This window comes from Weissella sagaensis (assembly GCF_010306265.1).
In the GTDB taxonomy this organism is placed as follows: Bacteria; Bacillota; Bacilli; order Lactobacillales; family Lactobacillaceae; genus Weissella; species Weissella sagaensis.
Map to the genome: position 1 here is coordinate 1 of NZ_BLKA01000001.1, position 57671 is coordinate 57671.

Annotated in this window: 59 protein-coding genes and 2 other annotated features (1 of these 61 running past the window's edge); of the genes, 2 read left to right on the forward strand and 57 right to left on the reverse strand. The window is 37.3% G+C overall.

Annotation, left to right across the window (positions count from 1 at the left end):
* Positions 1-421: 421 nt before the first annotated feature.
* The 3 genes from G7Y65_RS00005 to G7Y65_RS00015 all read right to left on the reverse strand — a co-directional run bounded on the left by G7Y65_RS00005 (position 422) and on the right by G7Y65_RS00015 (position 1879).
* Entirely contained in the window at positions 422-808 is a 387-nt protein-coding gene (locus tag G7Y65_RS00005; RefSeq protein ID WP_042491553.1) for a hypothetical protein, read from the reverse strand.
* An 18-nt stretch (positions 809-826) separates the two neighbouring features.
* The gene (locus G7Y65_RS00010) at positions 827-1225 is read right to left on the reverse strand and encodes a CvfD/Ygs/GSP13 family RNA-binding post-transcriptional regulator (RefSeq protein WP_042491555.1); all 399 of its coding nucleotides are present in this window, start codon (positions 1223-1225) and stop codon (positions 827-829) included.
* A gap of 69 nt (positions 1226-1294) precedes the next feature.
* Positions 1295-1879, reverse strand: coding sequence for a peptidylprolyl isomerase (locus G7Y65_RS00015; protein ID WP_042492366.1), 585 nt, complete (start codon positions 1877-1879; stop codon positions 1295-1297).
* Between the two features lie 135 nt (positions 1880-2014).
* Between G7Y65_RS00015 and G7Y65_RS00020 the strand changes: the two genes are divergently transcribed.
* Positions 2015-2677 carry a VTT domain-containing protein gene (locus G7Y65_RS00020; RefSeq protein WP_042491556.1) on the forward strand — a complete coding sequence of 221 codons (663 nt, stop codon included), beginning with the start codon at positions 2015-2017 and terminating at the stop codon, positions 2675-2677.
* Positions 2678-2717: 40 nt separating this feature from the next.
* On the opposite strand, the gene rpoZ is transcribed toward G7Y65_RS00020, so the two are convergent.
* The 34 genes from rpoZ to G7Y65_RS00190 all read right to left on the reverse strand — a co-directional run bounded on the left by rpoZ (position 2718) and on the right by G7Y65_RS00190 (position 39801).
* A complete protein-coding gene (gene rpoZ, locus G7Y65_RS00025; protein ID WP_042491557.1) occupies positions 2718-2918 on the reverse strand; it encodes a DNA-directed RNA polymerase subunit omega in 201 nt (66 codons plus the stop codon).
* Positions 2915-3532 (reverse strand): guanylate kinase, encoded by a 618-nt coding sequence (gene gmk, locus G7Y65_RS00030; protein ID WP_165314456.1) that lies wholly within the window; start codon positions 3530-3532, stop codon positions 2915-2917. Before gmk ends, rpoZ begins: the two co-directional genes overlap by 4 nt.
* Before the next feature lie 74 nt (positions 3533-3606).
* Positions 3607-5298, reverse strand: coding sequence for a DNA repair protein RecN (gene recN, locus G7Y65_RS00035; protein WP_042491559.1), 1692 nt, complete (start codon positions 5296-5298; stop codon positions 3607-3609).
* Between the two features lie 24 nt (positions 5299-5322).
* On the reverse strand, positions 5323-5766 hold the full coding sequence (locus G7Y65_RS00040) for an arginine repressor (protein WP_042491561.1): 444 nt from the start codon (positions 5764-5766) through the stop codon (positions 5323-5325).
* Positions 5753-6601: a TlyA family RNA methyltransferase gene (locus tag G7Y65_RS00045; protein ID WP_042491562.1), complete on the reverse strand. Its 849-nt coding sequence runs from the start codon at positions 6599-6601 to the stop codon at positions 5753-5755. Before G7Y65_RS00045 ends, G7Y65_RS00040 begins: the two co-directional genes overlap by 14 nt.
* Positions 6602-6603: 2 nt before the next feature.
* Positions 6604-7464 carry a polyprenyl synthetase family protein gene (locus G7Y65_RS00050; RefSeq protein ID WP_165314457.1) on the reverse strand — a complete coding sequence of 287 codons (861 nt, stop codon included), beginning with the start codon at positions 7462-7464 and terminating at the stop codon, positions 6604-6606.
* Positions 7465-7469: 5 nt separating this feature from the next.
* Positions 7470-7688, reverse strand: coding sequence for an exodeoxyribonuclease VII small subunit (locus G7Y65_RS00055; protein ID WP_042491565.1), 219 nt, complete (start codon positions 7686-7688; stop codon positions 7470-7472).
* A 1-nt stretch (position 7689) separates the two neighbouring features.
* Positions 7690-8952 carry an exodeoxyribonuclease VII large subunit gene (gene xseA, locus G7Y65_RS00060; protein ID WP_042491567.1) on the reverse strand — a complete coding sequence of 421 codons (1263 nt, stop codon included), beginning with the start codon at positions 8950-8952 and terminating at the stop codon, positions 7690-7692.
* On the reverse strand, positions 8937-9827 hold the full coding sequence (locus G7Y65_RS00065) for a bifunctional 5,10-methylenetetrahydrofolate dehydrogenase/5,10-methenyltetrahydrofolate cyclohydrolase (protein ID WP_137600450.1): 891 nt from the start codon (positions 9825-9827) through the stop codon (positions 8937-8939). Before G7Y65_RS00065 ends, xseA begins: the two co-directional genes overlap by 16 nt.
* A gap of 169 nt (positions 9828-9996) precedes the next feature.
* Positions 9997-10533 (reverse strand): ECF-type riboflavin transporter substrate-binding protein, encoded by a 537-nt coding sequence (locus G7Y65_RS00070; RefSeq protein ID WP_165314458.1) that lies wholly within the window; start codon positions 10531-10533, stop codon positions 9997-9999.
* A 24-nt stretch (positions 10534-10557) separates the two neighbouring features.
* A complete protein-coding gene (locus G7Y65_RS00075; protein ID WP_165314459.1) occupies positions 10558-11055 on the reverse strand; it encodes a hypothetical protein in 498 nt (165 codons plus the stop codon).
* Between the two features lie 180 nt (positions 11056-11235).
* Positions 11236-11967: a glucosamine-6-phosphate deaminase gene (locus tag G7Y65_RS00080; protein ID WP_165314460.1), complete on the reverse strand. Its 732-nt coding sequence runs from the start codon at positions 11965-11967 to the stop codon at positions 11236-11238.
* A 167-nt stretch (positions 11968-12134) separates the two neighbouring features.
* A complete protein-coding gene (thrS, locus tag G7Y65_RS00085; RefSeq protein ID WP_165314461.1) occupies positions 12135-14114 on the reverse strand; it encodes a threonine--tRNA ligase in 1980 nt (659 codons plus the stop codon).
* A 78-nt stretch (positions 14115-14192) separates the two neighbouring features.
* Positions 14193-14394, reverse strand: a binding site (T-box leader).
* A gap of 48 nt (positions 14395-14442) precedes the next feature.
* Positions 14443-14901 (reverse strand): flavodoxin domain-containing protein, encoded by a 459-nt coding sequence (locus G7Y65_RS00090; protein ID WP_042491574.1) that lies wholly within the window; start codon positions 14899-14901, stop codon positions 14443-14445.
* Positions 14902-14920: 19 nt separating this feature from the next.
* Complete coding sequence (mutL, locus tag G7Y65_RS00095; RefSeq protein ID WP_141926886.1) at positions 14921-16957, reverse strand: DNA mismatch repair endonuclease MutL; 2037 nt, start codon at positions 16955-16957, stop codon at positions 14921-14923.
* Positions 16958-16970: 13 nt separating this feature from the next.
* The gene (gene mutS / locus G7Y65_RS00100; RefSeq protein ID WP_141926887.1) at positions 16971-19598 is read right to left on the reverse strand and encodes a DNA mismatch repair protein MutS; all 2628 of its coding nucleotides are present in this window, start codon (positions 19596-19598) and stop codon (positions 16971-16973) included.
* Positions 19599-19688: 90 nt separating this feature from the next.
* The gene (locus G7Y65_RS00105; RefSeq protein WP_165314462.1) at positions 19689-20234 is read right to left on the reverse strand and encodes a YceD family protein; all 546 of its coding nucleotides are present in this window, start codon (positions 20232-20234) and stop codon (positions 19689-19691) included.
* A gap of 13 nt (positions 20235-20247) precedes the next feature.
* The gene (locus tag G7Y65_RS00110) at positions 20248-21429 is read right to left on the reverse strand and encodes a nucleotidyltransferase (protein ID WP_042491580.1); all 1182 of its coding nucleotides are present in this window, start codon (positions 21427-21429) and stop codon (positions 20248-20250) included.
* A gap of 14 nt (positions 21430-21443) precedes the next feature.
* The gene (locus G7Y65_RS00115; protein WP_042491582.1) at positions 21444-22190 is read right to left on the reverse strand and encodes a class I SAM-dependent DNA methyltransferase; all 747 of its coding nucleotides are present in this window, start codon (positions 22188-22190) and stop codon (positions 21444-21446) included.
* Positions 22190-22558: a ribosome silencing factor gene (gene rsfS, locus G7Y65_RS00120; RefSeq protein ID WP_228179914.1), complete on the reverse strand. Its 369-nt coding sequence runs from the start codon at positions 22556-22558 to the stop codon at positions 22190-22192. The genes G7Y65_RS00115 and rsfS overlap by 1 nt, the downstream gene beginning before the upstream one ends.
* Positions 22558-23157 carry a bis(5'-nucleosyl)-tetraphosphatase (symmetrical) YqeK gene (gene yqeK, locus G7Y65_RS00125; RefSeq protein WP_042491583.1) on the reverse strand — a complete coding sequence of 200 codons (600 nt, stop codon included), beginning with the start codon at positions 23155-23157 and terminating at the stop codon, positions 22558-22560. The genes rsfS and yqeK overlap by 1 nt, the downstream gene beginning before the upstream one ends.
* On the reverse strand, positions 23147-23785 hold the full coding sequence (locus G7Y65_RS00130; protein ID WP_042491584.1) for a nicotinate-nucleotide adenylyltransferase: 639 nt from the start codon (positions 23783-23785) through the stop codon (positions 23147-23149). The genes yqeK and G7Y65_RS00130 overlap by 11 nt, the downstream gene beginning before the upstream one ends.
* 27 nt (positions 23786-23812) lie before the next feature.
* Positions 23813-24127: a ribosome assembly RNA-binding protein YhbY gene (yhbY, locus tag G7Y65_RS00135; protein WP_042491586.1), complete on the reverse strand. Its 315-nt coding sequence runs from the start codon at positions 24125-24127 to the stop codon at positions 23813-23815.
* A gap of 3 nt (positions 24128-24130) precedes the next feature.
* A complete protein-coding gene (gene yqeH / locus G7Y65_RS00140; protein ID WP_042491587.1) occupies positions 24131-25273 on the reverse strand; it encodes a ribosome biogenesis GTPase YqeH in 1143 nt (380 codons plus the stop codon).
* Positions 25266-25793, reverse strand: a complete 528-nt coding sequence (locus G7Y65_RS00145) for a YqeG family HAD IIIA-type phosphatase (protein WP_042491589.1) — start codon at positions 25791-25793, stop codon at positions 25266-25268. Before G7Y65_RS00145 ends, yqeH begins: the two co-directional genes overlap by 8 nt.
* A gap of 158 nt (positions 25794-25951) precedes the next feature.
* A complete protein-coding gene (locus tag G7Y65_RS00150) occupies positions 25952-27100 on the reverse strand; it encodes a D-alanine--D-alanine ligase family protein (protein ID WP_042491591.1) in 1149 nt (382 codons plus the stop codon).
* 78 nt (positions 27101-27178) lie between these two features.
* Positions 27179-28162: a DUF2785 domain-containing protein gene (locus G7Y65_RS00155; RefSeq protein ID WP_042491592.1), complete on the reverse strand. Its 984-nt coding sequence runs from the start codon at positions 28160-28162 to the stop codon at positions 27179-27181.
* Between the two features lie 271 nt (positions 28163-28433).
* Positions 28434-30269: a potassium transporter KimA gene (gene kimA, locus G7Y65_RS00160; protein WP_042491593.1), complete on the reverse strand. Its 1836-nt coding sequence runs from the start codon at positions 30267-30269 to the stop codon at positions 28434-28436.
* Positions 30270-30480: 211 nt separating this feature from the next.
* The gene (gene groL, locus G7Y65_RS00165; protein WP_042491594.1) at positions 30481-32100 is read right to left on the reverse strand and encodes a chaperonin GroEL; all 1620 of its coding nucleotides are present in this window, start codon (positions 32098-32100) and stop codon (positions 30481-30483) included.
* A 44-nt stretch (positions 32101-32144) separates the two neighbouring features.
* Positions 32145-32420 (reverse strand): co-chaperone GroES, encoded by a 276-nt coding sequence (locus G7Y65_RS00170; protein ID WP_042491596.1) that lies wholly within the window; start codon positions 32418-32420, stop codon positions 32145-32147.
* Positions 32421-32651: 231 nt separating this feature from the next.
* The gene (locus tag G7Y65_RS00175; protein WP_165314463.1) at positions 32652-34595 is read right to left on the reverse strand and encodes an ABC-F family ATP-binding cassette domain-containing protein; all 1944 of its coding nucleotides are present in this window, start codon (positions 34593-34595) and stop codon (positions 32652-32654) included.
* Positions 34596-34683: 88 nt separating this feature from the next.
* Positions 34684-36003, reverse strand: a complete 1320-nt coding sequence (locus G7Y65_RS00180) for a bifunctional folylpolyglutamate synthase/dihydrofolate synthase (RefSeq protein WP_042491599.1) — start codon at positions 36001-36003, stop codon at positions 34684-34686.
* Positions 36004-36168: 165 nt separating this feature from the next.
* Positions 36169-38835: a valine--tRNA ligase gene (locus G7Y65_RS00185; RefSeq protein WP_165314464.1), complete on the reverse strand. Its 2667-nt coding sequence runs from the start codon at positions 38833-38835 to the stop codon at positions 36169-36171.
* 78 nt (positions 38836-38913) lie between these two features.
* Positions 38914-39121, reverse strand: a binding site (T-box leader).
* 59 nt (positions 39122-39180) lie between these two features.
* Positions 39181-39801 carry a LysE/ArgO family amino acid transporter gene (locus tag G7Y65_RS00190; protein WP_042491603.1) on the reverse strand — a complete coding sequence of 207 codons (621 nt, stop codon included), beginning with the start codon at positions 39799-39801 and terminating at the stop codon, positions 39181-39183.
* Between the two features lie 116 nt (positions 39802-39917).
* On the opposite strand from G7Y65_RS00190, the gene trhA reads away from it, so the two are divergent.
* Positions 39918-40574, forward strand: a complete 657-nt coding sequence (gene trhA, locus G7Y65_RS00195; RefSeq protein ID WP_042491605.1) for a PAQR family membrane homeostasis protein TrhA — start codon at positions 39918-39920, stop codon at positions 40572-40574.
* A gap of 85 nt (positions 40575-40659) precedes the next feature.
* On the opposite strand, the gene G7Y65_RS00200 is transcribed toward trhA, so the two are convergent.
* The 20 genes from G7Y65_RS00200 to G7Y65_RS00295 all read right to left on the reverse strand — a co-directional run.
* Positions 40660-41388: a hypothetical protein gene (locus G7Y65_RS00200; RefSeq protein ID WP_042491607.1), complete on the reverse strand. Its 729-nt coding sequence runs from the start codon at positions 41386-41388 to the stop codon at positions 40660-40662.
* A gap of 130 nt (positions 41389-41518) precedes the next feature.
* The gene (locus G7Y65_RS00205; RefSeq protein WP_165314465.1) at positions 41519-42364 is read right to left on the reverse strand and encodes a hypothetical protein; all 846 of its coding nucleotides are present in this window, start codon (positions 42362-42364) and stop codon (positions 41519-41521) included.
* A 244-nt stretch (positions 42365-42608) separates the two neighbouring features.
* The gene (locus G7Y65_RS00210) at positions 42609-43061 is read right to left on the reverse strand and encodes a universal stress protein (protein ID WP_042491610.1); all 453 of its coding nucleotides are present in this window, start codon (positions 43059-43061) and stop codon (positions 42609-42611) included.
* A 119-nt stretch (positions 43062-43180) separates the two neighbouring features.
* Entirely contained in the window at positions 43181-43456 is a 276-nt protein-coding gene (locus G7Y65_RS00215) for a hypothetical protein (RefSeq protein WP_042491611.1), read from the reverse strand.
* A gap of 359 nt (positions 43457-43815) precedes the next feature.
* Positions 43816-45102, reverse strand: coding sequence for a replication-associated recombination protein A (locus G7Y65_RS00220; RefSeq protein WP_042491613.1), 1287 nt, complete (start codon positions 45100-45102; stop codon positions 43816-43818).
* Between the two features lie 24 nt (positions 45103-45126).
* A complete protein-coding gene (locus G7Y65_RS00225) occupies positions 45127-45579 on the reverse strand; it encodes a YueI family protein (RefSeq protein ID WP_042491614.1) in 453 nt (150 codons plus the stop codon).
* A gap of 149 nt (positions 45580-45728) precedes the next feature.
* Entirely contained in the window at positions 45729-45938 is a 210-nt protein-coding gene (locus tag G7Y65_RS00230) for a hypothetical protein (RefSeq protein WP_165314466.1), read from the reverse strand.
* A complete protein-coding gene (locus tag G7Y65_RS00235) occupies positions 45935-47506 on the reverse strand; it encodes a peptide chain release factor 3 (protein WP_042491617.1) in 1572 nt (523 codons plus the stop codon). Before G7Y65_RS00235 ends, G7Y65_RS00230 begins: the two co-directional genes overlap by 4 nt.
* A gap of 172 nt (positions 47507-47678) precedes the next feature.
* Positions 47679-48233, reverse strand: coding sequence for a nucleoside tri-diphosphate phosphatase (gene ntdP, locus G7Y65_RS00240; protein WP_165314467.1), 555 nt, complete (start codon positions 48231-48233; stop codon positions 47679-47681).
* 81 nt (positions 48234-48314) lie between these two features.
* On the reverse strand, positions 48315-49109 hold the full coding sequence (locus G7Y65_RS00245) for a RecX family transcriptional regulator (protein WP_042491620.1): 795 nt from the start codon (positions 49107-49109) through the stop codon (positions 48315-48317).
* Between the two features lie 85 nt (positions 49110-49194).
* Positions 49195-49869 carry a phosphate signaling complex protein PhoU gene (phoU, locus tag G7Y65_RS00250; protein WP_042491621.1) on the reverse strand — a complete coding sequence of 225 codons (675 nt, stop codon included), beginning with the start codon at positions 49867-49869 and terminating at the stop codon, positions 49195-49197.
* 45 nt (positions 49870-49914) lie between these two features.
* A complete protein-coding gene (pstB, locus tag G7Y65_RS00255) occupies positions 49915-50673 on the reverse strand; it encodes a phosphate ABC transporter ATP-binding protein PstB (protein ID WP_042491622.1) in 759 nt (252 codons plus the stop codon).
* Between the two features lie 13 nt (positions 50674-50686).
* Positions 50687-51517 (reverse strand): phosphate ABC transporter ATP-binding protein PstB, encoded by an 831-nt coding sequence (pstB, locus tag G7Y65_RS00260; protein ID WP_042491624.1) that lies wholly within the window; start codon positions 51515-51517, stop codon positions 50687-50689.
* 17 nt (positions 51518-51534) lie between these two features.
* Complete coding sequence (pstA, locus tag G7Y65_RS00265) at positions 51535-52428, reverse strand: phosphate ABC transporter permease PstA (protein WP_042491625.1); 894 nt, start codon at positions 52426-52428, stop codon at positions 51535-51537.
* A gap of 1 nt (position 52429) precedes the next feature.
* Positions 52430-53347 (reverse strand): phosphate ABC transporter permease subunit PstC, encoded by a 918-nt coding sequence (gene pstC / locus G7Y65_RS00270; protein ID WP_042491626.1) that lies wholly within the window; start codon positions 53345-53347, stop codon positions 52430-52432.
* Positions 53348-53359: 12 nt separating this feature from the next.
* A complete protein-coding gene (locus G7Y65_RS00275; RefSeq protein ID WP_042491627.1) occupies positions 53360-54232 on the reverse strand; it encodes a phosphate ABC transporter substrate-binding protein PstS family protein in 873 nt (290 codons plus the stop codon).
* A 98-nt stretch (positions 54233-54330) separates the two neighbouring features.
* Positions 54331-55473 carry a hypothetical protein gene (locus G7Y65_RS00280; RefSeq protein ID WP_042491629.1) on the reverse strand — a complete coding sequence of 381 codons (1143 nt, stop codon included), beginning with the start codon at positions 55471-55473 and terminating at the stop codon, positions 54331-54333.
* Positions 55474-55588: 115 nt separating this feature from the next.
* The gene (locus G7Y65_RS00285; RefSeq protein WP_042491630.1) at positions 55589-56365 is read right to left on the reverse strand and encodes a TIGR01457 family HAD-type hydrolase; all 777 of its coding nucleotides are present in this window, start codon (positions 56363-56365) and stop codon (positions 55589-55591) included.
* A 9-nt stretch (positions 56366-56374) separates the two neighbouring features.
* Positions 56375-57043, reverse strand: coding sequence for a YutD family protein (locus tag G7Y65_RS00290; protein ID WP_042491632.1), 669 nt, complete (start codon positions 57041-57043; stop codon positions 56375-56377).
* A gap of 21 nt (positions 57044-57064) precedes the next feature.
* Positions 57065-57671: the final stretch of a bifunctional metallophosphatase/5'-nucleotidase gene (locus G7Y65_RS00295; RefSeq protein WP_042491633.1), read on the reverse strand. It continues 770 nt past the right edge of the window; only the last 607 of its 1377 coding nucleotides appear in the window; its start codon lies beyond the right edge, outside the window; the stop codon is at positions 57065-57067.

Below are 57671 nucleotides of genomic sequence, written 5' to 3' on the forward strand. Positions count from 1 at the left end.
TTGAGTATAACTCAATTTTGTTGTTTTAATTGTTTAACAGAAGTTAAACGAATTTATTAGCGAATTGACTTCGCAAATGTTTTTGTTTCAAGCTTAATGCTTGAAGACCCTACACATTTGTTCTATCGAAACGATATTCAGTTTTCAAAGAACTATCTCGTTAAGCCTTTTGACTAACAGTTACCTTTAAATCATAACATTTTATTTATTCCTTGTCAAGAAGTATTTACTTGATGAATTAAACAAACTTGTTATTCCTTAACGCAACTTAATAATCATATCTCACTAAATGATGATTGTCAACATTTAATTTGAATTAATTATTATTGAATTTAAATGAAGAATGTAATCTTTCCTGAAAACTCAACTTTTTAATAATACCGAATTTATAAAATAAATGCAAGCTTTTTTTGAAAAAACATTAATCTAATTGAATAACGCCTGCCATATCAACATTTTTCAACAATCTCCCAATGTCACGCGCATTAATAAATTGCAAACCTAGTAAATTCAGCCGCTCTAAATTCAACAATTTTGAATCAATTGCTTCAAATGTATACAAAGAAACAAGATCTTCACTTGATTCAGATTCTTGTAAATGCCATGCCGCTAATTCACCAAAACGTAAATTATCAAAGTCAATTCCTAATTCATCCCTCATACCATTAACAATTGAGCCAAGCGCAGTATCCCCATCATGCTTATGCATTTTAACCGTATAAAACTTAGGCTTAGGTAACTCATCAGTTACTAAAAAATACGACTGATCATCTCGTGTAAATATAATTGTTCCCGCAATTAACGACATTATTGTGGCTCCATTTCTTTATTGATGTAATCTTTGTAGTGCTTCATTAACCATTGTTGGCCCTGATTTAGCAATCGTTTCAAATCCGATTGCTAAATGTTGATTAGTCCAATAATGATGTTGTGTAAATTTATAGTCTTGATTTATTTTCTCTTTATCTATCGCTGTCCTATTATAACCATCTAGTACGGTCCTTCTTGATAAAGAAATTTTTTCACTATAAATATCAATATCTAAAATCATTACCGTCACCGTTTGACCAACAACTAGCTCATCCCCAATTTCACGTATAAAAGCAGAACGACATTCAGATATATGAATTAAACCTTGATGATGATCATCTAATTGAATAAAAGCACCATACGGCTGAACACCCGTTACAACCCCCTCAACAACATCTCCAATGTGAAACACCATTACTTCATCTCCTATATAGTAATTAATATGTATCCGAGAACTAAACTCGGTTTAAAATAAGCTTGTTAATTACTCGCTAACAGTTGCTTTTAAAATTTTAATTTCTGTCTCTGGCTTATCTGCGTAATCAACCTTTTGAATTGCCATCTTGTCAATAACATCCATACCTTTAATAACTTGACCAAAGACAGTATGATGCTTATCTAACCAAGGTGTCCCACCATTCTGACCATAAGCTGTTACAATTTCATCCGGTACAACACCAGTTAATGAACGCAACATACGAGCAGGTACTTTATTAGCTTGTACAATAAAAAATTGTGAGCCGTTTGTATTAGGCCCAGCATTTGCCATTGATAACGCTCCTCGTAAATTAAATACTTCATCAGAAAACTCATCAGCAAATGGCTTACCCCAAATTGATTCACCACCCATACCAGTCCCAGTAGGATCACCGCCTTGAATCATAAATTCATTAATAACACGGTGGAAGATAATACCATCATAATAACCTTGCTTAATCAAGCCAACAAAGTTTTCAACTGTCTTAGGTGCTTGTTCTGAAAATAATTGCACCTTAACATCGCCCATAGTTGTTGATAAAACTGCAATTGGACCTGTTACTTCATTAATATTTAATTGTGGATATGTCATCATTTTCTACCTCTTAAGTTCTATTAAATACACTGTGTTTATTATAACATATAACTTACAGTGCCTTAAAAAAGTGATAAACTAGTAGCTAAGTCATTTTAGTTAATCAAGTAATTATAGGAGCTTAAACATACAATGATTCAAATCATCGACATATTTCTCCACTTAGATGTTCATTTAAATAATTTAGTTAACACCTGGGGTGGTTGGTCATACGCCGCTTTATTTGCAGTTATTTTTATTGAAACCGGGGCTGTTGTCTTACCATTTCTACCGGGTGATTCATTACTATTCGCCGCTGGATCCATTGCTGCACTATCGGGCAATTCACTAAACCATTGGTTATTAATGCTATTATTTTGGATTGCTGCTTTATCTGGTGATTCACTTAATTTCTTTTTAGGTCGTACTGTTGGCCTTAAATTAGTTCGTCATCCCATCCTAGGGCGCTTCATTAAGGAAAAGCATCTTCAAGAAGCTAATGATTTTTTTGTTAAGCATGGTAAGATGGCAATTATTTTAGGTCGTTTTCTACCAATTATTCGTACCTTAGTACCGTTTACTGCAGCCGTTTCTGGTTTCCGTTACCGTAATTTTATTATTTTGGAAACAATTGCCGTTACAGTATGGGTCATTATTGCCGTAGAAGCTGGTTTCTACTTTGGTGGTAATGCATTTGTTAGCGAACATTTTTCATTGGTACTAATTGGCATACTATTAGTATCTGCCCTACCAGCTATCATTAGTGCTATTCGACAAATATTGCTTAATAAAAAACAACAACAAATGAATAAATAACAAACAAAAAGAGGATGGTTTTAACCATCCTCTTTTTGTTTTATTTGTTATGATCAATAACAACGTTGCCTGCTTCAATTTCTTCAAAAGCTTGGCCAATAGGCTTTACTGAATCAAACTTTGCTAAAGTAGGTAATTCACCTTGTTCTAATTCATGCGCACGCTTTGCACCTAGTGCAATTAACTTATAACGTGAATCAACTTTTTCTAATAACTTGTCAACAGATGGGTATAAAATCATGCTTCTAACTCCTCAATCATCTTAATATACTCAGGCAATACGCGATTAACACGTAAACGCTCAACTTTAATAATATCTTTTATTCGATTAACTGCCAATGATACTTCATCATTAACCACTGCATAATCATAGTTAGCCATCATACGAATTTCAGCAGTTGCTGCTGAAACACGCCGATCAATAACTTCCATTGCCTCAGTACCACGACCAATCAACCGTTCTTTCAATGCTGCTAAATCTGGTGGTGTCAAAAAGATATACGCCCCTTCAGGCATTTTTTCTTTTACTTGCAACGCACCTTGAACATCAATTTCTAGTAAAACATCACGTCCGGCAGCCAAAGTCTGGTCGATAAACTTTTTAGGAGTACCATAGTAATTACCGACATACTCAGCATATTCCAACATATCACCATTTGCAATCTCTGTTTCAAATTCATCACGAGTAACAAAAAAGTAATCTTCACCGTTTACTTCACCACTTCTAGGCTGTCTAGTTGTCATTGAAATAGAATATTGAAAATCAATATCTGGCTCCTTAAATAAGGCTTTTCGTACAGTTCCTTTACCTACTCCAGACGGTCCAGATAGTACGATTAATACGCCACGCTTCATGGTACACATACTCCTAACTTTTTATCTAGTTGTTTAAATAATTATTTTACTCGCTTTTTGTCATGTAAACAACTTTATTCGACTGAATTTTTATGTGTATGCGCTCTTTTTAACAAATCTCGGGCATTTTCTTTAGCTGCCGTGGTTAATTCATTCCCCGATAACATTCGTGCTAATTCGTCAATTCGCTGGTCTTTTGCCAACTGACGAACAGATGTCTCAGTTCGTTTATCGATCACTTGTTTTTCAATAAAGAAATGATGGTCTGCAATCGCTGCAACTTGTGGCAAGTGCGTAATGGTCAAAACTTGGGAATACCGACCAATTACTGCAATTTTTTCAGCAATCGCTTGTGCCACTCGACCAGAAACACCGGTATCAACCTCATCGAAAATAATTGACGTAATCCCTTGTTCACGAGAAAAAATTGTTTTCATTGCTAACATCATTCGTGACAGTTCACCACCTGATGCAATCTTTGCTAATGGCTTGGCGCTTTCACCTAAATTAGTTTGAATATAAAATTCGACGCCATCCTGACCAGTCAGGCTTAACTTTTGTTTCATAAATTTCACCGAAAAAATGGCTTTATCCATGTACAAATCTTTTAGTTGTTCATGAATTTGGTCAGTTAATACTACTGCAGCATCAGATCGAATGTCATGCATTTGTTGGGCTAATTGTTGTGCAGTTTGCTTAGCAGCATCTAGTTGATCCGCCAAGGCAGCCGCATTTTCTTCATTCCCCCCCATTTGCATTAGCTCTTCATCTACTTGTTGTTGGTGCTTTAACACATCCGTAATCGTTGCCCCATACTTTTTTTCTAGTGAACGAATTAAATTTAACCGGTCATCCACATAGCGTAAGCGTTCTTCATCAAAAGCTAAATTATCACGCACATTTAAAATTTCCGAGGCTGCTTCTTGTAGTTCATAATAAGCTCCCCGCACAGCTTCGGTTAATTTAGTATAACGTGGGGCTAACTCTTCAATGTCTTCTAACTCACTAACAGCTGTCCCAACTGTTTCTAAGCCATTATTTTCCCATTCACCTTCAAGTGCTTCATATGCTTTTGATAAAGCTGTTAAAACATCTTGAAAATTCGACAATTCTTGATATTCAGTCTCCAACTCTTCTTCTTCACCAACAACTAAATTGGCCTCATTTAACTCATTACTTTGAAAACTCAACATATCTAATCGTTGTGCCCAGGCTTGCTCATCTGCCTGCCGCTTATGATATGCATCATTTAGTTGTTGATATTTTTTAAAAGCATTTTGATAGGCTGCCTGTACTGGTTGCAATTTTTTCTGTGCAAATTCATCTAACAACCCTAAATGTTGCTCTGGTTGCATTAATGCCTGGTGCTCATTTTGACCATGTATGTCTACTAGATGTCGGCCTAATGATTTTAAAGCCGTTGCGTTAACCAATACATTATTAACACGAATCACATTCCGACCGTTTCGATGTAACTCACGATGAATTAATAATTGATTATCTTCAAGTGGAATACCTAATGATTCAAGTACACTTTGTAAAGCCTCATTTGGTTCAACATCAATTAATCCTTGTAAAACTGATTTATCAGCCCCTTGACGAATGTAGTCTTGCGAGCCACGACCACCTGTTAACAATCCCACAGCATCAATGATAATTGATTTACCTGCTCCAGTTTCTCCAGTTAATACGGTCATGCCAGGTTCAAAGCTAATATTTAATTTGGGAATAATTGCAAAATTTTGAATGGATAGTTCTTGTAACATGCCGCCTCCTAAAATATAAACAACTTATTGGAATTTTTGCGTCACAAATTTTTGAGCTTGTAATTCTTTTTTTAAAATCATTAAAACATCAGCATCATCTCCGAGGATCCCAAATAGCTCGTCAAAATCCGCTTCTTGTAAAGCTAACTTCAAAGCCGGACCTGTTCCAGGCGCTACTGAGATCATCACAAAATTATCTTGTGTACGAATTGTTGTTGTCGGCTCTTGCATAATTCGTTTAATATGCGCCAATGCATCAGCTTGTGCCACAACCGCGTAAGCAAAGCCGCCTATTTCTAACGGTACTTTAACCAACTGCATTTCAGCAATATCGCGAGAAATTGTTGCCTGTGTAACATTCCATCCCATTTTATTAAGCGCATTGACAACATCTTCTTGTCGCTGCATGGTCTGTTTTGTAATGAGATTGCGAATCGCCAATTGACGTTCTTTTTTAGTTTTTCTCATCTAGCTTACCTTCACGATGAGCATTTAACTGTTCATGAGCCATTGTCACCACCGCTTCACGCTCATCCAACGTCATTGTACTATCACCACCATCTAACACTAAGTGCGCTAAGAATTCAATATTTCCTGACCCACCCTTAATTGGTGAATAGTCTAAACCAACAATACTAAACCCAGCTTCATGTGCATAGTCAGCTACTTTATTAATCACCTGACTGTGTGTTGTTGCGTCCTTGACAATGCCATGCTTACCAACCGCTTCACGTCCCGCCTCAAATTGCGGTTTAATCAGTGTTGCAACTGAACCACCTGAGGTTAGTATTTTTGATAGAGGGGGTAAAATCAAATTCAATGAAATAAAAGAAACATCGATTGTTGCAACTTGCGGTTGCCCCTCTTTAAAATCTTCTGGCTCTGCATAACGAAAATTCGTATTTTCCATCACGATTACTCGTTCATCTGAACGTAATGACCATACCAGTTGATTAGTCCCCACATCAAGTGCGTAGACTCGTTTAGCACCATTTTGCAAAGAAACATCAGTAAAGCCACCTGTTGATGAACCAATATCCAAAACTGTTTTATCTTGTACATCAATGTTAAACACTTGTAAGGCTTTTTCTAGTTTAAAACCGCCTCGGGACACATATGGCATTGGTGCGCCTTTTAAATGCAATTCAGTTGTAACAGGTATTTTTTCACCAGCCTTATCCATCCGCTGTTCATTTGCGCCTAAAATTTCACCAGCCATAATTGCCCGTTTTGCTTGTTCTCGTGATGTAAATAACCCTTGTTGAACAGCTAAAACATCAACACGTTCTTTTTCTACTGCCATATTTACTCCGTTATATCTTTAAAATAGTCTAAAAATGAGGCTAACAATTGTATATCTAATTGTGTTAATTTATGAAATGTATTCAATGATTTTTTTGCAGTATCGATTTGCTTTTGCAACATTTCTTTAGTAGATGCTACACCAAGAATCGTTGGATATGCCTGTGCTTCAACTTTACTTGCATTATAATCATCTAAATCATCTTTAATTTGAAATGCTAGACCATATGCCATGCCAAAATCATATAAACTATTTTGTACTGCTTGAGTAGCATTAGCCATAATTGCACCTGCTTGTAAGGCATATGCAATCAACGCACCTGTTTTATGGTAATGGATTGTTTGCGTCTCATTTAGTGTGACAACATCACGCTGCATTCCTGCGATATCAAGTACTTGACCTGCTACCATACCTGATGCACCAGCAGCTTTCGCTAATGCCGTTACTAGTTGAACTTTTTGCTCAGATGAAATTGCATGGTTACCGTCTGTTAACCATTCAAAAGCTAATGGTTGCAAGGCATCTCCAGCTAAAATGGCCGTATCTTCACCAAATGCACGGTGCGTTGTCGGCTTACCTCGACGCAAATCATCATCATCCATTGCAGGTAAATCATCATGAATTAGACTGTATGTGTGAATTAATTCCAAGGCACTAGCTGCTTTAAGAAAATGATTAGTTGGTAATTGATATGTTGTTAAAACAGCCAACGTCAACATTGGTCGCAATCGCTTACCGCCTGCCATAACGGCATAGGTCATCGCATCACGTAATTGTGGTACAAATGAACTATTTGCTAGTTCATCGGCCAGGGTCTGTTCAATTTTTGGCACCATTACTTTTGAAAATTCTTGCCAATGCATCTGCTTTATTCCCCTTTATTAAAATCACTCATACTACCGTCAGCATTAACAATCTTAGCTAGGCTCGTTTCTGCATTTTGTAATGTTTTTTGTAAGTCCTGACTAATTTTAATTCCCGTTTCAAATTGTTTTAGCGCTTCTTCTAGTGGCACATCCCCTTTTTCTAGCTGGCTCACAATGGTTTCTAATGTTGCCAAATTTTCTTCAAATGTTTTATCTGCCATATTATTTCTCTTTCTTTTCTATCACCGAAGCCACAATCTCGCCATCAGATAATTGTACTGTAATTTCATCTTGAGTAGATACTTCTTGTAACTGATGAATAACCACACCATCTTTTCTGGTCACACTATACCCACGGCTTAAAATTGCTAATGGGCTCACTAGCTGTAAACTAGCGATAACATGCTTAAAATGTTGCTTAGCTTGCGTCATTTCATAATTCATACTTTGATTTAAACGCGGCACCAAATTTTGCAGTTGCTGATTTGGTCGTTCAATTTGTAATGTCATTGCCCGTACTAATTTGTCCTGCGCCAGATCTAAACGTTGTAAGTAACCTTCGTATAAACGTTCTGGATTCGTTAACACGTAGCTTTTTTGTAACCGATCTAAATAATTTTTCCGTTGCGCGATTTCTCGTTGTAAAATCGTTACTAATTGTTGTTGTGCTTGTTGTATCGATAACCAAAGGTCTGCTAAAGGAACTGGCGTTGCTAGTTCTGCAGCTGCAGTCGGTGTTGCAGCACGCTTGTCAGCAATAAAATCAGCAATCGTGGTATCCGTTTCATGACCTACTGAACTAATGATTGGTATGTCAACAGTCAACATTTGACGCACCAATGACTCATCATTAAAAGCCCATAAATCTTCAATTGACCCACCACCACGGCCAATAATCAACACATCATAATCATCAGCTTGATTAACTGCATCAATTTGCTTACTCAAAGAGGGGACTGCGCCGCTCCCCTGCACAACTGCTGGATATAAAACAAGTTGGGCAATCGGATAACGCCGGCTAACCGTCGTCATAATGTCTCTAATAACAGCACCACTTGGCGATGTAATGACCGCAATTTTTTTAGGAAACCGTGGAATGGGGGCTTGTCGCACATTAAATAAACCTTCTTGCTCTAATTTATTTTTTAATTGTTCATAAGCTTGGTACAATGCCCCAACACCATCTGGTTCCAATGAATCAATAATCAAACTATATGACCCGTTTGGTGCATACAGATCAAGATGGCCAACAATATTGACTTTCATACCAGGTTCTAACTGGAATTTTAACCGACTAAACGATGTTTTAAACATCGTTACGGAAAGAACTGCTTGATCATCCTTTATTTTAAAATATTGATGCCCTGATCGTTGTCGAAAGTTAGAAATTTCCCCCGTCACGTAGACTTTTTTTAAATATGGGTCAGCGACAAATTTGCGTTTTAAATAAGCGGTTAGTGCTGAAACTGTTAAATATTCTGCCATCCGTGCTCCAATTCTATATGATGATGCTGAGCTGCTAGTTCTACTGTTGTTTCTAACAATGTGGCAATTGTCATTGGACCGACACCACCTGGAACCGGCGTAATCGCACCAGCAACTTTTTTAGCGGTATCAAAATTAACATCACCGACTAATGTATTATTTGGTAAGCGATTCATCCCCACATCGATTACTGTAGCACCAGGCTTCAAATCAGCGCCCATAATCAAATCAGGCACACCAGTGGCAACGACAACAACATCAGCCGTTGCTAAAAGTTGTCGTCGTAAATCAGCTGGTGTATAGCGGTGCAACAGCGTCACACTAGCATTAGCCATCTGCAATAAAGCAAACATTGGGCGACCAACTAAGATTGATCGTCCAAGCACAACCGCATGTTTACCAGCTAAATCAATTTCTTCATGATGAAGCATTGTCATAATCCCACGTGGCGTATTTGCAATTGGATAATTACCAGTTTGACCGGCAAACAAGCGTCCACTATTTTCGGGATGGAAACCGTCAACATCTTTTGCCGGTAAAATAGCTTCTTGAATTGTTTGTTCATTAATTTGGGATGGCACTGGACTTTGGACAAGAATCGCATCAATTGTTTCATCTTGATTCAATGCAACAATTTGCGCTAATATTTCTTCCTCAGTTGCATCATTAGGATATTTAAATGTTTTGGCATTAACACCTACTTTAGCTGCAGCACGTTCTTTATTTCGTACATAAATTTCACTAGCTGGATCGTCACCTACCAAAATAACTGCTAGTCCTGGTGTAACTGCTTGCTCTTTTAGCGCTACCGTTTGCGTTGCAACAACTGCTCGTAACTTTTTAGCAATCGCCTTACCATCAATAATTTTAGCCATCTCATCCTCACTTTTATTCATTGTTGTTGCATAAATTTTATCACAAAACAACGTTTTTAACCAAGCCATTAACCTATAAAAAAAGCGAACAAATCGCTTTAATATAACGATTCGCCCGTTTTAAATAACTAACATTTTATCTTTTTAAATCATTGCATAAACATCATAACTATTCAACAAAGAAATGTTGATAAATCTTTAATAGTCCTGTACCAACGATTGCAATTGTCAAGAAATTAACAACTACTAAAATTAATCCTTCTTTAAACGCAACCCCCAATGATAAGTTGTACACCCAATAATCACCCAAAGGGGCTACTACTAACCAAACGACAATATTAGCAACGAGTTGCCAAATATTGAATAAGACTAATTTCCTTGTTGTCAACTTACCAATTAAAATATCCAAACGTTTCGTTATTAGCCCAATAAATAAACCGAATAAACCATCCGCAATGACCCAAGTCCACCAAGCCGTTCCATTATTAGTCAACGCATCACTTGTCGCATGACCAATAAATGCCGTTACAGCACCGACAACTGGTCCAAAGATTGCTGTCACTAGTGATAACCAAGCATGTGCTAATGTCACATTGTCTGACGTATCACCAATTTGGACTGCTAAATATTTAAACAACACAATAAAAATAATAATGCCAACAATCGTCCCAATCACTTTATGCGCTGCGATAATATTATGTTTCATTATCTCACCCCTTTATAACAACAATTATTGATTTCTTGTCTCCGCCGCAGGCTCATTTTCAACTTGTTCTGCTTGCTTAGCAGACTCTTTATTAGCATTAATCTGTGCAATTTGTTCATTGAAAAATGCAGTTATCTTTTCTGCAACTGACGTTGGATCATCTAAAAACGATTGCACTGAGGCTGCCTTTTTAATAAACAAATGTGATTTAGTCACCAATGGATGCTCGACAATCATATATAATGATATTTCTTTTGCTCCATCATTTACGACAATTTTACGAATAGCATTCGTATAACGAATAGGTAAATTAATTAAATTCGTTTCAATTCGTAAAATAATTGGCTCTTCTTCATTGATGATTAGGGCATCACTAAAAATTTGGTTAGCTGCCGTTGCTTTTGTGACGTCTGCAAACAACTCATCTAAGTTAATTGTTGCTTGATCAGCTGCTTCAAACGTCTTTGTTGTATAGGTTTCATTGGTTAGAATCTTAATGAAATCATTTCCTGTCATGTCCATGGGTTATCCCCTCTTCTTTAACTTTATATATAAGTTTAGCACACCAACCATATTTTACACTAGGTAACATCGTCAATAAGCATAAGCTATTGTATGATATCAAAAGCATATAGACAACAATAAAAAAGCAAACGACCTAAAATAGGTCATTTGCTTTTTCGTTATTTACTGACTTTATCTTTAAGCAATCGTTGTGATAAGATTACGGTTTTTAATTTTTGAGGCCGCTTTTTCATCAATAATCACAATAACATCGTCGTGATTTTGTAAAACACTGGCAGGTACATCAGTTGTGACTGGTCCTTCAATCATATCGGCAACTGCTTGTGCTTTATTTTCACCATAGGCTACCAATAAAATCTTCTTTGACTTCATTATACTACCAATTCCCATTGAAAATGCTTTACGTGGCACTTCATCTTCACTAGCAAAGAAACGAGCGTTTGCTGCAATAGTTGATGGTGTTAAATCAACTAAACGTGTTTGGGCATCAAATGGTGTACCTGGTTCATTAAACCCGATATGGCCATTTTGACCTAATCCAAGTAATTGTAAATCAAGGGGATGCTCAGCAATCAACGCATCGTAATGTGCTGTTTGAGCCTTGCTATCTTCAGCTAAACCATCCGGAACGTATGATTCTTTAAATAGCTTTTGATTAAATAGATGCTCTTCCATGAAATGACGATAACTTTGCTCATGCGTACCAGCTAAGCCTTGGTATTCATCAAGATTAATTGAAATTTTGTCTGAAAAATCCAGGTCACTAGCAGTTAATTCCTTATAAATTGTGATTGGTGTTGAGCCCGTTGCCAGACCAAAGACTTGCGCATTATCTGCCAAAGCCTCTTTAAAAATCTCAAAACCTACTTTTCCACCCGCTTGTTCATCTTTCACTTCAATAATCTGCATGATTTTAACTCCTTTGTTTTTGGTATAGACCAATTATATACCTACAAATTTCCTTTTGCAATCATTAAGTATTTCAACAATCAACAGACATCATAAAAAAAGCAAATTACCCCAAGTAGGTAATCTGCTTTTTTAGGTGATCCTTCTTATTTTGGCATCACCTTTAATTATTCACCTTTAACAGCTTTTTCTAACGTATCTAATGCACGTGAATGACTGGCAATATCAGCTAATAAATCCTTTTCAAATTGATCAACCGACTTAGCCGCTGTATCACGTGAACCGAAACGACGAATCGTAACCGTATTATTTGATACTTCTTCATCCCCAATTACTAACGTATATGGGATTTTCAAAGATTGTGCATTGCGAATTAAGTAACCTAACTTTTCATTACGTCCATCATATTCGGCACGCACACCTTGCTTAACCAATCGATCAGCCAAAGCTTGTGCATACTCACCATGTGCTTCACGATTAACTGGAATAATACGAACTTGATGTGGTGCTAACCATGTTGGGAAAGCACCCTTATACATTTCAGTTAGATATGCTGTAAAGCGTTCCATAGTAGAAATAATACCACGATGAATCATAACAGGGCGGTGTAATTCGCCATCTGAACCAACGTAGTTAACATCAAAGCGTTCTGGTAATAGGAAGTCTAGTTGGATAGTTGACAATGTTTCTTCACCACCCAAAGCAGTCTTAATTTGTACATCAAGCTTTGGACCATAAAAAGCAGCTTCACCCTCGGCCTCAAAGTAGTCTAGTTTCATATCATCCATGGCTGTCTTTAACATGCTTTGGGCCTTTTCCCACATTTCATCATCATCAAAATACTTTTCCGTATTTTGTGGATCACGATATGACAAACGGAAGCGATAATCAGTAATGTCAAAGTCCTTATAAACGTCAACCATCAATTGTAAAATCTTCTTGAACTCATCTTCAATTTGATCAAGCATAACGAATGTGTGGCCGTCATTTAATGTCATTTCACGCACACGTGATAATCCAGTTAAGGCACCTGATTTTTCATATCGGTGCATCATTCCTAGCTCAGCGATACGGAATGGTAGATCACGGTATGAACGTTGGTGGTGCTTAAAGACCATGATGTGTGAAGGACAGTTCATTGGACGTAACTCCAAGAATTCGCCATCTCCCATGTCCATTGGTGGAAACATATCATCACGATAATGATCCCAGTGACCAGATTGCTTATATAAGTTTAAGTTTGACAAAACTGGTGTATAAACATGTTGGTATCCGTCTTGCACTTCACGGTCAACAATATAACGTTCTAGTGTACGACGAATTGCGGCACCATTTGGCATCCAAACAGCTAAACCAGCACCAACTTCTTGTGATGTAAAGAATAGGTCTTGATCAGCCCCGATTTTACGGTGATCGCGTTCCTTAGCTTCAGCACGACGCTTCATCTCAGCATCTAAATCTTCCGCATTCCAAAAAGCTGTTCCATAAATACGTTGCAACATCGGGTTAGATGACTTGCCACGCCAGTATGCACCAGCCACTGAAGTCAACTTAAAGTGCTTAATCCATCCTGTTGCTGGTACCAAACCACCACGATCTAATTCAATATGTTCCCCTTGAACAGCAATTGAAATATGCTCATCTGCAGGCAAATCATTGATCAACTCAATTTTATAAGGATCATTTTTAAACATTTCCAAAGCTTCATCACGCGTAATTTCACGTGAGACAATTGGTAAGTTTTCTTTAGCAATACGCTTCATCATTTTTTCAATTTCTGGGAATTGATCAACTGAAATTTGATTGCCTTCAACTTTATCTGTATCGTAATAAAAACCGTTGTCAATTGCTGGTCCAACCCCATAATGAATTTGATCAGGATACAAACGGTTTAACGCTTGTGCCAATAAATGTGATGCGGAATGACGTAGTAAGCGTAGTCCTTCTTCATCATCTTTCGTAATCAATTCAAATTGACCACTTTGACTAATTGCATCCTTCATACCAACATATTGACCATTCAATTTTCCTGAAACAGCCTTTTTTGCTAATGATGTTGAAATGCTCTTAGCAATTTCCATTGGTGTCGTACCCATTGGAAATGTCTTTTGGGCACCATCAGGAAATGTCATTTGTACATCTGCCATAATTATTACTCCTTTTTAATTCGTTGTTCGTGAACATATCTTAAAACAAAAAGCGTCCCGTTATCGATTTTTATCCGATAACGGGGCGCTTAAACGCGGTACCACCCGAATTTATAACAGTTACCTGTTACTCTCAAATCCCTTAACGCGGGAAACGTTGTTACTTAAATCGTAACACACTCAGAAATAGTACCGTTCATTTCATGCTACCAACTCCCACCACCATTGGCTCTCTATAAGCATTATTTGTTAAACGACGTGTTTTCTTCAACGTTTTAATATTCGTCTACTATTATACCTGAAATTTTTAAAATTAAAAACTTTTTTATTAACTTAAGTGTTGCGCAGTGGTAATTAAAGATTGCGTAAATTCTTGTAATGCTTTTGTAGCTGCTTGATCAGGGCTCAGATTAACTTTTACGCCAACCGCACCTTGAAGCGCACCAGTTTTTTCAAATTGTTGTTCAAATTTATCAATGGCTACTGCAAAGTCATCGCCATAAAAATCATCACCAGAACCTGAAACACCATAGACGATACCGCTCAAATCTGTGTCAGCAAGATCCTCATAAAAGTCTAGCGCTTCATCTGGTAATGACCCATTATCAAACGTATAAGGGACAACCACCACAATATCGGTTGTCGCTTTATCAATATCTTGTGGATCAATTAATTGAATATCCTCTTTACTGACTGCAACATTAGCCGCCTTAAATGCAGCAACAATCACATCTGCTACATCTTCATTATTACCAGTAATTGTCGCAAAAAAAACTCTGGCTTGCATACTTTATTCCCCTTGTTGATTAAAATGGATGATTATCATACTCAATCCATGATTCATGTGAATCCTGAATTCGTTTAAACATTTTTTCCATATCAATATTAGTAAACGAAACTAATACTGGTCGACCATGCGGACAATTATATGGATTCGTTGCCTGCGATAACTGTGTCAATAAGCCCCGTGCTTCATAATCATTTAATGACCAATTTGCTTTAATCGATCGTTTACATGACATCATGATGGCCGTTTTTTCACGGAACGCTTTCGTTGTAATGTTGCCATCACGTAATAGCCAGTCAATCATTTCACGAATAGTTGACTCTTCTTGCCCTTTTTCAAACCAAGCTGGATGCTCCCGTACAATTAAAGCATCATCACCAAAAGTTTCTAAATGTAAGCCAACAGCTTGCAACTCATCTTCATGTGCTTGAATTTTTAAAATATCAACTTTAGGATATGTCAAGACGATTGGCACTAATAATCGTTGACTATCTAAGCCAATTTTACCAATTTCTTCTCGAAAATATTCATATTTAATTCGTTCTTGTGCTGCATGCTGATCAATAATGTAAAAGCCATCTTCAGCTTGCGCAAATAAAAATGTGCCATGCATTTGACCAATGTACTCTAGCGTTGGAAACCCAGTTTTAACAGGCGCATCTATTGTTGTTGCTTCATCATTCCAATCTAATTGCATTTCATCGGCCGCTACTGGCGTCGAAACTTCCGTAAAAGGTTGTATATTATCTTCAAGCCGATATTTTGCTGCAAACTCTTGGACAGGTTTCGTCTTCAAATCAGTCGCATCAGTAATCATAATGGGATGAACGCTTGTTTGTTCCTGGCTTGCATGCGTTGCTTCATTTTGGAACTGTAAATGGCGTGATGTTCCATCAATAGCTGATGCCAAGTTATCATCATTTATGCCCTGATTTGGATTAACATGATTAGTACTTGTCCCTGAAATTTTTTGTAATTGCGCCATAAATTGTGCATCGTCAGTTTCAGGCACTATCTGATCATTAATTTTACCATGCATATAATTATCATAAGCGTCCGGAATTAGATTTTGGTTTGTAAAACATTTAACAATCATTTCTTCAATCAAAGCCATTAATTGTACTTCCTTAGACAGGCGCACTTCATGTTTTTGAGGATGGACATTAACATCAACTAATAGTGGATCCATGCTAATTTGTAATACAGCAATTGGAAAACGACCAACCATCAGCTTTGAACCATAACCTTTGACAATGGCTTTACTTAAATTATAGTTTTTCACAAATCGTCCATTAATTAAAATGGAAATATATGATCGATTTGAACGTGTTAGTTCTGGTAATGACACATAACCTGAAATCGCAAAATCATTATCACTTATATTGACTGCGACCATTTTCTTGGCTTGTGACAAACCATAAACACTAGCTATGACTTGTTGTAAATTTCCATTACCGGCTGTTTGTAACAACTCTTTACCATTATGGACAAGATGAAAAGCGACTTTCGTATAACTCATGGCTAAGCGATTAATCACATCAACGATTTGTGCTAATTCCGTTGCCTGTGATTTTAAATATTTTAAACGTGCGGGTGTATTAAAGAATAAATCCTTTACTAAAATATCGGTTCCTTGCCGTGCATTTGTCCCCGTTTGTGATACTAGCTCACCACCACGATAATGTATCTTTGTTCCTTCTTTAGCATCCATTACGGCAGTTTTTAAGACAACATCCGCTACTGATGCAATTGAAGGCAATGCTTCGCCACGAAACCCAAGTGAATGCACGCGAAATAAATCTTGTCGAGAACTAATTTTTGACGTTGCGTGACGTAAAAAAGCTCGTTGTACTTGATCATTGGTAATGCCCGCACCATCATCAATAACCCGAATTGATTTAATACCAGCATCTTCTACTAAAATATCAATTTGCGTTGCTTGTGCATCCAGGGCATTTTCAACTAGTTCCTTAACAACTGAACCTGGTCGTTCAATCACTTCACCAGCAGCAATCTGGTTCGCTAAAATATCAGATAATTCATGGATTTCAGTCATTTACGTACCTCTCTTACTGCATGTTTTGTTGCCACTCATTTAATTTCATTAATGCTTCTAATGGCGTCATAGTTGCCACGTTAAGTTGTTTCATTTCTTCAAGAATTTGTTGCATATGTGAATCAATTGCATCCGGCAGTGAAAACAAATCCAATTGCCCGTCATCAGCTGTAGCTGGTTTAGTTGGCTCGTCAACTGATAACTCAGCTGATTTATCGGCTAAAGTCGTTTCAGTCATTGGTGCCGTCTTTAATGAAACATCTTGTTCTTCCAAATGACTTAAAATATCAGCTGCACGCGTAATTAAGGAGGTTGGTAATCCTGCTAACTTCGCAACATTAATACCATAACTTTGGTCGGCCGGTCCTGGTAATACCTTATGTGAAAAAATAAGTTCACCATTTTGTTCATTAGCGCCAACGTGAACATTTTGTAATTCAGGTAATTTATCGGCCAAAGCCGTTAACTCATGATAATGCGTTGAAAATAGTGTCTTAGCATGTGTATGTTCATGCACATACTCAATAATTGCTTGTGCTAATGCCATCCCATCATAAGTCGCAGTACCACGTCCTAATTCATCAAATAAAATGAGTGAATGTTTGGTTGCATTCTGCAAAGCTGTATTGGCTTCTGCCATTTCAACCATAAATGTTGAATTACCAGAAATCAAATCATCAGCTGCTCCAATACGTGTAAAAATTTGATCAAAAATAGGTAGTGTTGCCGCTGTTGCTGGTACAAATGAACCTATTTGTGCCATGACCACAATTAATGCTAATTGTCGCATGTACGTTGACTTACCAGACATATTTGGTCCAGTAATTAACAAAATCGTGTCCTTAGCTTGCATCTCCACATTATTTGCGACATATTCTTGATGACCTAATACTTTTTCAACAACTGGATGGCGTCCCGCTTGAATATCAATCACATCTTCATTTGTTAGTGTTGGCCGTACAAAATGGTACCGCTCAGCCACTGTTGCCAACGCTTGTAAAACATCTAACTGCGCTAAATGAGCAGCTAAAGTTTGAATACGTTGAATATTTTCTTTGATAGTTTGCCGAACTGTCGTAAACAACTGATATTCTAACTCGCTTGACTTACTTTCTGCCTCTAGAATCATTTGTTCACGCTCTTTTAATTCAGGTGTAATAAATCGTTCAGCATTTACCAAGGTCTGTTTGCGAGTATAACGATTGGCATCTAGCTTAGCAATATTGGCTTTTGTAACCTCAATATAGTAGCCAAATACTTTATTAAACCCAATCTTTAAAGAATTAATTCCTGTTGCTTGCCGTTCATGTGCTTCTAACTCTGCTAACCAAGTTTTACCATTTGTCATCACATCACGATATTTGTCTAACTGTTCATGATAACCAGTTCGAATAACACCACCATCAGTCACTGAAATCGGCGGTTCATCTGTAATGGCCTCACCGATTAAACTTTCAATATCTGAAACAGGATCTAGACTGGTTCTTAACTCACCAAAAATTGATGGATCAAGGTCATCTAAAATGCTTAAAATTTCAGGGACTTGTTGTAGTGACCGGCGCAGTTGTAAAAGATCACGTCCATTAGCTGTACCATATGCAATACGACCAGCAAGCCTTTCCAAATCATAGACTGATTGCAAGGCTTCTTGTAACGCTGAACGCCCAAAAAATTCTTTTACTAACTCACCGATTTTATCATAGCGCTGATTTAAAATATTAGCATCTAATAGTGGTTGTTCTAGCCATTGTTTTAGCGTGCGTCCACCCATGGCCGTTTTAGTTTCATCTAACAACCAGAGCAAGGTTCCTGATCGTTGTTGTGTCCGCAAATTAATTGTTAACTCTAAGTTAGCGCGTGAATGTCGATCCATTTTCAAATATTGTGCCACTTCATAGGCTGTTGCCTGTTGAAGATGATCTAACGAACGCTTTTGCGTATCAAACAGATATTGCAATAAAGTATTAGCAGCAGTTTTAGGTGTTGTTTGCTGTAATTGTTGCGTTAAATAGGCAATTTCTGCATGCGTTTCATCTTGGGCTTTGGTTTTTGAAACTAAAATGCCCAATGTTGTCAAATTGGCTTGTAAGTCATTAGGTAACTCATCACTTGTCACAACTTCTTTTGTTTCCAAACGGCTAATCTCATTCAAAACACTATTTAAGCCTTGCAAACTGGTTACTTTTATTTCGCCAGTAGATAAGTCTGTGTAAGCTAAACCATAACAATCAAGTGGTGCAACTGATAATCCAACCAGATAATTATTTTCTTTAGCTGCATCAGCCGACGTTTTCATACGGGTTCCGGGGGTTACTAGTTGTACAACCTCTCTTTTCACCATGCCATCAGCTTCTGCCGGATTTTCTACCTGCTCAACTACGGCAACTTTATAACCCTTATCGACTAAGATATCGATATAGTTTTGCGCAGCATGATGCGGAACACCCGCCATTGGAATTGGATCAGCTGAATTTTTATTGCGTTGTGTTAACGTTAACTCCAGTAGTTGTGATCCCACCACAGCATCATCATTAAACAATTCATAAAAATCACCCAGACGATAAAATAAAAATGCATCAGGATACTGCGCTTTAATCTCGTTATATTGCGCCATCATAGGCGTTATTTTGGGTTTAGCCATCGTTATTCCTTTCTTTAATAAACAAGACCAGAACGTGATTTGCTCTGGTCTCGTTTCTATCAATATACTTACCAACAAATCTTGGTTAACCTAATTGTCTGAATCCTTTAATAAATCGGCTAGACTAGCTAATGGGGTATTTTGCTTCTCTGTCTCTTGTTTTAGATTTTCGTAAGTTTTCTCAGAAATAACAGACCAATCCTTACCTGTAGGCATTGTATCATTTGTTGCCTCTTCATCAGTTAATACTTGCAATGGAATTGACAAAACGATGTATTCTAATAAAGCTTCATCAAAATTAATGACACCATCTTCAATCAAAATAACTGATTGATCGTCACTATACCGTTCTTCATGTTGCTTATCTTTAATATAGATTTCATCAATATCCAAATCAATTGGTAATGTAACTGGTTGTAATGATCTCGTTGAGGGCGTTATTAATTCACCAGTCACATGCGCATGAACCAATACATCGTCATCTTCTGTTTGTGCAAATCCAACCACATTGACAGGCTTAATTTCTTGAATAACATCACTAAACTGGCTCACTAGCTTACTATCAAGTGTTAGTGTTTCGCTAAATTGTAATGGTTCATCTTTATACGTTTGTAATTGTGAAAATTGCCACTTCATATTTAATCCTTCCTTACTCATAAAATACTGGTATACGGCCTGTATCCATTGCCTGTTGTAGCGGTTGCTTTGCCATCAATTCATATAATTTTCCGGCGCGATAATCTAACTGTAAAATATCAGTTACCATCTCATGCGTCACGTGATTGATAACAGGTAATTGTACCTGATCACGATTCTTTTTAATAAAAAAACGCCCTTGTTTTGTTGCACCAAGTACCCGTAAATAGGGACGTTGCATCGCTTGCATCATTTCATCATGACTTATATTTAATAGTGTATATAAAAGGGTGCGTTGTAGACGTGCCCATGTATACCGCTTGCTTTTAAACATTGTCATAAATGTTTGATAGTCAGCCTGTGTATACCGTGTCATTTGTTCTTTTAAGCGATACGCAAGCCCATTAGTTAATTGATAAATCTGTTCTAATTGATAAATTGGTGTTGTTAACACTTGATATTGTAAAAATGGATACCAAGCTTCCGACCAACTTTTAGATTGCTCACCACCCGCTAATAACTCTGCTGCTGGTTTTGATACATAATCTGTAAAGTCACTCGCTGGCTTTTCTTGCGACATTAACTCACGTAACGCTGTTGCACTGGCAATCCGAGTATCAGTAATACCCGTTTGATGATAATCAGCGCCCTTACGCTGAATAGGCACTAAGTCCACTTTATCCGCATACCCTAAATCCAATAGTGCCATTGCATACGCAAAACCTAATAAATCATTAGGTTGTGATAAACGCTGCCCCGTAACATCCGCTAAGACATCATTAAAAACAGTTGCATAGGTTTGTGTATAATCATTTTTAAATGCAGCATTCTCACTTAATTTTTGGCGAGCAATTTTTGCCAAAGCCAAAAAATCAAGTTGGGCATGTTCTGCCCCAAAAGCAATACTTGTCACCCCTGCTGCTACCAGCACATTAACCGCCCCACGAGCGAATAAATGGGCTGGCTGGACAGCAAATGCAAATGGTAATTCATATACGACATCAGCACCACCTATCAATGCTAATTCTGCGCGCTGCCATTTATCAAAAACAGCTGGTAACCCTCGTTGCACAAAATTACCCGACATCACAACAACTGTTGTATCTGCATTGGTTATTTGTTTAGCTTTTGCTAATTGATATGCATGTCCATTATGAAATGGATTATATTCGGCAACGATGCCAACTGCTTTCATAACTATCTTTCCTTTTAAGCTTTAGTAGCACTAAAGAACCAACGATCCGTTTCTGCCGTAACATCATGACGACCATAATCAGCAGTCACCTTAATATCTTTAAAGCCAGCCTTTTTTAACAAACGCATAAAGGTCTCTAAATCATAAGTTCGTTCAGTGTGTATTTCTTGTAGCTGCTGGTAGCCATCAATTTCTTCGTTATACACAAAAAATGTTAATTCATGCTCAACAGTGTGTGTCATACCTTCAACACCATATGATGACCACATAAAGGCAGTTTCATCGTCATGCCAATTAAACATATAGCCTGGATAATAAACATCAGTTTGCCATGGTGAAATCACATCAAATAAAAATTGACCATTATTTTCCAAGTGCTTTGCAACTTGTTTAAAAGCTTCTAACATTTCTTTCGTATTTGCCAGGTAATTAAAAGAATCTGCAAATGATGTAATTGTCGCATATTTTTGCTTCAAATCAGACCACTCACGCATATCACCTTCAATTAGTGGTAATTCAAGTTCTGCTTCTTGCGCATGTTGTGCAGCTAAAGTTAGCATTTCTGGTGATAAATCAAAGACTGTCACATCTTTAAAGCCATTTTGTTTGAGTAAAATGGCTAATCGACCTGCGCCACCCGCTAGCTCCAATAATTTACCATCTTTAGAGGTTATATTCTTTTGTGCATAAGATAACCAATCTTGGTAGGCATCCTCGTCAAATAAATCATCATATAACTTCGCAAATGTTTGGTAATTCATTAGAAATCTTCCTTAATGATCCATTGATCAATTGCTACTTCTGGAGCAGCCTGCCAGTTTTTTTCAAGTCGATAAAAGTCACGTGTTGCTGTTTTAAATACGTGTACAATCAAATCACCAAAGTCCAATAATACCCATTGTCCCTCACTACGTCCTTCTTGACGAACTAATTGGAAGTCAGCTTCTGCCATCTGATCAATAATTTCATCAGCAATTGCAATCACTTGTCGTTCAGTTGGTGCACTCAAAATTAAATAATTATCAGTAATAATACTCATTTCATGAATATCCAAAGCTACTAAATCTTCAGCTCGCTTACCATCAGCAGCCTTTACTGCTACTTCCAACATATCATTAACATTAGTCATTATTTATCAACACTCCATGTATTATAAGTTAATAGCGTTCCCGGATAGATGGTAACCTTTTGCGTTAGTAAAAAGGTTAATGTATGCGCCGTTTGCCAACCAACACTAGCTGCCAAATCATCAAACGCCAACGTACGAACTTCTTCTACCCCAGGGAAATCACGCCCTGCTTCGATATAATCAGCCATATATAAGATTTGGCTGAGTTTAGTCATCACCGTAGCACCAGTGGTATGTTGCCGAATAGCATTTAAGATATCTTCATGCGCAATGCCTAATTCATCTTTTACCATTTCAGCACCAACAACACCATGCCAAATATTATTACCCCAATTAATCAAATCACGATCTAATTGTTTTTTTTCAATTTCACGCAAAAAGTCTTCATCAGAACGTTCTTTCGCATAGTCATGTGTTAAAGCTGCAATTGATGCTAATTCTGCATCAACATGCCATTTTTCAGCTAATTGTAAAGCCATCTCTTCCACACGTAAAACGTGTTCAAAACGCTTTGCTGATAGGGCTTGCGAAACTTTATCAATTAATAGTTCACGTGAACCAGTAAAAATTTTTTGTGTATAAATTAGTTTATCTGTCATTTAAATATAACCCGTTTTCTACAATATAAGCCGCTACCAAATCAGGAACTAAGTAACGGACACTTTGATGACGACTAATTCGTTGTCGAATATCAGTCGAGCTAATCATCAAATCAGGGACATCAACCCATATTACCGGGTATGCCGATTCTTTTACTTGGCCAGGGCGGTTAACCCCAACAAATTTAACTAGCTTCAGTAAATCATCAATCCGATACCATGTCTTAAGATAGGCAACCTCATCCCCACCAATTATAAAATAATATTCATAATTAGGATGTTCAAGCTTCAACTGCAACATCGTATTATAAGTATAGCTTTTACCACCACGTTGAACTTCTAACGGTTCAATATCAAAACGACTATTACCTACAATCGCTGCTTGGACCATCCGCGCACGATCAATTGGATTAATTGCTGCTTTAAAGTCGACATGTGGTGGCTTTGCATTAGGCATAAAATATACCTTATCCAAGCCTAATTTATCGGCAACTTGTTCAGCGATGATGAGATGACCAATATGTGGCGGATTAAATGTGCCGCCAAGAATTCCTATTTTTTGCTTATTTTTTGCAACCTCTGGTTCAAGTTGAAGTTGCGTCACAAATTGTTGAAATGTCGCTACCATAAGCCATCTCCCATTGCCTATTATTTATTAAATCTTTTGCACCATTACTGAATAATGACGATTCTCTTTTTCATCAGACTCGCCAAACAATACTAAAGTATGTCCGATTGTTTGTACAACTTGAATATCTGAATTTTCTTCAATAAAAGTTTTTAATTCAGTTGTGTCAACCTCAGAATTAGCTAAAATATTTACTTTAAACAACTCACGTTTATTGATTGCATCCTCTAATTGATCTAACCAATTTTTTGTTAAACCTTGCTTACCAACACTAAATAGTGGTCGCATGTCGTGTGCTGATGCTCGTAAGTAACGTTTTTGTTTTCCGCGTAGTGATATCATGTTTTAAATCATTGCCCTTCTTGTTAATACTGAAACACCCTTTGGTGCCCAGCCTGCGACAACAGTATTTGCTGGTACGGTTAGCCAACCTAATCCGTCAATCACAATATCTGTCTTTTCTGTTGTTTTAAATTCATAGCGTTGCAACGGTGGCAACATAGCTAAGTTTTCGGCTGTTGGCGGTGCTAATAAGTCACCAGCATGTTTTTCATAAAATGCATCTGCATTAGCTAACTTCGTTCGGTGAATCAACAAATTATTTTCAAAATATGCTGTGATACCAGTGCGCTGGCCTTGAATATAATCAAAACGTGCCAAAGCCCCCATAAATAAAGTCTGTCCTTCATTTAATTGGAATGTCTTAGGCTTAATTTCTTTTTGTGGTGAGACGTATTTCAAATCCTTTGCACTTAAATAATGTGCCATTTGATCTTGATGAATAATACCAGGGGTATCAATAATATTACTGTCATCATCCAGCGGAATTTCAATACGATCCAATGTTGTCCCTGGGAAGCGTGATGTTGTAATAACATCATGACGATCACCCGTTACGGACTTAATAACTTGGTTAATTAAGGTTGACTTACCAACGTTAGTAACCCCCACAACGTAAACAGAACGGTTTTTACGATATTTTGCAATTAAATCAAGCATTTTTTCAATATCTTCACCATTTTTTCCTGATGTCAAAGCAACATCAACTGGACGAAGGCCAGCAATATTAGCTTGCTGACGCATCCAATCTTTAATCTTACTGCGCTTCAATGACCGTGGTAACACATCTACCTTATTACCAACTAACAAAACGTCATTGTTTCCAACAAAGCGATGCAAACCAGGAATTAACGAGCCTGAAAAATCAAAGACATCCATAACATAAACGACCAATGAATTTGTATCTGCAATTTGCTCTAACAAATGACGAAAATCATCATCAGTTAGATTAACTGGTTGAATTTCATTATAGTGACGCAAACGGAAGCACCGTTGACAAAAGACTTCATCATTCTCAAAGCTCTTTTTAAGCGCTGACATTGGTGTGTAGCCAATCTCATTTTTATTTTCGGTTTGAATTAACGCACCACAGCCAATACAACGTAATCCTTCATCTATATATTGACGTATTGTCTCTTCACTAATCAAGTTGCTTCCTCCATTGTAATTGTGGATTGTTCTTTAACATATCCTTTTTGACACCTTTTTCAAAGAAACGATTAATCTTTGTATTCCATTGATCAGTTTCAATTAAGGGCTTAACTAAAATACTACGCATACCAGCATTATTTGCAGCCCAAACATCGGTTAATAATTGATCACCCACCATTACAATTTGACTTGGATCAAGTTGTAATGTTTTAGCAGCTTCCTTTAATCCACGAGTCATCGGTTTTAAAGCTCGTGCAACAAAGTCTAATTGCAATGGGTCAGCGACTCGTGCAATCCGATCAGCTGAATTGTTAGAAACAATTAAAACGGGGATTTGTGCTTGTTTCATTTGCAGTAACCAATCATGTAGTTCACGCGTACCATCAGGATTATTCCAGGCTACTAATGTATTATCTAAATCTGTCAAAACAGCTTTAATGTTGTGCTGTTGTAATTGTTTTGGGGTAACGCAATAAATTGCGTCAATCATCCAAGTTGGGGTAAATGAGTTCGTCATTTTTTATCCTTTTCCACTGTTAATCTTATTCTAAAGTATACGCTAAATTTGTTATTTTATAAAGAACTCTGCCACGGGATTACACGTTTTAAAATTTAAAATTAAGACAACAAATAAACCACATCTCTAGTAGAGACGTGGTTTATTACACTTTATTATTATTTTGCTACTTCAGCATTGTATTGCTTTTCACCCATACGTTCTTCACCAAGTGAAACGAAATCGTATGATAATTTATTTTGACGTTCAAATTCAGCCATACCATATTGAATCAATTCATCAATCAATTTTGTATAACTAATTCCTGAAACTTCCCACATTTGTGGATACAATGAAATATTAGTAAATCCAGGTAATGTGTTAGGCTCACCTAAGTAAGGGACACCATTGTTATCAATCATGAAATCCATACGTGTTAAGCCAACAAGTCCTAGTGCCTTGTACGCACGCAAAGCCATGTCAGTAATTTCTTCAGCTAATGCATCATCCATCTTGGCAGGTAATTCAAAGACCATTCCAGATGCATCCACGAACTTGTTATTGTAATCATACCAAACATCGTCTTCTGGCAAGACAATACCACCTAAACGTGAAGCACGTGGGTTTTCATTCCCCAAAATTGAGATAAAGACTTCACGTGGCTTATCCAAGCCACCCTCAACCAAAACTTTATAATCATATTGGAATGAATCTTTCAATGCAACTGCATACTCTTCAGCATTTGTTACACGTGAGACACCCACTGATGATCCTTGACTAGCAGCCTTAACAAACAAAACATCTGAGTTTAGCTTAGCCGTCAATTCATCAAAAGTGTAATCCTTATAATTTTGGTCAGTTACCAAAACATAATCAGTGTTACGTACACCTGCTTGATTTAGAATACGCTTTGTCAAATCTTTATCAAATGACATTGCTGATGCAGCAATTCCTGGTCCCAAATATGGCTTCTTTAGCAAACGGAACAATGCTTGCAACGTACCATCTTCGCCCAAGTTTCCATGAACTACTGGGTAGAAGAAATCAATGTTCGCCATCTCACTCAATGCAGCGATTGGCGTTAATGGATTAGACATGTCCATCTTTTCCTTAGCTGCAGCAACAATGGTATCTTCATCTTCCCCTTCAAACACGCGCCATGAATCTTTTGAGTTGATCATAATACCGTCTTTTGAAATCAAAAAGACAGTTACATCATACTTCTCTTTATCCATAGCATCATAAATGTTATGTGCTGACCGCTTTGAAACATCGTGTTCAGATGAATTTCCACCAAACAACATTGCAATATTTAATTTTTCTGACATATTGGTTCTCCCCTTGACTGTCAAACTGATTTAATATAGAAACCTAAGTATAACACACAAATCCGATTTATGGGATTCTTACATTAAAAAATTCCGGGACTCATTCAAATAATCCAAAATTTCTTTAGGCAGATTGTCTCGCATCATGAGACCCTGTAAAAATCTTTGTTGATTATACAAACAGTGCCATGCACCCTCTGATTCTGGTTGCATTTGCCGCGTCATCTCTTGACGCCATTGTTTTAATTGTTGTAAAAAGTACTTTGCATATAATTCATTTTTATTAACTAACTCTGTAATAAGGCCAATCAAACGCCGATTTTCACCCATAATAAGTGGTGTATCCAACCGTTTTAATTTTTCAATTAAAATGGTCAACAAAAATATTTTATCCGCCCGTTGCACATTATCATCATGTATAAATTCTGACATTAAATTACCAATATGCATAAAAGCATGTGCCCAACCTTTATCACCAACAAAACCACGAGTATCACGTTCTAAAGCAATATACGTAGCAAAGTTGATAAATAACGTTTGATCTACTTCATCACTAATAAATTTATTAGCACCTTTACGATTAGCATGGCGTAACATTGACAAAACAAATATTGCAAACGAACGATAAAATACGCCATCATTGTCTAGTTCATCAATATGACTAAATAATACATTATCTTGAATAAGACAACGGATTATTAAAAATAATTGATTCGTTTCAAACACACCATTTTGTAGTCCATCACTGATAAAAAAGAAAGCACCCTTATCACGCAATGCTGGATCAGTTTGCCGTAGGCTACTTAACAAATCCAAAACGTCTTGATTGCTAACTTTAACAGATTGACCAGCATACATCATTTGTTGCCATTCTAAAATACGCTGTTTAATATCTTGTGCTTGTTCATCTGATAATTGCACAACTTGGCTAGGTTCATCATAATCAATCTGATCAAGTAAATGACCAATTTGACTACCTAGTGAATTTAATAATTTACCTGCATAGACTTGTTCGTGAAGCGTCTTTAATTCATCACGAACGTCGTCAATCGTATATTCCATTCTTTGACGCCTTTCCTTGTTATTATTTGTCTCATTTAGAGTACCACAACCATTTAAAATAAAAAACACACGAATGACGACAAATATAAACTTATATCCGATTTTTTTAAAGTCCCTTATAACTATGCCCTGTTGAACAGAAAAAACGCCTACTAGGTTATTGGGTCCATACACAATAAGTTAAACTAATTCTCTAACATTTTATCGTATGTCTCATTATAGTAGACGTTTTTATGATGATATTGATAAATAAACTGATAAGTTTTAAAAATTACTCTTTCAAATGGAAATAATAGGTAGACACTGTCACATCACGGGATGCCAATGCTGCTCTTAGTTTATTACTATTTTGATTATGCAAGGCATTCTGCCAACCGTGACGTGGCACAAATTGTGGTATTAAAATCGTCAAAGAATGATTGCGAGCTGTTGTTGCTTTAGCAATTTCATCAACAAATCGCATTGCTGGTTTTGTAATAGAACGATATGAAGAATGAATATCAACATAGCGTACATCTGGAAATTCGCGCTTAAATTCAACACCCAAACGATGTTCTTTTTGGGGATTTGAATCAAACGACACATGCATCGCCAATACTTTATCACCAACCGACTTTGCATAATCAACAGCATCAGCCGTAGCCCGTGTTAAATTAGATACAAGGACAATCACCGTTGCACCATCATACCGACTCCGGCGAATAGGTTCTTGTGACAAAATTTTTAATTGTTTAGCCACTAACCGATAGTGTCGATTAATCACTAGGAAAATACGGAGGACAATTGGCATGATTAGCAAATATGGCCATACTGAAGCAAAATGTAACGTAAACAATATAATAACTAAGAGTGCTGACAATAAAGCACCAACTAGGTTAATAATTGATTTACCTAACCAAAATCCACTACGTTCACGCCACCAGTGAATAATCATCCCCGACTGCGATAAAGTAAATGGCACAAACACACAGACTGCGTACAACGGAATTAAAGCAGCTGTCGATCCTTGGAAGATAGCTAGTAGCACAATTGCACCAAAAGCGAGTGAAATAATTCCCTTTGAATATCCTAAACGATCTCCTCTATCCATGTAACTATGCGGCATAAACTTATCTTTAGCCAAATTAAAAGCTAATTGTGGAAAAGCTGAAAAGCCCGTATTTGCCGCAACCGCTAAAATGGCTGCTGTTGCAATCTGTAAGACATAAAATAAAACACCATGGCCAAATACTTGTTCACCAATTTGTGCCAAAACAGTGAGATTTTCGGCTGGCTTAATACCATAAGCAAATGATAACCCTGTCACACCCACAAGTAAAAACGTTAAAATGAGTGCCATTACCAATAATGTTGCTGCTGCATTTTTTGCCTTAGGCTTCTTGAAATTAGGTACCGCATTGGAAATTGCTTCCACCCCTGTTAACGAAGATGAACCACTAGAAAAGGCTTTTAAAAACAGCAATAGTGACACACTACCGGTTGCAATATGTCCGGTAGTTGTCGGTTGATACTGCACGTTACCTGTAAAAATATTCACGAATCCCCAAATAATCATGATAACCATTATCAAAATAAATAAATAAACTGGCACCATCAAAACACCTGCTGATTCACGCATGCCACGTAAGTTAAGACCCGTTAGCGCTAAAATGATAATGATACCAATCGCAACATTATACGGATGTAATGCTGGAATGGCTGAAACAATCGCTTCTGTTCCGGAAGCTACTGATACTGCAACTGTTAACATGTAGTCGACCAATAATGAACCACCCGCAATTAAGCCGGCATTACGACCCCAATTGGTGGAAGTAACAAGATAAGCACCACCACCTGCAGGATACTCATGAATAATTTGTCGGTATGATAGCGTAATTGCTGCCAACAAAATTAAAACCAATCCAACAATTGGTAACTGTAACCATAATGTTGCAGCACCACCTACAACCATTAACACTGTGATAATTTGCTCTGTTCCATAGGCAACAGATGACAAAGCATCTGACGATAACAAAGCCAACGCCTTTGTTCGACTAAGGTGTCTTGCATCTTCATCTAAAGTTTTTAATGGTTTGCCAATTAAAAACCGCTTCAATAAAGGCCACATCTTCTTGCTCCTCAATAAATAAAGTTAATTGTATACAACATGCATATCTTACCAACAGTTTATACAAGGACTCATTGTAGTTCTCAAATTATTAATTGTCTATCTTTTTATCTCATTTTTTATTTTTCTTTTTCATGACATTATGACAGACTTGTGCACACAAAAAATGGTGACGACTTTTGTACAGTCACCACCATTTTTAATTACTATTTTACATCATACCTGGCATGCCACCCTGAGCAGGCATTTGTGCAGCTGAATCATCAGTCTTATTAGCAATCACTGCCTCAGTCGTCAATAACAAAGCTGAAACAGAAGCTGCATTTTGCAAAGCTGAACGGGTTACCTTCGTTGGGTCCACAATACCAGCTTGAATCATATCAGTCCACTCACCAGTTGCTGCATTGTACCCAACACCAACTTCTTCATGCTTCAATTGGTTAACAATAACAGAACCTTCAACACCGGCATTTTCTGCAATTTGACGAACAGGTTCTTCCAATGCACGCTTAACAATGTTAATACCAGTTTGAACGTCGCCTTCTTCAGACAACTCCGCAACAGCTGGGATAACATTAACCAAGGCAGTTCCACCACCTGAAACGAATCCTTCTTCCACGGCAGCACGAGTAGCGTTCAAAGCATCTTCAATACGGTACTTACGTTCTTTTAGTTCCGTTTCGGTTGCTGCACCAACGTTAACAACAGCGACACCACCAGCCAACTTAGCTAGACGTTCTTGTAGTTTTTCACGATCAAAATCAGAAGTTGTTTCTGCAATTTGACCCTTAATTAATTCAACACGTTCCTTGATAGTTGCTGAATTACCATTACCTTCAACAATCGTTGTATTATCCTTGGTAACTGTAACTTTAGCAGCTTGTCCAAGTTGATCGATTGTCATATCCTTCAAATTCAAGCCTAATTCATCAGTAATGACAGTGCCGCCAGTTAAGATTGCGATATCTTCTAGTTGTGCCTTGCGACGATCACCAAATCCAGGTGCCTTAACAGCAACTACATTAAATGTACCACGCATCTTATTTAAAACAAGCGTTGGTAATGCTTCACCAGTAATATCATCAGCGATGATTAGCAAAGCACGTCCTTGTTCAACAACGCTTTGCAAAACGGGTAGAATATCTTGAATGTTACCAATCTTCTTATCAGTAATTAAGATATAAGGATTATCCAATGATGCTTCCATCTTGTCATTATCCGTTACCATGTATTGTGACATGTAACCACGATCAAATTGCATTCCTTCAACAACGTCTAAGGTTGTTTCAATACCCTTTGATTCTTCAATAGTAATGACCCCATCATTACCCACTTTTTCCATTGCTTCAGCAATTAATTGGCCAACTTCTGGGTTAGCTGCTGAAATTGAAGCAATTTGTGTAATCTCCTCTTTAGTAGAAACTGTCTTTGACATATCATGCAAAGCTTTTACAGCAGCCTCTGTTGCTAATTCAATTCCACGACGAACACCAACTGGGTTAGCACCAGCAGTCACGTTCTTCATACCTTCATTAATAATAGATTGTGCCAATACCGTTGCTGTGGTCGTACCATCTCCAGCAATATCGTTAGTCTTTGAAGCAACTTCGGCAACTAATTTAGCACCCATATCTTCAAAATGGTCTTCTAATTCAACAGCCTTTGCGATTGTCACACCATCATTTGTAATTGTTGGTGCACCAAAACTTTGTTCGATCACAACATTACGTCCCTTAGGACCAATTGTTGTTTTAACTGTATCGGCAAGCTTATCAACACCCGCTTGCATTTTTGCACGTGCATCTTCTGAAAATTCAATATCTTTTGCCATAATTTATTACCCTCTATCGTTTTATTAAGTATTAAGTATTTAAATTACAAAACTGCCACGATGTCTTTTTCGTGAACAACTAAATAGTCAACCCCATCAATACTAATTTCTGCGCCTGCATATTTATCAAAGATGACTTGATCGCCCTCTTTAACTGCAACAGGTGCTGTTAAATCGCCAACTGTTTGCGTTGAAACAGCAACGACTTTTCCTGTAACTGACTTTTCTTGTGCATTAGAAGCTAATAAAATTCCCCCAACTGATTGCTCAGGTGCTTCTGATACTTGCAATACAACACGATCTCCTAATGGTTTCAACATGTTATCTGACCTCCACAGGTTATATTTTTTCTTATTTTAGCACTCTTTATGTTTAAGTGCTAATCAACACTATCAATAATACCACACTCTTCTTTTTTTGCAAACCTTTCCTACCAGATATTTTAATACAAAAAAACGTTAATCCAACCATTATAAAACGGTTGGATTAACGTCTCATTTTAAATTTAGCAACTATGCAATGCCCTTAAATCAAGCTTTTTAATCACGTATTTAATTTTCAGTCAAAAATTGTTCTAAAGCTACACTAGCTTCCGTCCACTGATCTTCAATATCTTCTAATTGACTATCTAATGCCGCAATTTTTTCTGATAATTCATTTAGTTTTTGTAAATCAGCACCATTTTGAGGGTCATTTAATGCTTCATTTACAACATCATGTTCATCAGAAAGATCGGTCATTTGGTTTTCAAGCGCAGTCACTGCGCGTTCCAAACGGCGTTGTTCTCGTTGTTTTTCTTTTTGTTCAGCTCGTGATAATGTTTTAAGATGATCTTCTTTTTGTACCGCTTGACTAGTTGTTGTACTTTGTTCAGTAGATTCTCCAGCTGTCTTTTCAAGATAATAATCATAATCACCATCAAAAAAGCGCGTACCATTTGGTGATAATTCAACTACTTCCGTTGCCACCTCATTAATGAAATAACGATCATGTGACACAAAGAAAATAGTCCCATTATACTCGTTTAAAGCCGTTTCCAATACTTCCCGCGAATCAATGTCTAAGTGATTTGTTGGCTCATCTAAGATTAAAAAATTAGCATGCTCCAACGCTAATTTGGTTAACAAAAGACGCGCACGTTCACCACCAGATAGAGCAGCTACTAACTTTTCAACCGCCTCACCTGAAAACATAAATGAACCCAAAATTGATCGCACATCCTTTTCTGGCATCGTGGGGTGTTCATCCCAAATCGTATCAATCACAGAACGTTTGTTATCCAATGTCTGCTGTTCTTGATCATAATAACCAACTGTTACATTGGCGCCTAATTTTATTTGGCCAGCTAATAAGGGTAATTTGCCCAAGACGGTTTTAATAAATGTTGATTTACCAATTCCATTCGGTCCTACTAAAGCCACAGCATGCTGTTTATCAACTGCTACATTAACGTTTTCTGCTAGTACATGCGTCATGTCATACCCTAACTTCACATCATTAACACGTAGTACTTCATTACCTGAGTCTTCATCAGCCATAAACTGAATTCTAGCTACACCTGATTCATTTTTAGGTGCCTCAATTCGGGTCATCCGCTCTAATTGTTTACGTCGTGATTGGGCACGCTTTGTGGTTGAAGCACGCACAATGTTTCTTTTCACGAAATCTTCTAATTTAGCAATTTCTTCTTGTTGTTTATCATACGCCTTTTGTTCTTGCAAAATATTAGCAGCTTTTTGTTTCATAAAATCACTATAATTACCTTTATAATGATCCAACTGCCCCGAATGCATATCATACACTTCTGTTACGACACGATCCAAGAAGTAACGATCGTGAGAAACAATTAGTAAGGCACCTTGATAATTTTTAAGGTATTGCTCTAACCACGCTAGCGTTTGCATATCTAAATGGTTAGTTGGTTCATCTAAAATAAGCAGATCAGGTGTTTCCAACAATTGCTTTGCAATTGCCAACCGTGTTCGTTGTCCACCAGATAATGCCGCAATTTTTTGATCATAAAATGATTCATCAAAACCAAATCCATGTAACACTGATCGAATTGTTGCATCGTAACCGTAACCATTTTTTTCATCAAAATCATGTTGCGCTTGATCATAAGCAGCTAATAATTCTGTATAAGCATCACTGGTATAATCCGTTGTCGTTGCAATTTGATTTTCCAATTGACGTAACCGCTTTTCCAATGCAATGACGTCAGCAAAGGCCGTTAGCATTTCATTATAAACTGATAGGTCTGAATCTAAACCCGAATTTTGTGCTAAATACGCTAATTGAATACCTTTTTTCATTGAAACTTCACCCTCATCAGGTGTCGTTTCACCAATCAACATTTTCAATAATGTTGATTTTCCAGCCCCATTTCGGCCAACTAACCCAACCCGGGCTTTACTTTGAATTTGCATTGAAATATTATCAAAAAATGTCACACCATTAAAGTGACGTGCAACATTGCTTGCTTGCAAAATAATCATTTTTTATTACTCCATTGTAACTAAAATATTCCGTTATTTAGTTAATATTATTTTTCTATAATTTATTAAATACGCCTCACACCTATGCTTAATCTAATACTGTCAAATTCTGTCTTACTTCAGAAACAAAATACAATGAGCCTGTAAATAAAATCAGATCATCCTTTTGCATTTGTGACGTCACAGCTGCAAAACCACTTTGCCAATTTTCATGAACTGTCACCGTTTGATTTTTTATCTGGTGAGCAGCAGCGTTTGGATTAATTGGTTGCCGATTATTCGGTCCTTCAAAGCCCACAACATGTAAATCAACATTAGGTAAGTCTGCTAATAATTGTAACATTTTTGCATAATTTTTATCTTGCAATGCACCAAAGAGAAGATGTACTGTTTGTTCACTAAAACGATCAGCAATTGTCTTTGCTAAGGCTCGCACACCAGGCTCATTATGTGCGCCGTCCAAAACAATCGACGGTTGACAACTAATTTTTTCAAAACGTACAGGCCAAGTAACCGTCTGTAAAGCAGTTGCAACATGTTCACTAGTTAAAACCAACCCAAAATAATCACAAACTAATGCTGCGGTTTGGATAGCAACAGCTGCATTATCAATTTGATATTGCCCGATTAAATCAACAAAAACTTCTTGATAATTAACCGTCCCTGTTACCGTGAACGTTTCACCCCAAGCTTGTGTTGTTTGGTGATTTATGGTTTTAAATTGTTCATTTAATCGATAAATTGGCGCACCCATTGCACTTGCGACTGTATCAATGACAGCATTGGCTGCCACTGGTAAACGACCAACAACAACCGGCCGCTGTTTTTGAATAATCCCAGCTTTTTGCGTCGCAATTTCTGTTAATGTATTTCCCAATACATGCATATGATCAAGTCCAACCGTGGTCACAACCGAAACAATTTTATCTGGTATGATTGTCGTTGAATCCCAAGTACCACCAACACCAACTTCCAAAACGACGACATCAACCGGATGCTTAGCAAAATACATAAACATCAATACTGTTAATGTTTCAAATTCAGTCAATCCACTAGGCAATGTCTCATCTAACGTTTCTATAATTGGGGACAATTCTTGCATTATTGCTAATAAATCAGCGTCTTGGATACTACCGTTATCATCTTGAATCCGTTCGTTAAATTTTAAAATATATGGTGACGTGAATAATCCAACCTGTAGCCCACTTTTTCTAAGTAACTGCGCAACCATTTTACTGGTAGAGCCTTTACCATTTGTTCCTGTAATGTGTACATATTTTGATTGTCGTTCAGGATGGCCTAATAAATCTAAAATTTTATTTAAACGCTCAAATCTAGGTGTTTTAGACCACTTATGGCGGCTATGAATGTAGTCAATTGCTTGAGCAGCTGTCGTTATTTTTATCATATATTCCTCAAATTTATCCCATCAAAAAACAAAAGCGCCCTCTACAAAGTAGACGGCGCTCATGTTTGTGTAATTTACTGCATTGTAACGACGAACAGCTTAAATTCGTGATTCACAATACAATGAATTATACACGCAAATAATCATGATAGCAAGTATCTTTTCTTATGCTTGCGCATCTTGCAACTGTGCTAAACGGTTGTGAGTTGCTTCTAATTTGTTCTCCCAATCCGCTAACTTTTCACGTTCTGCAGCAACAACAGCTTCTGGTGCGTTATTAACAAACTTGTCATTACCTAATTTACCATTAGCACGTTTTACTTCGCCTTGGAACTTCTTGATTTCATCTTGTAAACGGGCAATTTCATCATCCAAATTAATCAATTCAGCCAATGGCACGTAAATTTCTGCACCAGAAATGATTTGGGTCATCGCTAAATCAGGTGCTTTAATATCTGCAGCAATTTGTAAATTCTTTGGCTTCACAAAACGATTAATATAATCAACATTTTCATTAAAGATACGTTGTAGATTATCATCACTCGTTTTAATTAAGATATCAATCGTCGTTGACATTGGTGCATTTGCTTCTGTACGAATAGTACGAACTGCTTTAATCAGGTCAATCAAACTATTAAAGTCTATTTCAGCTTGATCATCATTCAAACCTTGCTTAACAGTTGGGTAGGCAGCTGTAACGATTGTCTCCCCTTCATGTGGCATTTCTTGCCAAATAGCTTCTGTAACAAAAGGCATAATTGGATGTAGCAAGCGTAACGTATTGTCTAATACATAAGCCAAAATTGCTTGCACTGTTTTTTGTGCTGCTTGATCATCACTATTCAAAGTTTCCTTCGTCATTTCAATGTACCAATCAGCAAAATCATTCCAAATAAAGTTGTAAAGAGCTCGGCCAGCTTCACCAAATTCAAACTTTTCAAAATTCTTTGTTACAATCGCAATCGTCTTATTCAAGCGTGACAAAATCCACTTATCGGCTAATGAGAAATTAGTCATATCTGTTGGTAGTTCAGCTTTAGTATCATCAGATAGGTTCATCAAAACGTATCGAGATGCATTCCAAATTTTATTAATAAAGTTCCATGCTGAGTCCATCTTTGTGTATGAAAAACGGACATCTTGCCCTGGTGTTGAACCAGTTGCCAAGAACCAACGCAACGCATCTGCACCATACTTTTCAATCACATCCATTGGGTCAATACCATTGCCCAATGACTTTGACATCTTACGTCCCTGTTCATCACGAATCAACCCATGAATCAAAACATTCTTAAAAGGACGTTGCCCTGTAAATTCCTTAGATTGGAACATCATACGTGCAACCCAGAAGAAGATAATATCATAACCAGTTACCAATGTATCCGTTGGGAAATAACGCTTAAAGTCCTCTGCATCCGTATCAGGCCAACCCATTGTTGAAAATGGCCATAAAGCTGATGAGAACCATGTATCTAACACATCTGAATCTTGTGTCCAATTTTCACTGTCTTCAGGTGCTTCCATCCCCACATACATCTCACCAGTTTCTTTATGATACCAGGCTGGAATTTGGTGGCCCCACCATAATTGACGTGAAATAACCCAATCATGAATATCATCCATCCAACGTGTAAAGGTTCCTTCAAAACGTGGCGGATAAAAATCAACACGATCTTCTGATTTTTGCATATTCAATGCTTGTTCCGCCAACGGCTTCATCTTAACAAACCATTGTGTTGATAACCGTGACTCAACCTGCACACCAGTACGTTCTGAATGTCCTACAGCATGCACAATTGGTTCAACTGATAACATCCAGCCACCAGCTTGCAAGTCAGCGACAATTGCTTTACGTGCCTCAAAACGATCCATCCCAACGTACTTACCAGCACGTTCATTCATTGAAGCATCTTCATTCATTGTATTAATGCGTTCCAAATCATGACGATTACCAACACCAAAGTCATTTGGATCATGTGCTGGTGTAATTTTAACCATTCCAGAACCAAATTCAGGATCAACATATTCATCAGCAATAATTGGGACTTCACGATTTACCAATGGTACCAATACTTTTTTACCAACTAATGCTTTGTAGCGCTCATCTGAAGGATGCACAGCCACAGCCACATCCCCAAACATTGTTTCAGGACGGGTCGTTGCAATTTCAATATAGTGCTTGCCTTCAAAAGTTGTATCATCATCCACAAATGGATATTGCACATGATAAAAGGCGCCTTCATCATCTTGGTGAATAACCTCAATATCAGATAACGCAGTTCTTGCCTTAGGATCCCAGTTGATGATGTACTCACCACGGTAAATCAAACCTTTTTCATACAATGTCACAAAGACCTTACGAACCGCTTCAGACAAACCATCATCTAAAGTAAAACGTTCACGATCATAATCTAGTGAAAGCCCCAGCTTACCCCATTGTGATTTTATGGTTGCAGCATACTCATTCTTCCAATCCCAAACTTGATCAATAAACTTTTCACGTCCTAAATCATAGCGTGAAATATTTGATTCTGCTAAACGTTGTTCAACCTTAGCTTGCGTTGCAATACCAGCATGATCCATACCAGGCAACCATAACGTATCAAATCCCTGCATGCGTTTTTGACGGATCAGCATATCTTGTAAAGTTGTATCCCATGCATGACCCAAATGCAATTTACCAGTCACGTTGGGTGGTGGAATAACGATTGAATAAGGGCGCGCCTTTTTATTTTCAGATGGCTTAAAACGCTTCTCTTGCACCCACTTATCATAACGACCTGCTTCAACGGCGGTCGGATTGTACTTACCAGGCATATCAATTTCTCGCATAACCTTAACTCCTTATTTTTGTTCCTCTTAATCAGGCTTTAGGCATTAAAAAAGCCCCAACCATACAATTATCTGTATGATCAGGGCGACATTATCGCGGTACCACCTGAATTAGAGTTTAATACTCTATCTCATTTTGACTTAACGCGTCGACACGTTATCAACTACTCATTTCACTGATAAAGCCTACTAGTTACCTTCCAAGTAGATTAATCAAAATCTTCCACCAAAATGATTTTGTCGCTGTTAATAATTTTACTTGTACTCTCTAGTACATTGCTATGAACGCAATTTTACAATGTTAAACATAAAAAATCAAGTTTTAATCAGTACTTATGCTAGTTATTAGATTAATTCGATAATGGCTTGAATTAAGAGATAAGCTCCATATACTAACACAATAATTCCCGATAAAATATTAACCCAAATCAAAACCTTCTTTGGTAAACGCTCTTTTAAAATATTCATTACGATTGTAATTGTATTAAACCAAATAAAAGTTGCCATAATCACACCAATAATGAATGGCCAAACCTGACTCTTATCTAAAGTTCCCCGTAACGCACCCAATAATAGGCTACCATCGATTAATGCCTGCGGATTTGCCCAAGATACAATGAATGCTGTCAAAAAGGCTTGTTTAACTGGTAGTTTATTGCCTGTTGTATTTAATTGTACTGAGTTGGCACTACGTAAAATGCCCCAACCAATCCAAATAACTAATCCACCACCAATCAACATGACAAGCAGTCTCAACCAGGTCACTGAACTAATAATGGCACCCATACCAAAAAAGGCTGCCAATGAAAATAATGAATCCGCCATCCAGACAAATAAGACGTACACTAATGACCGTTTAAATGAATTAGTCAATGCATTATTAAAGACATATAAATTTTGCATGCCAATCGGTGCAACGAATGCAAATCCAATCATCATCCCTTTTATCAATGTTGCTAAAACCATAATTCCCCCTTCGCTTTCAAAAACTAATTTATCTAGTTTACAAAACCAGATAAATTAGTTATTATAATCATAATATATGTAATCAATTATTCAGGCCACTATTCTAGGAGATGCCTATGCCTACACTAACTAAAGAAAATCGTCGTTATCTCATCACCTATGAAACTTTAAATGCCATCACTCACGGACTTGGTGTCATTGCTGCCATTGTTGGCGCTACCTTATTAATCGTTAACAGTGTCCAACATGGCTTTTCTACTTTCACTATTGTTGCACTCTCGATCTACGCACTATCAATTATTAGTTTTTTACTTGCCTCAACACTTTTTCATGCTTTAATTTTTACCAAGGCTGGCAAAATTTTCCAATTTTTAGATCATTCAGGTATTTATCTCGTCATTTTAGGTAGTTATACCCCATACACATGGCTCTTCTTAGACCCAAAAATTGGTTGGCCAATTTGGGGAACCATTCTAAGTTGCACGCTTTTAGGACTTATTTACGATACTTTCTTCGTTGGTCGTTGGCCCTTTGTTTCGGTGATTATTTATGTCCTAATGGGCTGGTTCATTATCTTAGCTTTACCTGCACTTTATGGGGCCTTGTCATCTTTAGCATTTTATCTACTACTAGCTGGTGGCATCACCTATACAGCAGGCTCACTATTATATCTTATGCCAAAAATACCCTTAAATCATGTCTATTGGCATTTATTTGTCCTTGTTGGCGCAACATTAATGTATTTATCAATTTACGACACTCTTTTCCATTAATTTTTGCTAATACCCTTAAACAAAAACCCTAATTCTAAAAAGTAGCAAATCGCCAATTTATCGGTAATTTGCTACTTTTTTAAAATTAATTTTTAACAATACCAGCCTGTACCCACTTGTCAAACTGATCATCAGCAACTTTACTTTGCCCACCATGTTGTTGATTTTTATAATCATTCTTTTGACGTTGTGTCAAAGCATCCCAAGCTGCGCCGCCAATAGCATAGTGATCAGCATTGCGTAAGACATCCTTAATAGCGACACCATCAGATAGCTTAGCAGCATTTACAAGTTGTTCTTTATCCCACTTAGCAGCAACTGCATATTCCATACCATCTTCTAATTTAACCTGACGAGCAGTCGTAACGGATTGATTGCCATTCTTCACAGCTGCTTTAATCACCGCAATTGTCGCCTTAGCATAGGCTGCCATAAATTCATCAAGTGTTTTAGAGCCATCATCTTCAAAAACAACCGTCACTTTTTTATCTGCCTGTTTTACAGAAGCAATCTTTGGTGCATCAATTTGGCCCTGCAATAATGCTTTAATATCTAAAGCTTGTGTGGCCTTTGATGTGCTGGTTTCTTGCTGTTTACTTATTGTAGAATTAGCAGCTTTTTTATCAACTACTTTTTGAGTAGACATACTCGTTTTATCTGTTTTAGTAGCAGCCTGCTTATGACTTGATGAAGAAGCTGCAATGGCAGTCTCTTCAGACTGATGCGAAGAACTGTTAAAAACAATCGCAAAAATCGCAACTATTGCTGCAACTACCATAATTCCTATGATCATTGTAACTTGTCGTTTGTGCATTATGATTTACCTTTCTATTCCTTAAACCATAATATTCTATCACAAATAATGTTCGTTTTTTTGACACCGTGTCACAGTTAGATTAACAAATGCTACCGTTTTGTTAAATTAAAGGGCGTCTTTTGTAACATTAGTGTTTTTTACCAAATAATCGGGCAAAAAATCCGCGAATTCCGCCACGTTTACGACGATTTATGCGTGATTCCTCTGGCACTTGTTCATTCCTTATCGTCGTATTCGGTTCATCTGTCTTATCATTAACGTTAGTGTCGACTACTGATTGTGCCCCACTAGGTTGATCATTTGCTGAGCTTGTCGCATCAACTTTAATTGGTCCATTATTTATTTGAATGGTGTCTGTCGTTACAGCAGAATTGGTTCGCTGTGGCGCCTGTTTAACTTCCTCATTGCGTATATATTCAGCAATCATTTCATCTGTTAAGGCTGGCATAGCCAAAGTTTTTGACGTAACACCCAAACTAACAATTGTACGCCCCGTTTTACCGGTTTCATTACTTGTAGCATGCACTTCAATTTGACTCGGCACAATGTCATCTGGTAAGACTAGTTCAAATTCAAGATTTTCATCAACTGGTAATGAAATAACATGTTCATCACCAATGAAATGGACTGAAATGGAAACATCAGCTTGATTGACCTGTCCTTCTAATAGACGTTGACCATTTTGAGTTGAAATAACCGCAGTAATTACAGGTGCTGGTTGCTCAATAACCAATGATAGAGTTTCTTTACCGGTTTGCGTTGGTGATTGTGCCTCGATTGTCACGCTATCACCACTATTTGATGGCACCTTGGTTAGAAAACTCCCTGATTCATCAACGGTTACCGTTTCAAACTGTCCATTTGCATACTTCATGGTGATCACAACACCAGCTGTTGCCACGTGACCAATTACAGTTGTCCCCAAACTATTTGTTAATGTCGATGCTACCAAATTTAGTTTTGACTCACTCATATTGCGATCTCCATCCTTTAACTGTCGATATTAAGATAATTGTAACAGAAATTACAGACAACTTAAAATAATTGCTTACGTTCTAACAAAATTACGATTAATGGTTTTTCTCAATCAGCTAGCTGAGACGTTACCTATAAAGCCTATAAAAATAGCAAGCTGTCAATAAATCGACAACTTGCTACTTTTGCGGCTTAGATACTAATTTGTAATCACAGCCTTTTTATATTTAGACTAGTTTTAATTATGAACGAACAATTAAAGTATCAACCTTAGAAACGCGTGTAACATATTCTGTTACAGAACCAATCAATAGACGTTCAATTGCGTTCAATCCAGTTGCACCAATCATAATTAAGTCGCTACCGTACTTGCTTGGTGCTTGTTGTGCAATCACACTCTTTGGAGAACCATACTCGATTGCATATGCAACATTTTCTAAGCCAGCAGACTTAGCTTGTTCTAAATATGTTTCCAAAGTTTTCTTAGCTGTATTAGCGACTTGCTCAACCATAGTTGTTCTAAAATCAGTTACACTTTGGAATGAACGGGTATCAATAACATGTAGAATTTGTAACTTTGCATCTGGACCATTTTGAAGTGTCACCTTAATAGCACGTTCTAATGCTGCCTCAGCTTCTTTTGATCCATCAACAGGTACTAAAATATTCTTATAATTTACTTTTACATCAGCCATAACAGTTCCCCCTGTATATCCGACTATATTTGCAGTTTTACTACACCTTTATTATAACGTATTTCACACATTTTTTCACAGAAATGCATACGCGAATTTTAGAACAATATATATTATATTTATTTAAATAAAAGACGAACAACTACAACAGCCAATACGGTTGTCATTAAAGTACCTAAAATTACAAATAATCCACCTGGCAATGCAGCATCTTTTGTGATAAAAGTACTAACAACTAATAGTAGCGCATCAATACTAAATATCCAGCCAAACCAACGAGCAGGTTGTTTAGCCGCCTGCTCATTAATACCTAGAAAGCCTTTTTGATGTAAGAGTAAATAGATACCCAGGCCACCAATAATGATAGCAAATAATAAATACAAACTAAAAATCATAATTAAAGTCCTTTTCTCATATTGATTAAAAAAACCGTCCACCTCCGATAGTATTATCGAATATGGACGGCATTAATAACTATCAATTTGATAATTATTAATTATGGACACTTGCTTGGCGCCGTTAGTAAATTCAACTGAGTTGGCTCCGATTAAAGGTAAGTGGGTGAATTAGTCCGCTTTTACAACTACTGAGTGAAACAGCATGTTATAGCGGCATCCCGACATCCCCGAGCTAATTGGTTGTAAAGCAACTACAGAATGTAGAATTACGCGTACGCCCAAGGAATCCATCTATATTTTTATTATACTAATAAATCGATAAAATGAAAGACTTGACAAGCCATAATCGGTTCTCGTTATTTTTTTAACCCATTTTGTTGTGCCTGTCGTAATTTAGCATATTGTGCCTTATATGCTTGTTCAACCTTAGAATTTCCAGCTGGATTAAAATATGATGATCCACTTAACTTATCTGGCAGATACTGTTGTGGTACCCAATCTCCTGGATGGCCATGCGGATATACATAATCGACACCGTGTCCTAAATTTTTGGCACCAGCATAATGTGCATCTTTTAAATGGTCTGGGACATCACCAGTCCCTCCTTTTTGCACACGCGCAATCGCTTCATCAACTGCTGAAATTGCCGAATTTGATTTTGGTGATAGTGCTAATTCAATCACTGCATTCGCTAATGGAATACGTGCTTCGGGAAAGCCTAACTGCAATGCCGTTTGGACAGCCGTCACAGCTCTTTGGACAACAGCTGGATTAGCTAGACCAATATCTTCATACGCAATAACTTGTAAGCGACGAGCAATGATTGGTAAATCACCAGCTTCAATCAAACGTGCTAAATAGTGTAACGCCGCATCTGTATCACTACCGCGAATTGACTTTTGCAGAGCTGAAATCACATTATAGTGACCATCCCCATTCTTATCAGCAGTAATTGCCTTGCGCTGGACTGTTTCTTCAATAATAGCCAACGTAATATGAATATTACCATCATCATCTGGCTGCGTTGATCGAACTGCTAGTTCAAGGCCATTCAAAGCCGATCGTAAATCACCATTGGTCGCATATACAAGTTGTTTTTGTGCATCATTATCTAAAACAACTTTAAAATCACCCAAACCGCGCTCTTTATCTGTTAGTGCGTGATCAATAGCTAATTTCATATCATCTTCTGATAATGGCTTAACCTCAAAAATCTGTGTTCGAGAACGAATAGCTGGCAATATTGATAAATAAGGATTTTCAGTTGTTGCCCCAATCAAAATAATCTGGCCGCTTTCCAAATGTGGTAGCAAAAAATCTTGTTTTGTTTTATCTAAACGATGAATTTCATCTAATAGTAAAATAACAGTCCCAGACATTTTGGCTTCATCAGCGACCATCTGTAAATCTTTTTTACTATCAGTGGCTGCATTTAATATTCGAAAAGCATATTTAGTTGAACCAGCAATTGCACTAGCGATACTTGTCTTACCAGTGCCTGGTGGTCCATATAAAATCATAGATGATAGCATTTTAGCTGTTACCATCCGATTAATAATTTTACCGTCACCAACCAAATGCTGTTGACCAACTACTTCTCTAATCGAGCGTGGACGCATGCGATAAGCTAATGGTTGCTGCATTTCGCAAGACCTCCCTTCAGTCACTTAAAACAACTTTTTATACCATGGACTTTTTGTCTTTGATTCTGGCTGTGGTTCCTGTATTGATTGGTCTTGTTCGTTTGTTGTTACAACAATATCGACAATTTCTTGATGAACTGCCGTTTTAGCAGCCAACACAACCATAATATCTGACCGATCATAAACGTCGTCTGTTTTTAGTGTGAAACGCATTTTGTAATGTGATGCTAATTTCATAAATTTATCTAAAATAGCGCGATCTAAATGCCCATTTAAATATAGGGTTGCGTCTGGATATTTTGCCATCTGGCGCTCCCAAGCTTGCATATACCGGGGTTCACCAATATGTTCACGTGTCTGTATTGCGTATACACGTTCACGAAAATTTCCCAAATAATGATTTTGTTCATCGGGATTGACTTGGGGTGTCCCATATAGCCCTGCTTGGACATGTGGATCCATTGATTGTTTATCCATCAAAAAAACACTCCTTTTTAATAATTAGGTTAATTTTAACATAATCAAATCACAGCGACAATTTACCGGTAAGCAGTTAAACGTTATTAAAAAACACTCACGATTTTATCCCATCCTAACAGCTGGTTTCATCATAAGTGTTTTTATTTTTAGCCCATTAATAATGTATGCACACCGGCAATGATAACATAAACTAAATATATACCAAATAACCAATGTAATGTATTAAATAATTTTGGATAACGTCGTAATGCGGTATGACCTGCAAAATAAATAATTGTTGGCATCAACAAGACAACACCAAAAGCAAACACGCCCATTAACCAATTAGTGGAGATAATTGGCAATGTTAAGCTCATAGCTTGGCCTCCAGTTTTACATCAGGATATTTATTAGCAAACCAACGCTCAGCAAATTGGTTTTCAAACAAAAAGACAGGCTTTTCATGACGATCACGAACTAGTAAGTTACGTGATGATGCCATTCGAGGATCTAATTGTTCCGCATCAATCCAACGTGCAATCTTTGACCCCATTGGTTCTAACGTTACTTCGGTATTATATTCATTTTCCATTCTAAATTGGAAAACTTCAAACTGCAAAGCACCCACAGCACCGATAATATAATCACCAGAATCCCAAGCCGTATACATTTGAATTGTACCTTCTTGTACTAACTGGGTCACACCCTTATGGAATGACTTTTGCTTCAAAACATTCTTAGCATGTACGCGCATAAACAATTCTGGCGTAAATGTTGGTAACTCTTCAAAGGTTATTTCATGTTTACCAGCGTAAATTGTATCCCCAATTTGGAAGTTACCTGTATCGTAAATACCAATAATATCACCAGGATAAGCCTTCTCAACGTTCTCACGCGTATCAGCCATAAACTGGGTCACATTTGACAAACGAATTTTCTTTTTAGTACGTTGCAAAGTTACATCCATACCACGTTCAAACTCGCCCGACACAATCCGCAAAAAGGCAATTCGATCACGATGATTAGGATTCATATTGGCTTGAATTTTAAAGACAAACCCACTAAATTGTTCATCAGTTGGCTTAATTTTATCCCCTGCAACAGTATTTTTTGGTGCTGGTGCTGGTGCAAACTGCATGTACGTTTGCAAAAATGTTTCAATACCAAACCCCTGTAAAGCAGACCCAAAAAATACGGGTGTCAACTCACCGCGCATAACTGCTGATTCATCAAAAGTATTACCTGCATCTTGCAACATTTCAATTTCATCTCGGGTTTCATCCCATAGTGAATCTTCTTGAATAGGATTAGGTGCTATTAAATCAACACCTGCCTCATTAAGTGCTAAAAAGCGCTCTGTTGGATTAGTTGGCCGGTAAACTTCAACATTATTGTGATAACGATCAAATAAACCAGCTAAAATTTGACCCGATCCAATTGGCCAGTTCATTGGATAAGCATTGATACCAAGTGTACTTTCTAGTTCATCCACCAAATCCAATGGTTCGCGCCCATCACGATCTAACTTGTTAAAAAAAGTGAAAATTGGAATATGACGTTCACTAACAATTTCAAATAATTTTTTAGTTTGTGGCTCAATACCTTTAGCCGAATCAACAACCATGATAACTGAATCAACCGCCATCAAAGTACGATACGTATCTTCAGAAAAATCCTCGTGACCAGGAGTATCTAAAATATTGATTCGCTTATCATCAAAATCAAATTGTAATACTGATGATGTCACTGAAATACCACGTTTTTGTTCAATTTCCATCCAATCAGACTTTGCAAAATTACCTTTGCGCCCTTTAACGGTACCAGCCTCACGGACAACCCCACCAAGCTTTAATAGTTGCTCTGTAATTGTCGTTTTACCAGCATCCGGATGAGAAATAATAGCAAATGTACGCCGTGTTTGCGTTTCTTCTTGTAGTGAAGCCATAATTTATCGTCCTTTTATTTTATTTATTATTTTAATTCATTTAAAAAAACTTAACAATTTAGTATAACTAATATTATCAATTGTTTCAATAGAAGCAAGCGACGGTTTAATTCATCCCAATAACAAAAAAAGATTACTTATCCAGTAATCTTTTTTGCTTATTTTATGACGACTATTGCTGACTATTGCGACGTTTCATTTCTAAATACCGTCGATACCACAAGTCAATATAGGCATCGGAAAATGGTCCTTGTTGATTATCAATCCAATCAACAAGAATTTTGACATGTTCACGCACAATATAATCAATGTCTGCCGGATAACGCCAGTGCGCTTTATGGAGTTCATATTCGTCTGTATCCAACAAACGTTTCTCACCATTTGGAAAAACTTTCACATCCAAATCGTAATCAACATATTTTAGCGCTTCTTTGTCTAATACAAATGGTGATGCTAAATTACAATAATACGATACGCCATTATCTCTAATCATCGCAACAATATTAAACCAATACTTACGATGAAAATAGACAATAGCTGGTTCACGTGTTACCCAACGTCGACCATCATCTTCAGTAACTAACGTATGATCATTTAGCCCAATAATTGCATTTTCGCTCGTTTTGAGCACCATTGTATCACGCCAAGTCCGATGTAAACTGCCATCATGCTTGTAGCTCTTAATCGTTACAAAGTCGCCCTCACGAGGTAATCGACTATCTTTCATTATCTTGAGCTTTCCGTATTTTCTACCAAAATTTTTTTCTACTTCATTGTATCACGCAAATCGGTAAAAAACACGACCAACTTAATGATGTTGTCGTAACCATTTATCAACTAAATTCAAATCATAACCCTTTCGATATAACATTGCTTTAACTTTTTGCTTAAATTCCCACCCCGTATAATCTGCATACCGATTGGCTGCAATGGTGGCATCACGATCTAAATTATCCCATTCTAACATTTCATCAGGTGTCTCATTTGAACGATAATTTTGAATGGCTTGCTTAATTAAATTTAAATCAAATCCTTGTTGTAACAATTTTTGTTGCGTTTTTTGCTCAGCCATAAACTTAGAATAACGGCTATTTTTTTCTAATAAATTGGCTACTCGCACTGTTAAAGCAGCAACTTGATCATCTACATCGTAGGCAACTAGCGCATCTTCAATGACAAATTTATCAATACCAGCTTGCTGTAACTTAAATTGCACCCCTCTTGGTCCTAACTTACCAGCAGATATCGCCTGATCAACATAAGTTTGTGCATATAATTCATCATTAATCACATGATCATCGGTTAAACGTTGTACAACTTCTTGAATCACATGCGCTGCATAACCACGTTCACTTAATTTTTGACTAACTTGCTGACTAGTACGCATTTGACCAGTTGCGTAAACTAAAGCTTGCGTATAGGCTTTTTGCTTAAATTCAGCTGCCTTAATTGTTTCAATGTCTGCATCCTCTAAATTAGCACCTTTGAATAAGTTGTATGTAATTAATACTTTTTCATCAACAGCAAATGCATAGTCGTCATCTAAATAAATATTATAACGACCAGCACGCCGTTGCTGTGTTACTTTCGTTACTGTTGGCATGACTTCCTCCATTCATTCTTTATTTTAACTGAAATAACAAAAAACAGCGAACCGCAATAATGCAGTACGCTGTTAATTAAAAATTTTAAATAAATGAAGACGTTCCAGGATTTAATTCAACAATCTTACCTGTACGCTTATAGATAATCCATTCTGCAATATCCGTTACATAATCTGACGTACGCTTTAGATAACCGGCGACTACTAAGTAATCAGTCGCTGCTGCCACTTGTTCAGGATCAGCTTTCATTGCTTCAATTGACATCTCACGAATATCACGTGTTACATCTGAAATGCCTGCTGCTACTTCTGAAATTGTCTCAGCAGCAATCGCATCATCATTAACATAATAATCCAGCACTTGTGATACCATTTTAGCAACGTTTGAACCAGTCTCACCAATTGTTTTTTCGATGGCAGCAACTCGCTTACTTCCTTTAACATGAATAGTTGAAATTGCGATATTACGCGCATTATCACCAATTCTTTCTAGGACTGAAACTGCTTTTAAAACTGTCATAATTTCGCGCAAATCAGTTGTGACTGGTTGATACAAGGCAATCATTTCAAAACTTTTCTTTTCAATTGCAATTTCACGTTGATTAATGGCATTATCACGATCAATAATTTCTTGAGCAAGTGTACGATTATGATCTAAAAATGCTTGTACTGCCTCATCCAAAGTTTCCGATACCAATAATCCCATTTCTTTAAAGGATGTATCCAAATCTGATAATTCATCATCAAAATATTGTCGCATTTCAATATTTCCTTTCTATTACTTTATCTTATCCTAAACTAAGTGCTAACCAAAACGTCCAGAGATATAATCTTGGGTCTCTTGTTTGTTTGGATCCAAAAATACTTTTTTCGTATTATCGAATTCAACCAAATTACCATCCATAAAAAAGGCCGTTTTATCTGAAATACGTGATGCTTGTGCCATTGAATGGGTGACGATAATCATCGTCAGCTGATTTCGTAGTTGCATCATCGTATCTTCTACCTTACTTGCTGACATCGGATCTAAGGCAGCAGTTGGCTCATCTAATAACATAATTTCAGGACCTGTTGCCAACGCACGCGCAATTGACACACGTTGTTGTTGACCCCCTGACAATGACAAAGCTGATTTGTGTAAAGTATCTTTTACTTCATCCCAAATAGCTGCTTGCTTTAAAGATTTTTCAACAGTCTCGTCCAAAAAGCCCTTATCTTTATGACCCGCTGTTCTTAACCCGAAAGCAACGTTATCATAAATCGAAAACGGAAACGGATTAGGCTGTTGAAACACCATACCGATTTTTTGTCGCAAATTAACCGTATCAGTATTTGGTGCATAAATATCTTGACCATTGAACATGAAAGTGCCATTAACTGTCACGTTATCTGCTAAGTCATGCATGCGATTGAGTGCTCGCAGGTATGTTGACTTTCCTGATCCTGAAGGGCCAATCAAAGCAGTAATATCATTCTTTTTAAATGAAAGATCAATACCATGTAGGGCTTCCTTTTTACCGTAGTAAAGATGAACATTTTCTGTTACTAAAATTTTATCTGTCATCTGATAATCCCCTTTAGCCGAAGTTTCCATTCACGTAATCAATCGTTAATTGTACCTTTGGTCGTGTGAATATCTTTCTTGTTAAGTCATATTCGATTACTTCACCCGCATGGAAAAAAGCGGTGTAATCTGAGATACGACTTGCTTGTTGCATATTATGCGTCACAATAATGATTGTATAATGCTTTTTTAATTCCATCAAAGTATCTTCAATCTTAGATGATGAAATTGGATCTAAAGCTGAGGCTGGCTCATCTAATAACAAAATATCTGGCTTCATGGCAATTGCACGTGCAATGACTAATCGTTGTTGTTGCCCACCTGACAATGACAAAGCTGACTTTTTCAAGTCATCCTTCACTTCATCCCACAACGCTGCTTGCTTCAACGAAGTTTCTACAATTTCAGCTAATTTTTTCTTATCATGCATACCATGTTGTTTTAACGCAAAGGTTATATTATCACTAATCGACTTCGCAAATGGATTAGGACGTTGAAACACCATACCAATATGTTTCCGCATTTCATAAACATCAATATCATGAGAATTAATATCCAGACCACGATACATAATTTGGCCACCAACTGTTGCCACATCATCATTCATACGATTTAACGAACGTAAAAATGTCGATTTACCAGAACCAGATGCACCAATTAGTGATGTTATTTTAAAACGTTCAAATGATAAATCTGCATTTTGTAATGCCACATTGTTACCGTATGCTACTTGTAGTTCTTTGGTAGACAAGGCAATTTCATGCTTCTCTTTATCCATTTGATAAATATGACGATCAGGTTGTGAACCCGTTAAATTTAAAGTTCCTTGTAAATTAGCCGTCATCACGACCCTCCTCTATTCTATTTTGTTGCTGTAAGATGCTTATACAAAACGCTACTCAAGAAACGAGCTAAGAAATTAAACAACAAAACAGCGATAATTAAGACTGCCGAAGCACCGGCTGAAACGGCGGCTGCATCAGGCATAATACCTTCTGAATTAACTTTCCAAATATGCACAGCCAAAGTTTCAGCAGGACGCATAATATTTAATGGACTAGCTGTATTGAACGGATTCCAGTCACCAAAGTCCAATGCTGGTGCTGATTGACCAGCTGTATAAATCAAAGCTGCTGCTTCACCAAAGACACGCCCTGCTGACAACACAACCCCAGTTACAATTGAAGGCACAGCGGCTGGCAAGATAATATGGCCAACTGTTTCCCAACGTGACAACCCTAAAGCAGCACCCGCTTCACGTTGTAGATTTGGAATACTACGTAGTGAATCCTCAACGGAACGTGTCAACAATGGCAAGTTAAAGAACGTTAGCGCAATTGCTCCTGAAAGAATAGAAAAACCTAATTTAAATTGAACAACAAACAATAAGAAGCCAAACAACCCAACAACAACTGAAGGTAATGATGACAAAATTTCAATTGCCGTACGTGTTAGCCGAACAAATTGGTTTTTCTGGTTAGCATACTCATGTAAGTAAATACCTGCTCCCAATGCGATGGGAAACGAAATAATCATCGTAATAATTAATAGGTAAAAGGAATTAAATAATTGGACACCAATACCACCACCTGCTGTAAATGCTGATGAAGGAGATGTTAAAAAGTGCCATGATAAGTGTGGCACACCTTGAACTAAAATATACCCCACTAAGGCAGCTAATACTAATATGACAAACCCAGCAATGGTATACAACATAACGCTTGCTAGCTTATCACTTTGTTTTGGGTTTAACATCTTAAATCGCTCCCTTCTTTGCAATTGCTCTAATAATGATATTAAAGACAAGTGACATCAACAATAAGATCAAAGCCAAACTCCATAGAACATTGTTTTCTAATGAGCCCATAACGGTATTACCAATACCTTGTGTCAAAATCGATGTCAATGTTGATGCCGGTGAAGTTAAGTCTTTTGGCATTAATGAGGCATTTCCAATTACCATTTGTACAGCCAAGGCTTCTCCGAATGCACGTGCCATACCAAAGACGACAGCCGTTAGAATACCAGGTGTCGCTGACCGTAAGATGACCTTATAAATTGTCTGCCATCTTGTTGCACCTAAGGCCAAAGCTGATTCGCGATAATGACGTGGTACTGATTTCAATGTATCAACAGTCATTGATGTCACTGTTGGTAAAATCATAACGAATAGCACCATTGCACCTGCTAAAATACCAAATCCAGAGCCACCGAATAAATAACGTAGTGTTGGCACAATTACAGACAAACCAATAAATCCATAAACAACCGATGGAATACCAACTAACAATTCTGTAACTGGGCCTAATATTTTAGCACCACGTTTTGGGGAAATTTCAGTCATAAAGACTGCTGTTCCAATCGCAAATGGTGTTGCAATCAAAGCAGCTAATAATGTGACCAAAAATGAGCCTGTAATCATTGGTAGCGCACCGGTTAATGGTGTACCATTTGCATCCGTTTGACCCGGCGCCCAATTTTTACCTGACAGAAAATCCCAAAGGTTAACTTTGTTACTAAAAAATGTTGCCAGTCCTTTTGAAGCGACAAACCAGAAAATTGAAACAACAACCAAAACTATCAACAATAATGCTGAAAAAGTAATCACACGGCCAAATTGATCTTTTTTGCTTGCCTTTGATTTTTTTAATAGTGATTCACGAATTAAATCCATGGCCTAAACTCCTTAGTTTGTTTTACTTAAATTACCTGCTTCATCACGTTCAACACGCATATCATGAATTGATATATACCCTAATTGAGGGACCAGTGTTTGCTGAATACGCTTTGAATCGATATATGACAAGAATTCTTTTACTTTGCCGGTTGGTTGACCATTCGTATAAATATGTTCATACGACCAAATTGGCCAGTTACCATTAATAACGTTCTGGTTAGTTGCTTTGACACCATCAAGCGTGGCTGCTACCACTGAATCATCTAAGTAAGCAAACGATGCATATGATATTGCTCCTGGTGTGCTACTAACAATTGACCGCACCATTCCTGAAGAATCTTGTTCTTGTGCTGATGCAGATTGTGCACCACGCAATCCCCATTTTTCAAAAGTTGCACGAGTTCCTGAACCAGCAGCACGATTAACCAAAACAATTGGCATATCAGTGCCACCCACTTCACGCCAGTTCGTAATCTTTTTCGTAAAGATATCAATTAACTGGTTTTGTGTTAACTGTTTGACATGAGCTTGTTTATTAATCATTGGTGCAATACCAACAACACTCACACGATGGTCAACTAATTTTTTAGGGTTGATGCCCTCTTTTTCACCAGCAAACATGTCTGAATTACCTAAATCAACTGCGCCCGTTTGTACCTGTGCTAGTCCTGTACCAGTACCACCACCTTGAACATTGACATGAACGCCTAAATTATTGTTAGCAAATTCTTCTCCTGCTGCTTCAACAAGTGGCTGCAATGCTGTTGACCCGACTGCAGTGATGTTAACATCACTATTTTTTTGTCGTGTTGTGTAACCAAACGTTAACAGGCCGCCAGCAATAAGGATAATCACTGCGCTTATTAACCAATTGCGTTTCATTCGTGAACGCCTCCTAAATTTCTTTTCAATTACTATTGTTTTATTATGCCTAATGTTTGTAAATGTGAAACCTTTTTTATGTAAATTTTTTCTTTACATTAATAATTTTGCCAAATAATCGTCCAACATTGCCGTTGACAAATCATCTTTCTTCCTTGACTAACAACCTTTAATGGTTTACTTGGTTGCACTGACATCCCCGCATTATTTAACCTAATTTTTACTGATTGGTCTATTAAGAAAATGGTTAATCGCCGTTGTCCGGTAAGTGGCAATTGTGGTTGCGTCATAATTAATAATTGCTGTGCAACTATTTTGCCCCCAATCAACCAAGTTAATAAACCCGTTAACACTGTACGCCAATCACACTGCCATGTTAAACAACTAAAATCTCCCGTTATTGATAATGGATCTGCCCACATTAATGTTTGGATACTTAGTAATGATTGCTCTAAATATATTTGGTACATTAAACGATGATAAACATGTTCCCAAAGATAATTATCTTCCCAAGTTAAATCAAAGCGTTGCCAAAAATCCTGCCACTTTTCTTTTTGCTTTTGAAACAACACCTTGAAATCTTGTGTTTCTAACCATAGTTTATCATATGCTTTATATTCTATATGATTATTTATCTCTCTTTTTTTTCCGTTGCTAGCTAAGTTAATCCCATTAGGCACAATCGCCGTCAACGTGGTCGTCTCTTGCGCTTCAAACACCATGCGATAACCCAACCACTGCTTAGTTTCAGTAGCCCGTAATTCAATTATCAACAGCTGACTTGTGGGCGACCAGACAAATTTTCTGACGCGACACCCTAAGCGATACATTTCTATACTGGTCCAAAACAACATTGTTCGCATTTCAAGCAGTTGATTTGCTGTTAATAATTGCACCATCGTCACTGGTATTTGTACCGGTTGCCTATAAACACTACGTTCACACCATTTAGCCACTTGATTAATCGTGACGTTTTTTGGACAACCATCAAATTGTAACTTAATCATCCAATTTTTTGACCAGTCGTATACCCAAAATTGCGTTAATAAATACCATGTTATGTTAGCCTGATTACTAAAACCCTCATCACTAATTTTTATGGTACCACCTGTAACGACTTGTTTTATTTGTTCAAATAGTTTTTGATATATTTGTTCATCTGTCCGATCAGTCCAACACCCCAAATTAACACGATTAGCAAGAATGTGTGTTGCGTTTAAGTGTAGGGTTAATGCTTTCATTCCTTCATCCTCTATATCATTTACTTAATTTTGATTATATAAAGGATGAATATAAAATAAAACGCCAGACACAGCTAATTTTTTACTAACCATCCTGACGATTCGTCTTTTATTATTACACAATTTTCCAGTCATCCAAGGAATCTACCCAATGTGTTGGCTGTTTACTTTCTTTTGCCACCACCGCTTTTTTTGAAACCCCAGAATACACTAGTAACGTATCAATATCTGCATGTAAACCGGCTTTAATATCGGTATTATAATTATCGCCAACCATTAATGCTTGATCATGATTAAGGTGCAATTTTTCTAGTGCGCCCTTCATAATAATATCTTCTGGTTTACCAATAATAACTGGCGCTGGTTCAACAGCTGTTGCCAAAAATGCCACTACAGAGCCAGCACCTGGTACCATACCACGTTCGGTTGGTAAATTAGTGTCCGGATTTGTTGCAACAAATCTAGCACCCTGTTGAATGGCTAATGTCCCTTGTAAAATTTTTTCATATGTGACATCCCGATCCAAACCAATCGCCACCGCATCTGCAGGCGCCTTAGTTACGAGTTCAAAACCTTTATCTAACAGAGCTGCTTTTAGGCCGTCTTCACCAATCATTAAAACGCGGTGAACATCATCAAACTTAGCTAAATAATCTGCTAGTGCCATTCCTGACGTGTACACTTGATTTGCAGTAGTTGGAATTTGATGGTTTTGCGTCAAATTTTGAGCAACTGCTTCTGGCGTTTTAGTAGAATTATTTGTCACAAACAAATATTCCACTTGCTTATCAATCAATCGTTGCACAAAGCGTTGTCCACTCGGCATTTTCTTTGTACCTTTGTAAATAGTACCATCCAAATCGATTAAGTAACCGTCATAACGTTTTGTCATGATTCCTCCTTATTCTTTCTCTGCATTCTTTGATCGCTCACGAACTTGAAAGTGTCGGTGTTTTTTTGATCCAGACGTAGCAACAGAATTTGAACGCTTACCAACATGTTTTGCTGGTTGATTAGCCGTATTCACCTTTTCTTTAATAACAGGCGTTTTTTTACGCTTTTTATTATCACGATGATTTTGTGATTTATTATTCTTGTTATTAGTTTTACTATTAGGCTGTTTAGCCTTATTAGCCCCATTTTTATGCTGACGTCGCCGTCTTTTCGGCTTTGAAACATCCTTTTCTTCAACTTCGACAACCTCATGAGGTGCTAAATTTTCTAACACAAAAAATGGTGCACCAAAATTAGCTTGCTCATACAAAAAATCTTGGAGTGCCGCAATTTGTTGACTTCGGGCAATCCCTTTTGTCCCATCTTTATAAAAGCCTTGTAATCGCAACTGATCAGCAGCAATATCACCAACTAAATAGTCATATTTTTCTAAAAAATCACTAAAGCGGGCGGCCAATTTTTGTTGATCATATGCTTCGCGATAATTTTTGACTAAACGATATGGTCGATCATTGATAAAAATATCTGTTGCTGTTTCTCCTGTTGTAATAGCTGTACTAGCTTGACGCTCAATAAATTGGGCATCAGCTAATTCTTTCATTCGTTCTCGATTCATTAATTTTTTCTCTCTATCACATTATGGTGCGAATTTCTTATGCAAATAATTTGCAAAATCTTCTCGTAAAACGGTGTCATATGACATGGTATTTTGTCCCATAATTTCCAAAGTTGGAAAATATGGAATAAACAAATAATGATCTAATGAGCCAATTGTGTAGTATGCATCATAATCAATCGGCTGATGATGCACTAAAACTTCGCCTGTTTCTGTGACATCAATACCAGACCAAACAATTGTTCCCCACAGATTACCACGAAAGCCCATACCTTTTACACGGGCGTTCTGTAAAAAGCGTTTATTCTTTTTCGTTTCTTGAACCAAACGCCATAAATCAGACCCTTTTAGGATTGAACGCATTGGATGAACTGCATGTGGTAACAGCGCATGTAAATCATTAGCCGTCACAATACCTGCTGGTAAATCATGTAAAAACAAACCAGTCGATAGCATCGCAATGTCAGTATGCGTACGCTCTTTGAGTGCCTCTAATCCTAAATCAATTAAACGATTATCGTACTCTAAATCCATATGATAATCTTGTGGTAAAGACGCAATGACATTTTTTGATAACTGCTCTTCACCACTTTCTCGATATGCCTTTATTTCAACATCATCATTATGA

Excerpts from the sequence above, each read along its gene's own strand:
- G7Y65_RS00005 (WP_042491553.1), bottom strand. The coding sequence starts at position 808 with ATGTCGTTAATTGCGGGAACAATTATATTTACACGAGATGATCAGTCG.
- G7Y65_RS00010 (WP_042491555.1), bottom strand. The coding sequence starts at position 1,225 with ATGGTGTTTCACATTGGAGATGTTGTTGAGGGGGTTGTAACGGGTGTT.
- G7Y65_RS00015 (WP_042492366.1), bottom strand. The coding sequence starts at position 1,879 with ATGACATATCCACAATTAAATATTAATGAAGTAACAGGTCCAATTGCA.
- G7Y65_RS00020 (WP_042491556.1), top strand. The coding sequence starts at position 2,015 with ATGATTCAAATCATCGACATATTTCTCCACTTAGATGTTCATTTAAAT.
- rpoZ (WP_042491557.1), bottom strand. The coding sequence starts at position 2,918 with ATGATTTTATACCCATCTGTTGACAAGTTATTAGAAAAAGTTGATTCA.
- gmk (WP_165314456.1), bottom strand. The coding sequence starts at position 3,532 with ATGAAGCGTGGCGTATTAATCGTACTATCTGGACCGTCTGGAGTAGGT.
- recN (WP_042491559.1), bottom strand. The coding sequence starts at position 5,298 with ATGTTACAAGAACTATCCATTCAAAATTTTGCAATTATTCCCAAATTA.
- G7Y65_RS00040 (WP_042491561.1), bottom strand. The coding sequence starts at position 5,766 with ATGAGAAAAACTAAAAAAGAACGTCAATTGGCGATTCGCAATCTCATT.
- G7Y65_RS00045 (WP_042491562.1), bottom strand. The coding sequence starts at position 6,601 with ATGGCAGTAGAAAAAGAACGTGTTGATGTTTTAGCTGTTCAACAAGGG.
- G7Y65_RS00050 (WP_165314457.1), bottom strand. The coding sequence starts at position 7,464 with ATGCATTGGCAAGAATTTTCAAAAGTAATGGTGCCAAAAATTGAACAG.
- G7Y65_RS00055 (WP_042491565.1), bottom strand. The coding sequence starts at position 7,688 with ATGGCAGATAAAACATTTGAAGAAAATTTGGCAACATTAGAAACCATT.
- xseA (WP_042491567.1), bottom strand. The coding sequence starts at position 8,952 with ATGGCAGAATATTTAACAGTTTCAGCACTAACCGCTTATTTAAAACGC.
- G7Y65_RS00065 (WP_137600450.1), bottom strand. The coding sequence starts at position 9,827 with ATGGCTAAAATTATTGATGGTAAGGCGATTGCTAAAAAGTTACGAGCA.
- G7Y65_RS00070 (WP_165314458.1), bottom strand. The coding sequence starts at position 10,533 with ATGAAACATAATATTATCGCAGCGCATAAAGTGATTGGGACGATTGTT.
- G7Y65_RS00075 (WP_165314459.1), bottom strand. The coding sequence starts at position 11,055 with ATGGACATGACAGGAAATGATTTCATTAAGATTCTAACCAATGAAACC.
- G7Y65_RS00080 (WP_165314460.1), bottom strand. The coding sequence starts at position 11,967 with ATGCAGATTATTGAAGTGAAAGATGAACAAGCGGGTGGAAAAGTAGGT.
- thrS (WP_165314461.1), bottom strand. The coding sequence starts at position 14,114 with ATGGCAGATGTACAAATGACATTTCCTGATGGTGCCCAAAAGACATTT.
- G7Y65_RS00090 (WP_042491574.1), bottom strand. The coding sequence starts at position 14,901 with ATGCAAGCCAGAGTTTTTTTTGCGACAATTACTGGTAATAATGAAGAT.
- mutL (WP_141926886.1), bottom strand. The coding sequence starts at position 16,957 with ATGACTGAAATCCATGAATTATCTGATATTTTAGCGAACCAGATTGCT.
- mutS (WP_141926887.1), bottom strand. The coding sequence starts at position 19,598 with ATGGCTAAACCCAAAATAACGCCTATGATGGCGCAATATAACGAGATT.
- G7Y65_RS00105 (WP_165314462.1), bottom strand. The coding sequence starts at position 20,234 with ATGAAGTGGCAATTTTCACAATTACAAACGTATAAAGATGAACCATTA.
- G7Y65_RS00110 (WP_042491580.1), bottom strand. The coding sequence starts at position 21,429 with ATGAAAGCAGTTGGCATCGTTGCCGAATATAATCCATTTCATAATGGA.
- G7Y65_RS00115 (WP_042491582.1), bottom strand. The coding sequence starts at position 22,190 with ATGAATTACCAAACATTTGCGAAGTTATATGATGATTTATTTGACGAG.
- rsfS (WP_228179914.1), bottom strand. The coding sequence starts at position 22,558 with ATGACTAATGTTAATGATATGTTGGAAGTAGCAGTAAAGGCTGCTGAT.
- yqeK (WP_042491583.1), bottom strand. The coding sequence starts at position 23,157 with ATGACAGATAAACTAATTTATACACAAAAAATTTTTACTGGTTCACGT.
- G7Y65_RS00130 (WP_042491584.1), bottom strand. The coding sequence starts at position 23,785 with ATGGTAGCGACATTTCAACAATTTGTGACGCAACTTCAACTTGAACCA.
- yhbY (WP_042491586.1), bottom strand. The coding sequence starts at position 24,127 with ATGATATCACTACGCGGAAAACAAAAACGTTACTTACGAGCATCAGCA.
- G7Y65_RS00145 (WP_042491589.1), bottom strand. The coding sequence starts at position 25,793 with ATGACGAACTCATTTACCCCAACTTGGATGATTGACGCAATTTATTGC.
- G7Y65_RS00150 (WP_042491591.1), bottom strand. The coding sequence starts at position 27,100 with ATGTCAGAAAAATTAAATATTGCAATGTTGTTTGGTGGAAATTCATCT.
- G7Y65_RS00155 (WP_042491592.1), bottom strand. The coding sequence starts at position 28,162 with ATGGAATATACGATTGACGACGTTCGTGATGAATTAAAGACGCTTCAC.
- kimA (WP_042491593.1), bottom strand. The coding sequence starts at position 30,269 with ATGTGGCCTTTATTGAAGCGGTTTTTAATTGGCAAACCATTAAAAACT.
- groL (WP_042491594.1), bottom strand. The coding sequence starts at position 32,100 with ATGGCAAAAGATATTGAATTTTCAGAAGATGCACGTGCAAAAATGCAA.
- G7Y65_RS00170 (WP_042491596.1), bottom strand. The coding sequence starts at position 32,420 with ATGTTGAAACCATTAGGAGATCGTGTTGTATTGCAAGTATCAGAAGCA.
- G7Y65_RS00175 (WP_165314463.1), bottom strand. The coding sequence starts at position 34,595 with ATGATTATTTTGCAAGCAAGCAATGTTGCACGTCACTTTAATGGTGTG.
- G7Y65_RS00180 (WP_042491599.1), bottom strand. The coding sequence starts at position 36,003 with ATGATAAAAATAACGACAGCTGCTCAAGCAATTGACTACATTCATAGC.
- G7Y65_RS00185 (WP_165314464.1), bottom strand. The coding sequence starts at position 38,835 with ATGCGAGAAATTGATATGCCTGGTAAGTACAATCCGACCGCCGTTGAA.
- G7Y65_RS00190 (WP_042491603.1), bottom strand. The coding sequence starts at position 39,801 with ATGGTTTTAGCAACATTGATAAAAGGGATGATGATTGGATTTGCATTC.
- trhA (WP_042491605.1), top strand. The coding sequence starts at position 39,918 with ATGCCTACACTAACTAAAGAAAATCGTCGTTATCTCATCACCTATGAA.
- G7Y65_RS00200 (WP_042491607.1), bottom strand. The coding sequence starts at position 41,388 with ATGCACAAACGACAAGTTACAATGATCATAGGAATTATGGTAGTTGCA.
- G7Y65_RS00205 (WP_165314465.1), bottom strand. The coding sequence starts at position 42,364 with ATGAGTGAGTCAAAACTAAATTTGGTAGCATCGACATTAACAAATAGT.
- G7Y65_RS00210 (WP_042491610.1), bottom strand. The coding sequence starts at position 43,061 with ATGGCTGATGTAAAAGTAAATTATAAGAATATTTTAGTACCTGTTGAT.
- G7Y65_RS00215 (WP_042491611.1), bottom strand. The coding sequence starts at position 43,456 with ATGATTTTTAGTTTGTATTTATTATTTGCTATCATTATTGGTGGCCTG.
- G7Y65_RS00220 (WP_042491613.1), bottom strand. The coding sequence starts at position 45,102 with ATGCAGCAACCATTAGCTTATCGCATGCGTCCACGCTCGATTAGAGAA.
- G7Y65_RS00225 (WP_042491614.1), bottom strand. The coding sequence starts at position 45,579 with ATGGATAAACAATCAATGGATCCACATGTCCAAGCAGGGCTATATGGG.
- G7Y65_RS00230 (WP_165314466.1), bottom strand. The coding sequence starts at position 45,938 with ATGAGCTTAACATTGCCAATTATCTCCACTAATTGGTTAATGGGCGTG.
- G7Y65_RS00235 (WP_042491617.1), bottom strand. The coding sequence starts at position 47,506 with ATGGCTTCACTACAAGAAGAAACGCAAACACGGCGTACATTTGCTATT.
- ntdP (WP_165314467.1), bottom strand. The coding sequence starts at position 48,233 with ATGAAAGATAGTCGATTACCTCGTGAGGGCGACTTTGTAACGATTAAG.
- G7Y65_RS00245 (WP_042491620.1), bottom strand. The coding sequence starts at position 49,109 with ATGCCAACAGTAACGAAAGTAACACAGCAACGGCGTGCTGGTCGTTAT.
- phoU (WP_042491621.1), bottom strand. The coding sequence starts at position 49,869 with ATGCGACAATATTTTGATGATGAATTATCAGATTTGGATACATCCTTT.
- pstB (WP_042491622.1), bottom strand. The coding sequence starts at position 50,673 with ATGACAGATAAAATTTTAGTAACAGAAAATGTTCATCTTTACTACGGT.
- pstB (WP_042491624.1), bottom strand. The coding sequence starts at position 51,517 with ATGACGGCTAATTTACAAGGAACTTTAAATTTAACGGGTTCACAACCT.
- pstA (WP_042491625.1), bottom strand. The coding sequence starts at position 52,428 with ATGTTAAACCCAAAACAAAGTGATAAGCTAGCAAGCGTTATGTTGTAT.
- pstC (WP_042491626.1), bottom strand. The coding sequence starts at position 53,347 with ATGGATTTAATTCGTGAATCACTATTAAAAAAATCAAAGGCAAGCAAA.
- G7Y65_RS00275 (WP_042491627.1), bottom strand. The coding sequence starts at position 54,232 with ATGAAACGCAATTGGTTAATAAGCGCAGTGATTATCCTTATTGCTGGC.
- G7Y65_RS00280 (WP_042491629.1), bottom strand. The coding sequence starts at position 55,473 with ATGAAAGCATTAACCCTACACTTAAACGCAACACACATTCTTGCTAAT.
- G7Y65_RS00285 (WP_042491630.1), bottom strand. The coding sequence starts at position 56,365 with ATGACAAAACGTTATGACGGTTACTTAATCGATTTGGATGGTACTATT.
- G7Y65_RS00290 (WP_042491632.1), bottom strand. The coding sequence starts at position 57,043 with ATGAATCGAGAACGAATGAAAGAATTAGCTGATGCCCAATTTATTGAG.